This window comes from Streptomyces sp. NPDC002467, from assembly GCF_042889825.1.
GTDB lineage: Bacteria > Actinomycetota > Actinomycetes > Streptomycetales > Streptomycetaceae > Streptomyces.
This window is the reverse complement of sequence record NZ_JBIARJ010000003.1, coordinates 604,983-647,003: the sequence shown is the minus strand read 5'-3', so window position 1 is coordinate 647,003 and position 42,021 is coordinate 604,983. Positions and strand designations below refer to the sequence as shown.

Annotated in this window: 42 protein-coding genes and 6 pseudogenes (1 of these 48 cut by a window edge); 23 read left to right on the top strand and 25 right to left on the bottom strand. The window is 69.5% G+C overall.

Annotation, left to right across the window (positions count from 1 at the left end; genetic code table 11):
- Nucleotides 1–462 precede the first annotated feature (462 nt).
- Nucleotides 463–1,275 carry a hypothetical protein gene (locus tag ACFYYJ_RS09690; RefSeq protein ID WP_389130458.1) on the top strand — a complete coding sequence of 271 codons (813 nt, stop codon included), beginning with the start codon at nucleotides 463–465 and terminating at the stop codon, nucleotides 1,273–1,275.
- Nucleotides 1,276–2,168: 893 nt separating this feature from the next.
- Here ACFYYJ_RS09690 and ACFYYJ_RS09685 read toward each other — a convergent pair.
- Nucleotides 2,169–2,327 carry a hypothetical protein gene (locus ACFYYJ_RS09685; RefSeq protein ID WP_389130456.1) on the bottom strand — a complete coding sequence of 53 codons (159 nt, stop codon included), beginning with the start codon at nucleotides 2,325–2,327 and terminating at the stop codon, nucleotides 2,169–2,171.
- Between the two features lie 76 nt (nucleotides 2,328–2,403).
- Between ACFYYJ_RS09685 and ACFYYJ_RS09680 the strand changes: the two genes are divergently transcribed.
- The gene (locus ACFYYJ_RS09680) at nucleotides 2,404–2,682 is read left to right on the top strand and encodes a hypothetical protein (protein WP_389130453.1); all 279 of its coding nucleotides are present in this window, start codon (nucleotides 2,404–2,406) and stop codon (nucleotides 2,680–2,682) included.
- Nucleotides 2,683–2,805: 123 nt separating this feature from the next.
- On the opposite strand, the gene ACFYYJ_RS09675 is transcribed toward ACFYYJ_RS09680, so the two are convergent.
- From ACFYYJ_RS09675 to ACFYYJ_RS09665, 3 genes are all read right to left on the bottom strand, one after another.
- Nucleotides 2,806–3,093 carry a hypothetical protein gene (locus ACFYYJ_RS09675; RefSeq protein ID WP_389130450.1) on the bottom strand — a complete coding sequence of 96 codons (288 nt, stop codon included), beginning with the start codon at nucleotides 3,091–3,093 and terminating at the stop codon, nucleotides 2,806–2,808.
- A gap of 364 nt (nucleotides 3,094–3,457) precedes the next feature.
- Nucleotides 3,458–3,877 carry a hypothetical protein gene (locus ACFYYJ_RS09670; protein WP_389130448.1) on the bottom strand — a complete coding sequence of 140 codons (420 nt, stop codon included), beginning with the start codon at nucleotides 3,875–3,877 and terminating at the stop codon, nucleotides 3,458–3,460.
- The gene (locus ACFYYJ_RS09665; RefSeq protein ID WP_389130445.1) at nucleotides 3,874–4,071 is read right to left on the bottom strand and encodes a hypothetical protein; all 198 of its coding nucleotides are present in this window, start codon (nucleotides 4,069–4,071) and stop codon (nucleotides 3,874–3,876) included. Before ACFYYJ_RS09665 ends, ACFYYJ_RS09670 begins: the two co-directional genes overlap by 4 nt.
- 94 nt (nucleotides 4,072–4,165) lie before the next feature.
- Here ACFYYJ_RS09665 and ACFYYJ_RS09660 point away from each other — a divergent pair, with 94 nt between their 5' ends.
- From ACFYYJ_RS09660 to ACFYYJ_RS09635, 6 genes and pseudogenes are all read left to right on the top strand, one after another.
- Nucleotides 4,166–5,143 (top strand): helix-turn-helix transcriptional regulator, encoded by a 978-nt coding sequence (locus tag ACFYYJ_RS09660; RefSeq protein WP_389130443.1) that lies wholly within the window; start codon nucleotides 4,166–4,168, stop codon nucleotides 5,141–5,143.
- Nucleotides 5,071–5,358, top strand: a pseudogene (locus ACFYYJ_RS09655) (helicase associated domain-containing protein); the annotation flags it as partial. The gene ACFYYJ_RS09660 and the pseudogene ACFYYJ_RS09655, both read left to right, overlap by 73 nt.
- A gap of 252 nt (nucleotides 5,359–5,610) precedes the next feature.
- Nucleotides 5,611–6,210 (top strand): hypothetical protein, encoded by a 600-nt coding sequence (locus ACFYYJ_RS09650; RefSeq protein ID WP_389130440.1) that lies wholly within the window; start codon nucleotides 5,611–5,613, stop codon nucleotides 6,208–6,210.
- Nucleotides 6,210–10,859: a putative T7SS-secreted protein gene (locus ACFYYJ_RS09645; RefSeq protein ID WP_389130437.1), complete on the top strand. Its 4,650-nt coding sequence runs from the start codon at nucleotides 6,210–6,212 to the stop codon at nucleotides 10,857–10,859. Before ACFYYJ_RS09650 ends, ACFYYJ_RS09645 begins: the two co-directional genes overlap by 1 nt.
- A complete protein-coding gene (locus tag ACFYYJ_RS09640; protein ID WP_389130435.1) occupies nucleotides 10,856–11,548 on the top strand; it encodes a CPCC family cysteine-rich protein in 693 nt (230 codons plus the stop codon). The genes ACFYYJ_RS09645 and ACFYYJ_RS09640 overlap by 4 nt, the downstream gene beginning before the upstream one ends.
- Nucleotides 11,549–12,350: 802 nt before the next feature.
- A protein-coding gene (locus tag ACFYYJ_RS09635; protein ID WP_389130526.1) for an IS5 family transposase occupies nucleotides 12,351–13,171 on the top strand; the annotation gives its coding sequence in 2 pieces (ribosomal slippage) (nucleotides 12,351–12,698 and nucleotides 12,701–13,171; 819 coding nt in all).
- On the opposite strand, the gene ACFYYJ_RS09630 is transcribed toward ACFYYJ_RS09635, so the two are convergent.
- A complete protein-coding gene (locus ACFYYJ_RS09630; protein ID WP_385367329.1) occupies nucleotides 13,161–13,517 on the bottom strand; it encodes a hypothetical protein in 357 nt (118 codons plus the stop codon). The two genes, ACFYYJ_RS09635 and ACFYYJ_RS09630, sit on opposite strands and share 11 nt — an antisense overlap.
- Nucleotides 13,518–13,784: 267 nt before the next feature.
- Nucleotides 13,785–14,549, bottom strand: coding sequence for a MerR family transcriptional regulator (locus ACFYYJ_RS09625; RefSeq protein ID WP_389130523.1), 765 nt, complete (start codon nucleotides 14,547–14,549; stop codon nucleotides 13,785–13,787).
- Nucleotides 14,550–14,817: 268 nt separating this feature from the next.
- Between ACFYYJ_RS09625 and ACFYYJ_RS09620 the strand changes: the two genes are divergently transcribed.
- Nucleotides 14,818–16,218 carry a hypothetical protein gene (locus ACFYYJ_RS09620; RefSeq protein ID WP_389130432.1) on the top strand — a complete coding sequence of 467 codons (1,401 nt, stop codon included), beginning with the start codon at nucleotides 14,818–14,820 and terminating at the stop codon, nucleotides 16,216–16,218.
- A 618-nt stretch (nucleotides 16,219–16,836) separates the two neighbouring features.
- Here ACFYYJ_RS09620 and ACFYYJ_RS09615 read toward each other — a convergent pair.
- The 4 genes from ACFYYJ_RS09615 to ACFYYJ_RS09600 all read right to left on the bottom strand — a co-directional run bounded on the left by ACFYYJ_RS09615 (nucleotide 16,837) and on the right by ACFYYJ_RS09600 (nucleotide 18,706).
- A complete protein-coding gene (locus ACFYYJ_RS09615) occupies nucleotides 16,837–17,370 on the bottom strand; it encodes a hypothetical protein (RefSeq protein WP_389130430.1) in 534 nt (177 codons plus the stop codon).
- Entirely contained in the window at nucleotides 17,370–17,747 is a 378-nt protein-coding gene (locus ACFYYJ_RS09610; RefSeq protein ID WP_389130428.1) for a NucA/NucB deoxyribonuclease domain-containing protein, read from the bottom strand. The genes ACFYYJ_RS09615 and ACFYYJ_RS09610 overlap by 1 nt, the downstream gene beginning before the upstream one ends.
- Nucleotides 17,710–18,024, bottom strand: coding sequence for a hypothetical protein (locus ACFYYJ_RS09605; RefSeq protein ID WP_389130426.1), 315 nt, complete (start codon nucleotides 18,022–18,024; stop codon nucleotides 17,710–17,712). Before ACFYYJ_RS09605 ends, ACFYYJ_RS09610 begins: the two co-directional genes overlap by 38 nt.
- Nucleotides 18,025–18,199: 175 nt before the next feature.
- A complete protein-coding gene (locus ACFYYJ_RS09600) occupies nucleotides 18,200–18,706 on the bottom strand; it encodes a hypothetical protein (RefSeq protein WP_389130424.1) in 507 nt (168 codons plus the stop codon).
- Between the two features lie 118 nt (nucleotides 18,707–18,824).
- On the opposite strand from ACFYYJ_RS09600, the gene ACFYYJ_RS09595 reads away from it, so the two are divergent.
- A complete protein-coding gene (locus ACFYYJ_RS09595) occupies nucleotides 18,825–18,956 on the top strand; it encodes a hypothetical protein (protein ID WP_389130422.1) in 132 nt (43 codons plus the stop codon).
- A 22-nt stretch (nucleotides 18,957–18,978) separates the two neighbouring features.
- Here ACFYYJ_RS09595 and ACFYYJ_RS09590 read toward each other — a convergent pair whose 3' ends face one another.
- Nucleotides 18,979–19,944 (bottom strand): ArsR/SmtB family transcription factor, encoded by a 966-nt coding sequence (locus ACFYYJ_RS09590; protein WP_389130420.1) that lies wholly within the window; start codon nucleotides 19,942–19,944, stop codon nucleotides 18,979–18,981.
- An 84-nt stretch (nucleotides 19,945–20,028) separates the two neighbouring features.
- Between ACFYYJ_RS09590 and ACFYYJ_RS09585 the strand changes: the two genes are divergently transcribed.
- Nucleotides 20,029–21,102, top strand: a complete 1,074-nt coding sequence (locus ACFYYJ_RS09585) for an acetylhydrolase (protein WP_389130417.1) — start codon at nucleotides 20,029–20,031, stop codon at nucleotides 21,100–21,102.
- Nucleotides 21,103–21,224: 122 nt separating this feature from the next.
- Here the strand turns inward: ACFYYJ_RS09585 and ACFYYJ_RS09580 are convergent, their stop codons facing one another.
- Nucleotides 21,225–21,875 (bottom strand): hypothetical protein, encoded by a 651-nt coding sequence (locus tag ACFYYJ_RS09580; protein WP_389130414.1) that lies wholly within the window; start codon nucleotides 21,873–21,875, stop codon nucleotides 21,225–21,227.
- A 625-nt stretch (nucleotides 21,876–22,500) separates the two neighbouring features.
- Between ACFYYJ_RS09580 and ACFYYJ_RS09575 the strand changes: the two genes are divergently transcribed.
- Nucleotides 22,501–22,866, top strand: coding sequence for a hypothetical protein (locus tag ACFYYJ_RS09575; protein WP_389130412.1), 366 nt, complete (start codon nucleotides 22,501–22,503; stop codon nucleotides 22,864–22,866).
- A 157-nt stretch (nucleotides 22,867–23,023) separates the two neighbouring features.
- Here ACFYYJ_RS09575 and ACFYYJ_RS09570 read toward each other — a convergent pair whose 3' ends face one another.
- The gene (locus tag ACFYYJ_RS09570; protein WP_389130409.1) at nucleotides 23,024–23,365 is read right to left on the bottom strand and encodes a hypothetical protein; all 342 of its coding nucleotides are present in this window, start codon (nucleotides 23,363–23,365) and stop codon (nucleotides 23,024–23,026) included.
- 174 nt (nucleotides 23,366–23,539) lie between these two features.
- A pseudogene (locus ACFYYJ_RS09565) lies at nucleotides 23,540–23,681 on the bottom strand (HNH endonuclease); the annotation flags it as partial.
- Nucleotides 23,682–24,014: 333 nt separating this feature from the next.
- On the opposite strand from ACFYYJ_RS09565, the pseudogene ACFYYJ_RS09560 reads away from it, so the two are divergent.
- A pseudogene (locus ACFYYJ_RS09560) lies at nucleotides 24,015–24,277 on the top strand (IS5/IS1182 family transposase); the annotation flags it as partial.
- Nucleotides 24,278–24,292: 15 nt separating this feature from the next.
- On the opposite strand, the gene ACFYYJ_RS09555 reads toward ACFYYJ_RS09560, so the two are convergent.
- Together ACFYYJ_RS09555 and ACFYYJ_RS09550 are read right to left on the bottom strand one after the other, a co-directional pair.
- The gene (locus tag ACFYYJ_RS09555) at nucleotides 24,293–24,778 is read right to left on the bottom strand and encodes a nuclear transport factor 2 family protein (RefSeq protein WP_385360135.1); all 486 of its coding nucleotides are present in this window, start codon (nucleotides 24,776–24,778) and stop codon (nucleotides 24,293–24,295) included.
- Between the two features lie 241 nt (nucleotides 24,779–25,019).
- Nucleotides 25,020–25,217, bottom strand: a complete 198-nt coding sequence (locus ACFYYJ_RS09550; RefSeq protein WP_389130406.1) for a hypothetical protein — start codon at nucleotides 25,215–25,217, stop codon at nucleotides 25,020–25,022.
- A gap of 720 nt (nucleotides 25,218–25,937) precedes the next feature.
- Between ACFYYJ_RS09550 and ACFYYJ_RS09545 the strand changes: the two genes are divergently transcribed.
- A complete protein-coding gene (locus ACFYYJ_RS09545; protein WP_389130403.1) occupies nucleotides 25,938–26,471 on the top strand; it encodes a hypothetical protein in 534 nt (177 codons plus the stop codon).
- 451 nt (nucleotides 26,472–26,922) lie between these two features.
- Here ACFYYJ_RS09545 and ACFYYJ_RS09540 read toward each other — a convergent pair whose 3' ends face one another.
- The 6 genes and pseudogenes from ACFYYJ_RS09540 to ACFYYJ_RS09515 form a co-directional block, all read right to left on the bottom strand.
- The gene (locus ACFYYJ_RS09540) at nucleotides 26,923–27,150 is read right to left on the bottom strand and encodes a hypothetical protein (RefSeq protein WP_389130400.1); all 228 of its coding nucleotides are present in this window, start codon (nucleotides 27,148–27,150) and stop codon (nucleotides 26,923–26,925) included.
- A gap of 54 nt (nucleotides 27,151–27,204) precedes the next feature.
- Nucleotides 27,205–27,570, bottom strand: coding sequence for a hypothetical protein (locus ACFYYJ_RS09535; RefSeq protein ID WP_385360142.1), 366 nt, complete (start codon nucleotides 27,568–27,570; stop codon nucleotides 27,205–27,207).
- Nucleotides 27,571–28,123: 553 nt separating this feature from the next.
- A complete protein-coding gene (locus ACFYYJ_RS09530) occupies nucleotides 28,124–28,861 on the bottom strand; it encodes an SAM-dependent methyltransferase (protein WP_389130520.1) in 738 nt (245 codons plus the stop codon).
- A gap of 18 nt (nucleotides 28,862–28,879) precedes the next feature.
- Nucleotides 28,880–30,070 (bottom strand): annotated as a pseudogene (locus ACFYYJ_RS09525) (glycosyltransferase); the annotation flags it as partial.
- A 288-nt stretch (nucleotides 30,071–30,358) separates the two neighbouring features.
- Nucleotides 30,359–30,526 (bottom strand): hypothetical protein, encoded by a 168-nt coding sequence (locus ACFYYJ_RS09520; RefSeq protein ID WP_389130396.1) that lies wholly within the window; start codon nucleotides 30,524–30,526, stop codon nucleotides 30,359–30,361.
- Between the two features lie 471 nt (nucleotides 30,527–30,997).
- On the bottom strand, nucleotides 30,998–31,741 hold the full coding sequence (locus ACFYYJ_RS09515; RefSeq protein WP_389130393.1) for an SDR family oxidoreductase: 744 nt from the start codon (nucleotides 31,739–31,741) through the stop codon (nucleotides 30,998–31,000).
- Nucleotides 31,742–31,845: 104 nt separating this feature from the next.
- Between ACFYYJ_RS09515 and ACFYYJ_RS09510 the strand changes: the two genes are divergently transcribed.
- The gene (locus ACFYYJ_RS09510) at nucleotides 31,846–32,694 is read left to right on the top strand and encodes a LysR family transcriptional regulator (RefSeq protein WP_389130390.1); all 849 of its coding nucleotides are present in this window, start codon (nucleotides 31,846–31,848) and stop codon (nucleotides 32,692–32,694) included.
- A gap of 434 nt (nucleotides 32,695–33,128) precedes the next feature.
- On the opposite strand, the gene ACFYYJ_RS09505 is transcribed toward ACFYYJ_RS09510, so the two are convergent.
- Entirely contained in the window at nucleotides 33,129–34,556 is a 1,428-nt protein-coding gene (locus ACFYYJ_RS09505) for a WD40 repeat domain-containing protein (protein WP_389130387.1), read from the bottom strand.
- A gap of 213 nt (nucleotides 34,557–34,769) precedes the next feature.
- Between ACFYYJ_RS09505 and ACFYYJ_RS09500 the strand changes: the two genes are divergently transcribed.
- Nucleotides 34,770–34,961, top strand: a complete 192-nt coding sequence (locus tag ACFYYJ_RS09500; protein ID WP_385128937.1) for a hypothetical protein — start codon at nucleotides 34,770–34,772, stop codon at nucleotides 34,959–34,961.
- Between the two features lie 814 nt (nucleotides 34,962–35,775).
- A complete protein-coding gene (locus ACFYYJ_RS09495; RefSeq protein ID WP_389130384.1) occupies nucleotides 35,776–36,189 on the top strand; it encodes a DUF2231 domain-containing protein in 414 nt (137 codons plus the stop codon).
- A 102-nt stretch (nucleotides 36,190–36,291) separates the two neighbouring features.
- On the opposite strand, the gene ACFYYJ_RS09490 is transcribed toward ACFYYJ_RS09495, so the two are convergent.
- Nucleotides 36,292–36,732 carry a hypothetical protein gene (locus ACFYYJ_RS09490; RefSeq protein ID WP_389130381.1) on the bottom strand — a complete coding sequence of 147 codons (441 nt, stop codon included), beginning with the start codon at nucleotides 36,730–36,732 and terminating at the stop codon, nucleotides 36,292–36,294.
- A 217-nt stretch (nucleotides 36,733–36,949) separates the two neighbouring features.
- Here ACFYYJ_RS09490 and ACFYYJ_RS09485 point away from each other — a divergent pair, with 217 nt between their 5' ends.
- Nucleotides 36,950–37,111 (top strand): hydrophobic protein, encoded by a 162-nt coding sequence (locus ACFYYJ_RS09485; protein WP_384583059.1) that lies wholly within the window; start codon nucleotides 36,950–36,952, stop codon nucleotides 37,109–37,111.
- Between the two features lie 365 nt (nucleotides 37,112–37,476).
- The gene (locus tag ACFYYJ_RS09480; protein WP_389130377.1) at nucleotides 37,477–37,845 is read left to right on the top strand and encodes a PRC-barrel domain-containing protein; all 369 of its coding nucleotides are present in this window, start codon (nucleotides 37,477–37,479) and stop codon (nucleotides 37,843–37,845) included.
- Between the two features lie 340 nt (nucleotides 37,846–38,185).
- Here ACFYYJ_RS09480 and ACFYYJ_RS09475 read toward each other — a convergent pair whose 3' ends face one another.
- The gene (locus ACFYYJ_RS09475) at nucleotides 38,186–38,956 is read right to left on the bottom strand and encodes an alpha/beta fold hydrolase (RefSeq protein WP_389130374.1); all 771 of its coding nucleotides are present in this window, start codon (nucleotides 38,954–38,956) and stop codon (nucleotides 38,186–38,188) included.
- Between the two features lie 86 nt (nucleotides 38,957–39,042).
- On the opposite strand from ACFYYJ_RS09475, the gene ACFYYJ_RS09470 reads away from it, so the two are divergent.
- The 4 genes and pseudogenes from ACFYYJ_RS09470 to ACFYYJ_RS09455 all read left to right on the top strand — a co-directional run.
- A complete protein-coding gene (locus ACFYYJ_RS09470) occupies nucleotides 39,043–39,345 on the top strand; it encodes a hypothetical protein (RefSeq protein WP_389130371.1) in 303 nt (100 codons plus the stop codon).
- 47 nt (nucleotides 39,346–39,392) lie between these two features.
- Nucleotides 39,393–39,821, top strand: a pseudogene (locus tag ACFYYJ_RS09465) (TraM recognition domain-containing protein); the annotation flags it as partial.
- Nucleotides 39,818–41,036: pseudogene (locus ACFYYJ_RS09460) on the top strand (DNA cytosine methyltransferase). The pseudogenes ACFYYJ_RS09465 and ACFYYJ_RS09460, both read left to right, overlap by 4 nt.
- Nucleotides 41,033–42,021, top strand: partial view of a DnaB-like helicase N-terminal domain-containing protein gene (locus ACFYYJ_RS09455; RefSeq protein WP_389130370.1) — the 5' portion only. Its footprint extends 376 nt past the window's final position; 989 of the gene's 1,365 nt are visible here — the first part of the coding sequence; the start codon lies at nucleotides 41,033–41,035; its stop codon lies beyond the right edge, outside the window. Before ACFYYJ_RS09460 ends, ACFYYJ_RS09455 begins: the two are co-directional and overlap by 4 nt.

Here is a 42,021-nt window from a genome sequence, read left to right as displayed (position 1 = left end):
CCCCGCGGAGCGGGTCCCACAGCGCTGCGCGCTGTGCCAACGAACCGGTTCGCTTCGCTCACCGGGAGGGCGCTTCGCGCCCTCACAGCCGGCCCTTCGGGCCGGTGTCCTGCGCTTCGCTCCGGACGGGGTCGGGATTCCGCTTCGCTTCATCCCAAATGGCCTGCTCCGCAGCCAGGGTGACCCCGTTTCACGGGGATCGGGCCTTCGGCCCGTTGGCAGGTCCGCTGCGCTCCCCTGCCTGAGTCCTTCCGGCTCCCGGGCTCCGGTCGACCCCTCATCGTCGATACCTGAATCATTGCTCCGTCATATATTCCAAGTTGAACCGCATTTGCTGCCTGTTGCACCTTCTCAAACGCAGTCGTACGTTCGAAGAGTGGAAAGTGTTCGCCCCTCCACCCAGCTAGCCCTGGCATCAGGTGTCAACCTGATGCCCTGCAACCTTATGCCCTGGAGGATAAAATGAGTGATTTTAATGAACAGGTACGGATAACCACAGCAGATGGCGCGATTGCCCTGGTGGCAAAGGCTAGTGCCACGGCAGTCTCAGGCGTGAGCACAGAGGGGTTCGGGGTCGAGGGGAGGGCTCACGGGACCGGAGTTGTCGGAGTCAGCGAAGCCTGGCTAGGCGTCTACGGGGAATCCACAGGAGGCCTCGGTGTAGACGCCGTGCGTGGGCAGGGCAAGGGACAAACCTGCGGAGTCGCAGGACACAGCGAAAGCGGAATCGGCGTCTACGGCAAGGGCGGAGCATTTGCTGGAATATTCGAAGGAAAAGTAAAGGTCACAGGTCCGCTGGAAGGCAATCAAATCGAAGGGAAAAGCGGAAACTTCTTCGGCGAAGTCCATGCGGTAAAATTTGTTCCCAGCGGAGGGGACTATGCAGAGACGTTCGCCTCAGAAGACAGCTTCGAACCAGGCACCGTTCTCGTCATCGGGGACGACGGCCTGCTCACCCCGTGCAACACGCAATATGACACGCGCGCGACTGGAGTTGTGTCCGGAGCCGGGGGTCTCAACCCGGGAACCGTCATGGAAAGCAATCCCGAATCTGCGCATCATGTGACACTCGCGCTCGCTGGGCAGGTCTACGTCAAAGCTGACCCTCAGTACGGGACGATCGCCGCTGGCGACCTCCTCACAACTTCACCTACCCACGGGTGCGCGATGCGAGTATCCGACCGTGGCAGCGCAATCGGCGCCATCCTCGGAAAAGCCATGGCATCCCTTGAAGGCGAACCCGCACTCCTCCGCATGCTAGTAACACCCTCTTGACGTCCTACGCCAGCCTGGCCAGCCTTGCCCACCCGGAACTTGCATGGTTCAAATTTCAGATCGGATTGAAACTGGAACACGCAGAGGGTTGCACTGGCTCCCCAGAGGCGACGACCACGTCATGGACCGCAATGGCCCAACCAACCTGCGCGGCCAGACCTCAAGCTCAAAACTCCGCAAGGGCCGCCACACTACGGCGGCCTCTGCGGCCACTCCCGAGCTCCTGCCCGACCTTGTGAAAATCAGCAAATGATCGAACGCCGCCGAGCTGGCGGCCCCCGACGGCATCAGCACCCGCACCGCACGCCGCCGCATCAACGCCCTACGGCCACAACTCACCGCCGAAGACTGACGACGCAGGACGTACACCACCGGCAACACCCAAGGGACGTTTTGCCACCATGGTTCGCATTTCTGCCACCCATGGTGGCAAAACAGGGCCGGTGCCGAACGTACGCCCAGAGCTACACAAACCCGGCCGAAGGTACGCCGGGAACTACACCCGGCATGCGAAAAGTGACTATAAGTCCCCTCGCGGGTGACCTATAGTCACCTTTCACTAAACGATCTTGAGGCGTCCCTAGCCGGCCCGCCCGCAGTCGACAGAGCACCGACCAGGACACTGGGCCCATGATCGAACGCCGCGCCCTGGGCACCGGCCCGCGCCCCGCAACTCCCCCCGCACAACCGACCACACCCCGCCGGACCCGCCTCGCAGCCGAGCCCGTCGAGCCGGTCGAAGCGCCCGCGAGCGCGCCCCGCCTCCGAGGCCGGCGCACCCTGGGCGCGGGCACAGAAGCCGCCGGGGGCTGATCCCCCGGCACGGCAAGGGCCGCTTGTCTGCTTGGGGCGGCCCCGGCCGTACTGCCCCGAGCATCGGGCCCGCGCACGCCCTATGAGACGGGGACGCGGACCTCGTTGCGGATGATCGCCGCCTTCGCGGCGAAGGCCTCAAGGTCGAACTCGGCCGCCGGGCCCGACGAGGCGGCCCCTACGGCCGCCGAGGCGCCCTCGGCGACGCCCCGCTCCCCCGGCTGGCGCCAGCTCGGCACAGGGCACACGCCCGCCCGCTCAGTGCCTCGCGAGTGATCGTGGTGTCCCGCTCACGAGAAGATCGTTGGAGCAGGCATGAACCGCCACACCACACGGGCGATCCTCGCCCTCACCGCAACCGCCGCAGCCCTCACCATCACGGCCCCCGCCCACGCCGCACTCCACACCTCCTCACCAACAGCCCACACCCCGGCCGCCATCGCCCCTGCTGCCCAAGCAAATGAGGCGGACCTGACCTCCTCGATCACAGCCCCCGTCGGCTATGTGTTCGACCTGCTGAGTTTCTCGTACGGGTGCATTCAGTGGGCGACATCCCCGTCGGCGTATCCCTGTCAGTTGAAGGGTGAAGCTTGATCCTGGGAGGCAGCCCGGAGGGCCGGATAGGTGAGGAAGGGGCGGCGGGTTGCCGCCCCCTCCTCAGGCCAAGAACCGTCAGGCTGCTCAACGTGGGCCTGTCAGCAGCCAGAGCCGGTCACTTCACCCGCCGGTGCTGTACGTGACCCGGACGGCGCTGACCTTCCTCGTGAAGCTCCCGAGGTTGTCGATGTCCTCGAAGAACTCCAGGGAGCTGCCCGCGCAGCCTGCGTCCTCGAAGACCTCGACGGCCACGCCGGGGGCCACCTCCACCGATTCGATCCGGTTGTCGAAGCCGGCGGGCAGGTTCACGCACTCCCCCTGCGCCTCCAGGCCCAGCGCCGGGCCGGCGTAGGGCCGGCCGGTGTAGAACGTCGCCGCAGCGTCATCGGTCGAACGGACATCGGGCAAGGCCGTACCGGCCGCAGGAACGGCCCCTGCCACAGGGGCGGGCGCAGCCGATGCGGAAGGCGGGGCGAGGAACAGCCAGGGCGAGAGAGCGCGTGTTCATGATCGGCTCAACGGCGGTGCGCCAACTCCGGTCACGCGGAACCGGGGCGCACCACGGCCTACGGCGGATCGTGTCCTACAGTGCAATCGCCCCCAGGTCCGGACCGCCCGCGACGGCGTGCGCCAGGACTCCGCTCAGACCACGGCCGCCGGACCACCGCCCCCCGATCCGGTAGCCGTCCCTCGGGGGCCGGCGCCTCAACCCCCCGAGGCGCCGGCTCCCCTCCTCGGGAACCCCCCTGCCCAACGGCCCCGTGCTGCGCTGCTACGGGCGTCCCGGCCGGGCCGGGACGGGGTGACGCCGGTAGACGCGAACGGTGCGCCCCGCGACGCACACCGCGCCGGTGCGCAGGATCATCGTCCGGGTGCCGCCGTGCCGGTAGCGCAAGTCCACGATGGCGACCAGGCGCCCGCCCGCCAGCACCTGATCTCCGACCCGGAGTTCGGTGGGCGGGCACTGAACCTCCACACACCCCGGCGGGACCCGCACCGCTTCCGGCTCCCGCGCCGCAGGGCGCTTGTCCGCCGGCTCGCACGCCACCGTCCGCGCGATCCACTGGAACCCGCCCGCGTCGACCAGGCGGACCACGAGAGGGGACGGGTAGATGCCGACCACTTCGCCGCGCGCCTGGCGCTCCCCGTCGAGCACCGCGTCGCCGACGTGGAACCGGCGGCGGCCGGTCACCGGTGCCCCGCAGCGGCGCAGCGCTTCATGAGCACCTGCATGTCCGTGACGACAGTCCCGCGCAACGGGCCCGTGGCCGTGTCGCGGCGCTGCGCGTAGTCCTGGCAGCGGGCACAGTCCGGCGGGGCCGCAAGGGCGGCCGGCGGGAACAGCTTGATGGCCTCGGCGCGGGCGTAGTCGGTGGTCTTTGCCATGGTGTGTGCCCCGTTCGCGGATCGGGTCGGTACCCATACCTTCGGCCCGCCGAAAGCCGCCGGGCAGGGGCAAGTCCGGGGGCAAGATGGGGTCATGGACATCGGGGAGTTGATCCGCGAGCTGCGCACCGCGCACGGTTGGTCGCAAGCCCGCCTCGCCGACGAGGTCAACCGCGACCACGGGACGGCCCTGACGCGTGAGTACGTGGCCCGGTGGGAGCGCGGGAAGTGCGCGCCGCGCCCCTTCTACCTCGCGGCGCTGTCCCGGGTGCTCGACGTCCCGCTGTCCGTCCTGGAGGACCCCATGCTGCGCAGAGAGTTCCTGACCGATGTGGCCGGTACCGCCATAGCCCCCGTGGTCGCCTCCGACCTCCTCGCGAAAGGCTTCGCCGCCCGCCTCGCGGGCGGGCCGTCTGTGGAGGCGTGGGAGGCCAAGCTCGCCGCGTACGGGACGGACTACATGTCGATGGGCGCGGCCGACATCCAACGGCGCGTCGCCGGCGAGCTGGTCGTCGTTCAGCAGCAGCTCGACCAACCCCGGCTGTGGTCGGTCGCGAGCCGGCTGATGACCCTGTACGCCAAGACGTTCCCCGGCTCGGACGGGGCCGCCGCCGTCCGCTGGTACAGGATGGCGGCGAGCGCTGCCGACGAGTCCGGGGATCCGGCGGCGCGGGTGTGGGTGCGCGGGCGGGCCGCCATCGCGCTCGGGTACGAGGGGGCGTCCCTCGGCGTCGCCGACGTCCTCGCCGACCAGGCCCTCGCCCTCGACGAGCGGCCGTCCCTCGGCCTGCTCAACGCCATCTACGGCAAAGCCCACGCCGCCGCCCTCCGCGGCGACCACGCCACCGCCCGCGACCTCGACGAGCGAGGGCGGCGGGTCTTCGACGCAGCCGGCTCCCACGAACAGACCTCCGACTACGCGGTGCCGTGGTGGCGCCTCAACGTCTTCCGGTCCCTGCTCCTCGCGCGCCTCGGCGACGAGAAAGCCGCGACCGAGGCGTCGCAGCGTTCCTGCGCACCCGGGTCTACCAGCCGGAGTCGCTGGTGTGGTTGGAGGGCTACCAGGCCCTGATCCGCTGGCGGAAGGAGAACGCGATCACCGGCGTCCACGCCGTCCCGTACGACACTGAGACCGAGGTCGGGGTCACGAAGGCGTTCCCGCTGGGGCGGTGGGTGCACCAGCAGCGCAAGGCGCTGCGGGCCGGGGAGCTGGAGGACCGGCGCAAGGTCCTCCTGGACGCGCCGGAGGCCGGGATGGTGTGGGAGCCCGGCGAGGAAGCCTGGGAGGCACGGCATCCCGGTTCGGCAGCGACGTCTCCGCGGTCGTCTCTGAGCACCGAATGACACCTCGCATCGTCCTGCACTGCAGATCAACGTTCACCGCCATGGGACGGCCGGAGGTTAAGAACAAACGTGGTCCGCGTGCTTCACGCCAAGATCTTCCTGCGGGCGTGATCGTGCCTACGGCCTTGGCCACTTAGGTCGCTGGCCTGCTCCGAAACACTCCGTATCCTTGCAGATGATCATGGGAGTGGGATTTTGACGGGTAACGGCAACAGCGACCTGGAGATGGATCCGGTCGCGGTGAAGAACCTCACGAACGGCCTGCGTGCCGCGATCGGTGAGTTGCGCGAGTTCGGTGCGGCGGGATCCGCGTCGATGGGCGGCGGGTTCGGGAACTTGGCCATGACCGGCATGGAAGCCGGTCACGGGCAGGTGGCGGGGGTGTTCGAGGAACTCTGCGCCCGCTGGGAGTGGGGCGTGCGCTCTCTCGTCCTCAGTGCGAGCAATCTGGCGAATGACCTCAAGATCTCGGCGGGCATGGTCTGGGAGGAGGACCAGTACCGCGAAGGAACCTTCAAGGTCGCCGCGAACTCCGTGATCGGCAATCCTCACGCGGATGAGGACGAGATCGAGAAGAAGTCCTGGGACGAGATCAGGGTGCCCCTCCGGCAGGAGACTCCGGAAGAGGCCCAGAAGGCCCGCGACGACTTCCAGCAGATCTGGGACCAGGCCAAGCGCGACTCCCTCTCCAAGGGCTTCAGCGGTCGACTCGTCGAGGGTGCGGCCGAATACGCCGGGATGGACCGTGAGGAGCTCGACCAGGTTCGGGCCCGCGCTACCGAGGGTGCGAACTGATGGGACGCGACCTCGGCGACTGGATCGACGCCGGCGGCAAAGCCCTGGGCGAGGGCCTTCAATGGGTGGGCGACAAGGCCGCGGACCAGCTCGAGAACGCAGGCTGGCAGGACGGTGCCCATGCGATGCGCACCGGGTCGGACATCATCGCGAACCGGCTCGGGGCGGAGGTCGACGAATACGAGCTGGGCCAGACCGACGATCCCAAGAGGCTGGTCCACGGCAGTGCGTCCAAGCTCCGCGCGACCGCTTCCCATCTGAGTGACTTCCAGGCCGCCTTCGACCAGACGGGCCAGGGCCTGAAGGGTCTCGACCACGACGGGATCCAGGGCGCCTCCGCCGAGGCCTTCCGCACGACGGCCCAGAAGCAGCCCCCGAAGTGGTTCGCGGCCGCGGATGCCTTCGAGACCGCGGCCGGTGCGCTGAATCGTTTCGCGGACACGGTGGAGTGGGCGCAGGGCCGGGCCCAGGAGGCGCTGGACGAGTACAAGACCGCGGTGAAGACCTCGCAGGCCGCGCACGACGCGTACAACAAGTGGGTCGACTCGTACAACGAGGCGGTCCGCGCCAAGCAGGACCCTCTGCCGGCCCGTCCCATGGGCTTCACCGACCCCGGCACGGACGGCATCAAGGCCGCCCGCGAGAAACTGGCCGAGGCCCGTCGCCAGCGGGACGAGGCAGCCCAGTCCGTGGTCAAGGCGCTGGAGACGGCACGGGACGCGGCCCCGCCGATGCCGTCCGCGACGATGCAGCTGGCGTCCGAGACGCTCCGCATGGGTGTCTCCTTCGAACACGTCGGCGGAGGCTTCGTGAAGGGCGCCGCGGGAACGATCAACTTCTTCCGCGCCGTCGACCCCGACGACCCCTACAACCGCATGCACCCGACCGAGTACAAGATGCGGTTGCAGGGCATGGGGGTCGGCCTCATGACCACGGCGAACGACCCGGGGGCAGCGGGCTCCCGCATGTACCACGAATTCATGAAGGATCCCGGCGAAGGCTTCGGGAAGGCCTTGTCCGAGGTCGTTGGTTCGAAGGGACTGGGAGCGGGTTCGAGCGCGCTGAGGAAGGGCGCAAGCCTCAGCCGCCTCGCGGACGACATCCCGACCGGCCCCGGCCGCAAGGGCCTGGAATCGGACGGCCCGCACATGTCCGACACACCCGATCGTAAGAAACGGTGCGACGGAACCGACCCGATCGACCTCGCCACTGGCCGAATGTTCCTCCCGCAGACGGACATCGTCCTGCCCGGGACCCTCCCGTTGATCTTCACCCGGCGTGGCGAATCCGGCTACACGGCAGGTCGTTGGTTCGGCCCCGCCTGGGCCTCGACCATTGACCAGCACTTGGAAATCGACCTCGAGGGCATCGTCTTCATCACCGAGGACGGGCTCGTTGTCGCCTATCCCCACCCGGCTCCGGGTGTTCCGGTGTTCCCCACGAGCGGACCCCAGTGGCCGTTGGAACGTACCCCGCAGGGCGATTACACCATCACCGATCCCGAGCTCGGTCGTACGAGCCGCTTCGCGGCGCCGCTGTCCGAAGGCCTCCAGGATGCCGGGAACGCATACGGCCTGGGTGTCATCGAGCAGATCGAAGACCGCAACGGCAACGTCATCGCCTTCGAATACGACGAGCGGGGCACCCCGCTCGGTATCGCCCACAGCGGGGGATACCATCTCCGGTTCGAGACCGCCGACGGCCGCATCACAGGCCTCCATCTCACCGGCGGCTCCCGCATCCTGGCCTACGGCTACACCGACGGGCACCTCACCGAGGTCGTCAACTCCTCCGGGCTGCCCCTGCGCTTCACCTACGACGAACGCGCCCGCATCACCTCGTGGACCGACACGAACGACCTCTCCTATACATACGCCTACGACGACCTCAACCGCTGCACTGCCACGGGCGGCGCCAACGGGCACATGGCCCTCACGCTCACATACGACACCGTGGATGCCGACACCGGACTGCGTGTCACCACGGTCACCACCGGCGAGGGTCACACGAGCCGGTACGTGATCGATGAGGCGTACCGGGTGGTCGCCTCGATCAATCCGCTCGGCGCCGTCACTCGCCACGCGTACGACCGTCGGGGCAGGCTCGTCACGGAGACCGACGCCTTGGGCCACGTCACCCGGAGGTCCTACGACGAAGACGGTCGCCTGGTAGCCCTCGAAAGGCCGGACGGCCGTGTCGGCAGCATGGAGTACAACGGCCTCGGGCTCCCGGTGAAGGTGGTGAACCCCGACGGCCGAGTCTTCCGTCAGACGTACGACGACCATGGCAACCGCACCTCGGTCACTTCGCCGACCGGGTCGACGACCGTACTGGAGCACGACGAGCGGGGATCGTTGGTCTCGCAGACCAACCCTCTGGGAGCCGTGGTCCGCATCAGCACGGATGCCGTCGGTCTGCCGGCGACCGTGACGGACCCTCTCGGCGCGGTCACCCGGTTCGAGCGGGATGCCTTCGGCCGTGTCGTGCGGTTCACCGACCCACTGGGTGAGGTCACCCGGATGGAATGGACGGTGGAGGGCAAGCCCTCGCGCAGGATCGCTCCCGACGGCAGCACGGAGTCCTGGACGTACGACGGGGAGGGAAACTGCCTCACCCATACCGATGGGGCGAGCGGCACGACGGTCTACGAGTACACCGACTTCGACCGTCTGTCGGCCCGCACCGGTCCGGACGGGGCTCGGTACACCTTCGGCTACGACACCGAACTTCGCCTGGTCCGAGTGACGGCCCCGGACGGCGCCGAGTGGACCTACGACTTCGACCCCGCGGGCCGCCTGGTGTCGGAGACCGACTTCGACGGCCGTTCCGTCTCGTACGGCTACGACATGGCTGGGCGTCTCACCTCGCGGGCCAACGCGCAGGAAGGAAGTGTGGTCTTCGAGCGCAACGCGCTCGGGCAGATGATCCGCAAGGAGACCGCGGACGGCATCACGACGTACGAATTCGACGTCTTCGACGAGCTGGCCTCGGCCACCACTCCGGACGGGACGACGCTGCTCAGGCTCAGGGACCGCCATGGCCGGTTGCTCTCGGAGAGCACAGACGGCCGGGTCCTCGCCTACACGTACGACGAGCTCGGCAGGCGCGTGGGACGCACGACTCCCGCAGGAGTGAAGAGCGACCGGTCGTTCGCTGCCGACGGGCGACTCAACGCGCTCACCACGTCCGGGAGGACGGTTGCCTTCGGCCGTGACGCGGCGGGACGTGAAGTGAGCCGTACCGTCGGTGCGGCGCTCACACTCAACCAGCAGTTCGACGCCCGCGGACGGCTCACCAGGCAGCAGGCACTCGGATCCGACAGCACCGTCCTCCAGCAACGCGGGTACAGCTACCGGGACGACGGGTTCCTGACGGGTGTCGAAGACACCCTGAACGGCGACCGCTCGTTCACCCTCGACGCGGCCGGACGCATCACGGCAGTGGACGCGGCCGGCTGGTCCGAGCGGTACACCTACGACGAGACGGGAAACCAGACCTCGGCGTCGTGGCCGCAGCGCCATCCGGGGGCGGACTCATGCGGCGAACGCACGTACAGGGGCACCCGGGTCATGCGCGCAGGCTCAGTGCGCTACGAGCACGACGACCGCGGGCGGGTCGTCCTGCGACAGATAACCCGGCTCTCACGGAAGCCGGACACCTGGCGCTACGAATGGGACGCCGAGGACCGGCTGGCGGCGCTCGTCACACCGGACGGCACTCGCTGGCACTACCGGTACGACGCCTTGGGGCGGCGCATCGCCAAACAGCGTATGGCGGCGGGGCCCAGGTCGGAGGTTCGGGAGGAGACGGTCTTCACCTGGGACGGCAGCAACCTCTGCGAGCAGCGCACGGTCTCCGGCCCCAACGCTCCGGCGGCGGTGACGCTCACCTGGGAGCGTGACGGGCACAAGCCCCTCACTCAGACCGAGCGCGTCGAGAACGCCGCGCAGGAAGTGGTCGACGAGCGATTCTTCGCCATCGTCACCGACCTGATAGGCACGCCGAGAGAACTGGTCGGCGAGGACGGGAGGATAGCCTGGCGCACGCGTTCCACCATCTGGGGTGCCACCACATGGAACCGCAACGCGACGGCTTACACACCGCTCCGTTTCCCCGGCCAGTACTTCGACGCGGAGTCCGGCCTCCACTACAACTGCTTCCGCACGTACGATCCGGAAACGGCCCGCTACTTCTCCCCGGACCCCCTGGGCCTGTGGCCGGCTCCCAATCCCGTCGCATACGTCGGTAATCCCCTCACCCGGTTCGACCTGCTCGGCCTTGCGCCCGACCCGGACTGCGAAGAGCTCGATGCGCAGATCAAGAAGGCGCGGGACAACTGGACCAGCCCGAAGAGCCTGAGGAGCCATTACGGTGACCACGGCCGTGACCTGAACATCTACGACGAGGGCGACTACGCGTTGGCAGCGGACGACTTCATGTCCGGCCCGAAGTCTCCAGGCGTCAGGGAGAAGGAATCCATGATGGAGGGGAAGATCTATCGCTGGGATCCGGCTACCAACGAATTCGGCACCAAGGATCGAAACACGGGTAAGATCATCACCTATTTCGACAGTTCCATCCGGCCAGACGGAACCGCGACCAATGCCAATGCCAGGCGCTATTGGGATGAGCAACCAGGACTGGAGTGACAGTGGGGACAGGCGCATCACCCTGCATCGTCTGCGGAAACCTGACAGTCGCCGTACGGGGCAATCACGAGATCTGCCCCGTCTGCGGGTGGCAGGACGACGGTGGGGACTACCGGGATCCCGACCGGTATGTGGGTGGCCCCAACCATGTCACGCTCCGCGAGGCCCGTCAGAACTACGAGGAGTTCGGCGCCAGCGAGCGGCGTCGTATCGACCGGGTCCGGCCGCCCCTGCGCGAGGAGGTTCCGATTCCAGAGACAGCGGTCCCCACCCCGGAACCGAGCTGGCTCGATTTCGTGGACAACCCCGAAATCATCCGGGCGGTCTACGGAGAGCAGGAGGTGCCCGAACTCGACGGCATCACCGTGCGCGAAATCCGCTGGCACTGGGAGGGTCCGTCACTGCTCATCCGGTTCGACTTGCCGACGTACCCGGACAACCCGCCCCGTGAATGGCGCGAGAGCCGCTTCGACACGATCCAAGTGGAACTCCGTCTCCTCGATGCCGCAGCCGCATTCGAAGCCGGTCAGGACAGCAGCCCCGTCGGCAGCATCGCACTGAGCAAGGGTGCCGCAACACCGGTCCACGCCACGCTGGATGCCGAACGCTTCCGAGCAAGGGTGAACGCCCAGCGAGCCCATATCCAACGACTGTCCGGGTCCTCGCAGGGCAAGCCGAACCGGGAGTAGTCCGCAGACCCGCCCCGCACGAGGGGCCAGTTGGTCCGCGGTTCAGCAGGACAGCAGCCGGCCGATCACGATGAGGCCGCCGATGAAGAGTGCGTAATCGAGGACGGGGGTACACGCATGGGCGGAGCGGGGGACGAGCGCCGGCGGCGGAGTGGGGTCGTGGGGTACTGGCGGGCGGTCGAGTTATTCAGTCCGCAGAAGGTGCCGGCCCTGTCAGTACCTGATCCATATCCCTCGTGTGACTGAGGAGTCCAGTTGGCACTTGAGCGGCTGAGTTGGCACCTTGGCCCTTGGCCGTGTACATGCGATCAAGCAATGGAGATGGACGCGGGCCGGTCAGATGTGGGGTGGATGAATGAGTGCGGATATGGAGCGGGAGTGCTGGCAGCTGCGGCCCGGAGCCGGGGTGGGGCCGCTGAGGTTCGGGATGTCGCCAGCAGAGGTCGCCGAGGAACTGCTGGTCTCTGAGCCGCTTTCACGGGTTGGTGGTCCGTACGAGCAGGAAGATTTTCCGGACGGGGTGAAGGCGTTCTACGACGCGGGCAGGCTCGCATGTGTCGCGCTGGATGCAGTCGCCGGGCCACAGGTCTTCCTGGCCGGCTTCCCGCTGGCAGGGAGCGATCCAGCGCAGGGCCACCAGTTCCTCCTGGACCACGCCGCGGAGCATGAGAACTGGGTGCTCTACACCCCTGACGAGTCGCTTTCCCTGACCGATCTTGGGCTCCTCCTGCGTTCGCAGCGGGTCGGGGAAGTGTGCCTTAGACTTCGTTTCTTATGGCGTGCCCTGGTCGTTGAACCGTGCATGGCGGATCTGGTTGAGCGGCTGGTGCCGGATGAGTTGTGGGAACTGTTCCGGCGGGTGGTGCCGCCGACGGAGGTCATACGACCGCAGGGCGGTGGTCGTCGGCGGGCTGGTGACCGGGAGGCTCTGGCGGCGATCATTTTTGTGGCTACATCGGGGTGCACCTGGCGGCAGCTTCCGCCGGTCTTCGGGCCGTGCTGGCAGACGGTCTACCGACGGTTCGCCCTGTGGAGCCGTCAGCGGGTCTGGGCCCGACTCCATCGGGTGATCCTCGATGAGCTTGGGGCCCGCGGTGAGTTGGACTGGTCGCGGTGCGCAATCGACTCGGTCAGCGTCCGGGCCGCAAAAGGGGGCCTTTGACAGGACCGAATCCGACTGACCGCGGCAAGTTGGGATCGAAGATTCACCTGATCACCGACCGGAATGGATTGCCGCTGTCGCTGGGGATCTCCGGTGCCAACATGCACGACAGCCTCGGTCTGCAGCCGCTCGTTCGCGGTATCCCGCCGATACGCTCTCGCCGCGGGCCACGACGCCGTCGCCCGGACAAGCTCCACGCGGACAAGGGCTACGACTACGACCACCTGCGGCGTTGGCTCCGCGGCCGGAGGATCCGGCACCGGATCGCCCGCAAGGGCATCGAGTCCTCGCAGAGTCTGGGCCGCCATCGCTGGGTCGTCGAACGGACCGTGTCATGGCTGGCCGGCTGCCGACGCCTCCACCGGCGCTACGAACGCAAGGCCGAACACTTCCTCGCCTTCGTCGGGATCGCCGCGGCCCTGATCAGCCATCGCCGATTGGTCACCCCACTCAGGTCCTGAGGCGGTCCTGCTGCACGTCGAAACAGAGCAGCCCCATCGAGTCCGCCAGGCCCGCCGCGTAGGCAGACGCTTCCTCGGCCCTGCTCCAGGCCATCCCGAAGTAGATGAGCGGACCACTTGCACCGGCGATCAGCGGACCGACCGACCAGGGCGACGTCTCGTTCTCGTCCTCAGTGATGTCGCACCACCGCTCAAGAAGCGCCGCGACGTAGGCCGTGATGCGTTCGGACGGAGGCTCAACAACCTCACCGTCGAGATAGCGGTCGTACAGGTCCCTGAAGGCACGGCGGGCGCTCTTGTCGTTCGCCGGCCGCTCACCTTCCCACACGGCCAGGTCGTAGCTCATGCCCGGAGGCTCTCACACCGCACTGACAGCCAAAAGAAACGACCTCTTAGGTATCGCCGCTTGGTCTCCATCTCGACGCCGTCACCCGGGTACCCGGGTACCCGGGACTTCACTGGCTGCAGTATCCCAACCGACTGCGAGCACCGCCGAGCAGGCAGATCTCCTCGCGGGCGGACCGAATCCCGGGTCCCGGATCCGGGGGGCAGGAGCAGCCATTCACCTCTGGCTGCGCTCATGACCCGCCGAACAGCCCTTGGACGCGTGCGGTCAGCTCAGCCGGGCATCGGCGTACACGGTCATCGCATCACGCTGGTAGACGGCGAGTCCGTCGGCGATCTTGTCGAAGTTGGCCCGCATCTGCGGGTCTTCGACATAGGTCTGGGCCACTCCCTTGTACGCGGCCGCGTTCGGGGTCCAGAACCGGCAGATGCCCTTGTAGTTGGCGTCCACTTCGGCCTGTACCGCAGGGTCGGATACCGGTGTGCCGGCCACCATGAACTCCGCCATGCGGATCATCTGCGCCGTCACCTCACGCTGCCAGCGCTCCGTGTCCTCCGAGGTCATCGCCTCGACGGCCTGCCGGGACTGCTCCCACGCCTGCGGCCACCGCTCCCGTACCTCGGCCTCGGCCTCGGAGGGGGGCTGGAACCCCTCGAACAGGTTCTCCGGCTTGTTGATCTTCGTCATACGGCCCTTGTCCTTACCTTCTTCCAGTTCGGCGATGGTGCGGCCGACCGTACGGGCCAGCGTCTCCAGCCGGTCCCGTTCCGTGAGCAGCCGTTGGTGGTGCTCACGGAGCACGGCCACCTGGTCGAGCCGGCTGTCCAGGACCGCCTGGATCTCGCGCAGCCCCAGGTCCAGCTCCCGCATCAGCAAGATCTGCTGCAACCGCAGCAGATCGGCCTCCTCGTAGTAGCGGTGCCCGTTGCTCCCGATCCATGCGGGCGGCAGCAAGCCGATCTCGTCGTAATGCCGCAGCGTCCGCGATGTCACCTTGGACATCCGCGCCACCTCCGCGATCGACCAGGCCATTTCCGGTGCCTCCCTCGCCGGGCCGGTCTCTCCGGCCACACACATGACCGTAGAAGTTGCCGCAACGGAAAGCGCAAGCCCGAAGCCCCGTTGGACAGGCACCAGGGCCTGACCCGGCGGAAAGGCGCCAGGAACCCCAACTGCCATCGGTCGGCGAACGCCGATCCGGGAGCCTTGAGTTGAGGTCCGCAGGAGGCGGTTCGGACCGTCGCGTGACCGTCCGGCCGGGGTAGGCCGTTGTGTCCGTGGGGTCGGTACCGTGCGCGGTATGAAGATCGAATCCCTTCTCGACGACCTCCGTACGCTGCGCGACCGCGGCGCCTTGGGCACCGTGGACGCGCGGCAGGACCTCGGCGATCCGGGCACACTCGGCGGTCTCCGTGACCTTGATGGTCTCCGTGACCTCGAGGATTCGACCAGCGCTGGTGACGAGCGGGCCCGGGCCGAGGCCGTCCTCGCGCTCCTCACGGAGCGGGCCGACGACGTGGTGCCGGCGCTGCTGGCCGCCGTCGCCGACGCCCGGTCGACCGCCACGCTCCAGCCCGTGATGCGGATCCTGGCCCTGATCGGGCCGCCCGCCTTCGACGCCGTACTCGCGGCTTGGCGGCACGGCAACGTGAAGGACTGGGCGGCGGGCCGGCTGCTCGGGGCGTTCGACGAACGGTGCGCCGACCGGTACGCGGAGCTGGCCACCGATTCCGCTCGCGGCGCGGCGGGCAACGGGTTCGCAGGGCTCGTCCGGCTGCGGACGGACTCCGATACCGGGCTGCGCGCCCTGGTGGAGTGCTACGCGGGCCGCCGCCCCGCCCCGTACAAGGCCGACGACTACGCCCTCCTGACGCACGAGGCGTACCGCACCAGGTTGCGCGCGCTGCGCCGGGACCCGGCCGCGTCACCGCGGACCCGGCGGGGCGCGATGGCCGCGCTCGTCGCGGGCGGCGGCGCCGACGGGCTCGACGCCCGCGACCTTGCGGCGATCGAGCGCCTGATCCGGGTGAAGATCGCGGACGAGACGCCGAGCGCACCGTCGCCCCAGCTCTCCGGCTGGTGGCTGGCCGTGCCTGGGGCCTCGTACGAAGGCCTCTTCGGCGCCCTGGACCTGCACCACCGGCGACCCATCACGTGCGCCACGGGCGTCGAGGCGGCGGGCCGTGAGATCCGGTTGCCCGTCCCCGGCGGTGACGGCGCCGTCCAGACCGTGGGCCATGTCTTCGTCACCCCGGAGCTGGACGGCTGGCGCCTCGTGTTCGGCCCGTACGACCTCCTCATCGGGAAGGGATGGGAGGACATGGTCGAGACCGTCGAGCGCGTAAGCCGGCACTGCGCCCAGGCGCAGCTCTTCTTCGTCGACGACGCGGGCGGCTCCGACGTGTGGTTCGTCGCCGAGGAGGGCTGCGTGATCCGACAGTACGCCGCCGAGAGCGACCCCGAATGGGAGGGCGACCCGCTCCCCTGGGAGACCCTCGCGGTCGACGACCCCGACTTCGACCCGGAGTACGACGATGCCCCTCCCAACGCGGGAACCGCCGGCGTGCGCACCGCCTGCGGCCACCTCTCGGTCGACCCGGACATGGTCGGCTCAGGCACCGAAACCCGCGGACACGGCTGGCTCGCCCTCACCTCCCCGCACGCCGGCCACGGCGCCTTCCCCGGCATCCTCCCCCTCTGAGCCCTCACTCTGCGAGGCGGTGCTCCGCAGGCAGGCGGGCGCTACGTCGACAACCTTCCCGTCGAGCTCCGCGTGTACCGCCGGGAGGACTACGGCTTCAAGCTGACGCCCAGTTCCCCAGGTGGGAGAGGGGCTGCACCGGGACCGCCACGCCGTAACCACGCCGGCACAGAGCAGAGCCCGGCACACACCGGTGCCGGGCACTGCCCCGTTTTCCACCCAGCGGCGATCACATGGGGCCACACCAACCGGCACCGAGGCCGGTCCGGCGATCCGCCTTCGACCTGGGTCAGGAAGCCCGCTCGAAGGCCAGTGTCGCGTTCGGGAAGTCGGCCGCATACCGCAGCAGTGCTCCCGCTCGGCCTGTTTCGCGGAGAGAGACCACCGGTGCTTGGTCGCCACCCACTCGCCGAGGTACCGGCAGTGCACCGCCGGAGCCGGCATCCAGGTGGCCCGGTCCTGTTCGCCCTTCTGCCTGTTGGAGCGGGCCGTGACCCCGGCCAGGCCGGTGTCGCTGCCGAAGACCCGCACGCGACACCCCCAGGCACCGGCCTGGCCTCGCAGCAGCCAGTCCCGCTCCGACTCGTCGACCACCGACCCCGCGCCGGCTTCGGCCGGTCAGCGGTAGAAGGTTCCGGTGGTGTCGCTCAGCTTGTGGGTGACGGGCTCGGAGACGGGTGCGGGCCAGAGCTGGATGAGGTGCTGCTCCAGGGGGTGCTCGTCGTCGGGTTCCAGTGCCTGCCGTGCCGCGTCGCGGCCGCGGGCGTGGACACGGATCCGGGCGGACCGGCCGGTATAGGCGGACAGCGAGGGGAACGGCGTTTGGTCGTGGGCGTCGATGACGTACGCGTCGCCGTCCGGGATTTCCAGGCTCGCTTCGACGACCTCGTCCCAGTCATCGAGAGCCGGCGCCTGCGGGGAGGCGGAGTGCAGTTCGAGGGTGACGGTGACGTATCCGGTCTCCAGGCCGGTCAGGATGACGGCGAACGTGCCGGGAACATCGATGCCGGTACCCGGGCGCAGGGGTGCCAGGAGTCCGTTGAAGTTGGTGTAGGTGAATCCGGTGGGGTCGAATTCGGTGCCGTAGAGGTAGTACTGACTGTCGCTGGCCCAGACGGGTGCGGTGGCGGTGATCTCGTGGGGAGTGGGCATCAGGGGACCTCGACCCAGAACTTGTCGCCGTTCAGGACGCGCTGGGCTTGGTAGAAGGCGGAGAGGCAGCGGGCCTGGCTGTTCTGTTCGGAGATCGGGACCCAGGCCCATCCCCAGTCATGGCGGTCGGATTTCGAGGCGCCCTGGTTGGTGCGCGCGAAGGGGTACTCGTCGCAGGACTGGCCCTGGGCTCGCTTGCGGAAGGCTGGGCAGGCGCTGGTGCGGTTGGCACGTTCGAGTATGGCGTCGGTGATGCGGGGCAGGGGGTGCCGCCTGAGCGCCAAGAGCCGTTCACAGGCCCGCCCGGTCAACTGGTGCGCGACCGCGTACGCGAACCGCTCATTGCACCAGGGCCACGGTGCCGTTGCGCTGGACATCGCGCGGGCGCTGCCGTATCGGTACCGGAGAGCGGTGATGGGCCCGCTCACCTTCCTCCATGGCCAGAGCTCGCACCGTACGTGCGAGGCGCTCGCTCACCGCATGCTGGTCATCCGACGGCTTCGGCAGCGGCTCGGCATCCAGTATCCGGTGCGCGGTACGCAGGGTCTCGCCGCGCCGGCTCCCCGAGAGCATGAAGTCGACGAAGGCTGGGACTTCGGGGTCGGGAGCGACTACAGCGACTTCGACGCCGAAGCGTCCTCGGTGGCCGGTCACCCAGCGTCGGATTGCCTGCTTCGGACGGAGACCTCTGCGACTCCACAGGTCGTCATCGTCCCCTCATCACCGGTCAGCCTGGGCATTCACCGAGGGGGAAGACAGCCGTCATGGTGGCCGGGCGAGAACGAGGGTCCGCAGATCACTTTGACGGCAGACCGCGGGACGCAGGTCCTCAGACCCCGGCCGTGCAGAACACGCACGCCTGCCAGAACGGCAGCGCATCCAGCACCCGGTGGCGCACACAAGAGGCCATCGCGGCCTCCTGCGGCCCGGGCAGGACGCTCGCGCCGGCCCTCGCGCTCTCAGGGTCGAACTCCTCCACCATTGCTCGGTACGTACGCAGGTGTCCCTCGGCCCGTGCCGGCTCGTACGTCAGTTCCTCCCAACGGTGACGGGACAGCGCCAGATCGAGGACGCGCAGCAGAAAGTCCTTCGCCGCGGCTCGCTCCAGGGGCGTGACCCCCCAATCGAGTTCGGCCAGCCCGAAACCAACCACCCCACGCCCCATCACGCTCTGGTCCTGGAGCGTCAGCAGGGCGGCGAAGCGGAAGTCCCACGGCTTGTGGGCCAGCGCGGACACGGCGAGCATCAGCACGTCCACGAACACCGCCGTGCCACCGTTGGTCATCTCCAGGCACTGGCCGTCACCGCCACCGCCACCGCCACCGAACACGTTCATGTCTCGAGAGTAAAGGGAGGGTGAGGCCGCCCTCCACTTCGTGTTCTGGCACGGACCTTACGAAACACCGGCGGCCGCCCCGCCTGGCGCAGACCTCCGTGTAGGGACCTCCAACGCCATGGAGCCGGGACCGCGGCCGGCGTCCTGGCTCCGTGGCGGACAACGCATCCTGGCCCTGACCGCCGCCATCTGGCACGACCGGGCCAACGGAACACTCCTGACCAGGTCACTCATCGCCTACGACCACTGACCAGGACTTCGGGCTTACTCGTCTAGGGCGGCCAAGCGCCCACCACCAACGTACCGAGAGCCGTGCGCCGGTGGGTGACCGAGCGGCCCGCGCGAGCCGTCGTCGCCATGCCCGCCGATCTCAGCGCGGCCGCGTGGGACGAAGCCGTCGCGTTGCTGACGTGGAGGGCGCGGGCCAGGGAAGTCGTGGTGTGAGGTTCGGCAAGGAGGCGCAGAGCTTCCAGCCGTGTGCGGCCCAAAACGGCGGCAAGGGCCTCGGCGGGGCCGACCGGGCCTGCCGCGGTGGGCGGAAGCCCGGGACCGGCCGGGTAGGTGAGGACCGCGGGATGGCCCGGCGTGTCCTGGAGAAGCGGTCCCGCCGGGTGGTGGAAGGTGGGCAGCAGAACCAGGCCACGCCCATCGAGGCGGACGTCGCGGACCGGCGCCGGGCCAGGCAGTTCCCACACGTTCTCGTGGAGCCGACTGCCCGGGGCAAGGCCGGTCAACGCGGAGGCGACGCCGTGCTCGGCGGCGGTCAGGGCGTAGCGGGTGAATTCCCCATGGTGGAGATCCTGGACGACGGACCAGACCGGGGCGATGACTGCCTCGTACGTGGCCCGCTGGGCATGGTGCAGGGTGTGCCAGGCCTTCTCGTCGCCCGCGTGCAGGCCGCGGATCCAGCGAGGGGCGGGCACCGCCCCGTAGACCCGCTCCAGCTCGGATCGGACGAGAACGGGGTTCGTGGCACGGATCTGTTCGACGCCCTCGGCGACGCTGTCGCCGAGGGCGTCGAGGAAGGAAGGCGGACGGCCCGCCGGAACCAGGTCGGCGAGCGGGCTGCTTGCCGCCGGGAGGGAGCGCAGGATACGGACCCGCCACGACGCGAACAGTGGCCCGCCACTCTGGGTCATGGCCGTGGTCAGGGCGGCGTGCAGCTCTTGGAGCGGCGCCGGGCGGGCGGCGAACCGGACACGTGCGAAGTCCTCCGCGGTGAAGTGGACTCGCAGCACTCTCACAGCTCCTCGTCCTGGGCCGGCCTTTCGGCGAGGGCCTGAACCTTCGCGTCCTGACGGCCCTACACCAAGGATGTTCGTATGACTTCGCGACGCACTCTTCTGAAGGGCACCCTATTCGGGAGCGCCGCCGCCCTGCTGCCCACGGCTGCCTCCGCGTCCACCGGCGGCGCGATCCTCCGACTGCCCGCGCCCGCCTGCCCGCACCCGGTGGGCATGCTGACGGCCCATCTGACGGACCCGTCCCGGACCGATCCGTGGGTCGGCGGTGTGCGGGAGTTGATGCTGACCGTCCTGTACCCGGCCCGATCGATAGACGGCTTCGCCCGGGCCCCGCAACTCACTGCGGCCGAGGCACGGGAGTTCGCCGGCCTCGCGCCCCACATCCATCCCGGACTGCCACAGCCGGGAGTAGTGGACTGGGGCGCGGTCCTCACCCACGGGCACGTGGGCGCGCCGCCGCTTCCCGGGCGGCGGCCAGTACTGGTGTACTCACCCGGCGGCGGTGACTCCCGCACGCTCGGCACAACCCTCGCCGAGGCCCTGGCGAGCCGCGGTCTCGTGGTCGTGCTCGTCGATCATCCTGGTGACGCTTCCCAGGTGGAGCTGCCGACCGGGATGCGGACGACCGTCCTGTTCGGGCCACCGGACCCGGCGACCTTCCGCACGATGGTGGACACCCGGATCGCGGACCTCCGGCTGGTTCTGGACCGACTCGGCAGCCTGCCGCTCGCCCAGGTCATGGACTCCCGCCGGATCGGCTTGTACGGGCACTCGGCAGGCGGCACGGCAGCGGTGTACGCGGCCCGTGACGACCGCCGTGTCGGTGCGGTGGCGAACCTGGAAGGCTACCTCGACCTGTACCCGTCGCCGGCCGGCTGCGACCAGCCACTGCTGCTGTTCCGCACCGACGGATTCGACGGCGCCGCTCGGATCGAGTCGTCCTGGGCCGGCCTTCGCGGCCGTCGCGCGCTGCTCCCCGACGCGAATCACGGGGCGTTCACCGACTACGGCTCACTCGTCCCTCAGCTCCAGACTGCCGGCCGCGTGACAGCGGCGGCGCGGACCGCGCTTGTCGGCACCGGCGACCCCGCGGTGACACTCGCCGAGGTACGGCGCCGGCTGGGGACCTTCTTCGCCCGCCATCTGTCATGACGGGACGACGAGGCGACGGCCGGCGGGCCGCTCCGGCCCACAGGGCATCGGTCACCTGCGCCTACCCAGGTTGTCTGCCCGGTCCAAGGACCAGCAGCCAGGGCTTCGGCGCGGCCGCCTTGTCAGGCAGATGCGATGCGGGCCAGAAGCGCGTGGACTTCGCCGACTCGGGAGTGCGCCGGATGCAGGTACCGCTCGCAGGCGGCCAGCGCCCGCCGGGCCTCGGTCTCCGCCTCGCCGGCGCGGCCCAGGGCGTGCAGGGCCACGGCCCTGGCGAGCTCCAGCTCCCCGCTGTCGGAAGGGAGCGGCTCGGGGAAGGTCCTGCGGGACTCGGCCAGGGCTTCCTCATGGCGCCCCTGCCCGGACAGACTGCGGATCAGCAGCCGGTGCAAACGGGTCGCCAGTCGCTTCTCGGCCCGCGGTAGATTCCCGCGGGCGATCGTTTCCGCCTCCTCGTACTCGTCCTGCGCGCACAGCGCGTCCCCCAGGCATTGCAGGGCGCACAGTTCGAGTTGCCACACCTCGGTCAGATGCTTGAGCCGAGTCAACGCCCGCAGGACGGCCCGGGCCTCGACCTCCGCTTCACCGGGCCGTCCTTCATCGATCAGCACCCAGGCCCGGTTCAGTCGGGCGGCCAGCAGCAGATACCGGTTCGCGCCGTCCAGCTGCTCCAGGTCCTCGATCAGTGCTTCCTGTTCGGCCAGCACTGCCGCCCCTCGCCCGTGGGCCGTCGCCGCCATGGTGGCGAAGTACGTGGCTTGCCAGACGGTCACAGGCCGCCGGTCGCGCCCCCATTTGCCCCGGCGAGCCGCGATGACAGCCCGCGCCCGCGCCTCGGCCTCTTCGTACCGGCCTTCGCGCACCAGGTGATGGGCGTTTTCGAAAGCTGCTTCGTGCCAGGGCGCCGCAGCCCCCCTCGTCCATGCCTTCCAGGCGGCCGCACTCAACACTCGTCCTCGGGATGCCACGCCCGGGAGACTACGCGCCCGTCGAAACCAGCCGTTGCCGGGGTGGCCGCACCTTCTGGCGACAGCCCGGAAGCGGAGCCGTAGCCGCTGAGCGAGAACGTGCGAGGAGCGGGCTCGCACCACTCTGCCGAGAAGTCCGGCCCGGCCCGCAGCCGCCGCCACGACGGCCCGACGTCCGGCGAGGTAGACGGCGGCGGTCTTGCCGTAGCGATCGGTCAGGCCACAACCGGAGCGCTCGGGGGGAACCGGAGCCCCGGGGGTCAGCCTTGGTGTTGAGCGTATTGAGCCGCATACCAGCTGGAGTCGATGGTGGGATTGCGCAGGGTCCCCCAGAAGCGATCATCAGGTATCGGTGGCAGTGGCGGATTGCCCAGGTCATCGTGCTGGCTGGGACGCGGCCGAGACCCTGACACAAGACGACGGGCACTTCATGGGCCCGGGCCTGTCCTGGGCCGAGCTGACCGCCATAGCCGACAACGGCCTGCCCGGCGGCAGCACCACCGACCCCCACTCCCGACTGCTGCTCCTTCTACCGGCATTCGGCGACGCCGCCGTACCGGATGACGCCGTCGATCGCCTGACCGCGGCACTGCGCGCCCGCACCCGCGTCGAGGAGCCCGAGCGGCTTGCCGCGACGCTCCTCGAGCACCAAGGGCAGTGGGGGCCTGCACGCTGGACCACAGCCGAGGACGGCTACCTGATCAACGACGGTGGCTACTCCTACCGCAACCCCGCCAACCGCTTCGCCTGGTCCACCGCCCACCTCGCCCAGATCTCCACCGCACTGACTCCCTAACAGCACGGACAACGCCGGGCTGATTGAAGCTCAGCAGCTTCAGTTCCGCCAACGGTCCGGTCGTGGAGGCCGGAACCCGGCCCTGTGCGTGCCCGAACCCCCGCGAAGACGCCCCCTGGTCGGGCACAGCGCACGGACGGTGCGCGATCGCGCCGGCTCACCTGCCGAACATGAAGTAGCGGGCGGGGACGAACATCTCGTGGCCCGTGGTGAAGCGGACGCGGACTCCGTCCTGCGTCCATGTCGTGGACTCGATGCCCTTCTCCGCCACGGCGGTGTCGACGTCCAGCCAGTGTCCGTAGGCGGCACCGGTATACCGGCCGGCCACGATCCGGTAGGTGTCGCGCCCGGACGGGGTGTGTCGGTGGACCAGTTCCAGGTAGTGCTGTGCCTCGTCTGCGTAGACCACCGAGGAGGGCGCGGCGCTGCGGTACGTCACCTCGGTCCGGGGCCACCACACCACGGTCAGGAACACGGTGGTGAGCAGAACACCCGCCACCACGCCCAACAGGACCAGGACGACCCCGGCCGGCCGGCGGTTCCGACTCCTGCGCTCGTCGGTGAACGTGTCGATGATGCCCTCCAGGCCGTCGTCGCTCCGCGAAGGAGGACGCGAATCCGGCCCGACCGGTTGTGCCGGCCCACGGGTCGGCCCCCTCCGCTCGCTGCGATGGGAGAGGCCCCAACAGAGCCTGGTCGCGGTCCACTCGACGCCGCTCGACGCCTCACCGGCACAGGGCGTCCGCGGATGGCGGCAGCCGCTGCGCCGGGTCCTGGTCGGCCTTGGTCCGATTCGAACGTGCCGTGACCCCGACCGGCCGGCGTCACTGCCAAAGACCGGAACGCGACACCTCCAGGCGCCGGCCCGCCGCGGCAAAAGCCGGTCCCGCTCGGGCTCGTCGACCACCGCCCCCCGCCGGCTTCGGCCTTGTGTCATCGGTAGAAGGTTCCGGTGGTGTCGCTCAGCTTGTGGGTGATGAGGTCCTAGACGGGAGCGGGCCAGAGCTCGATGAGGTGCTGCTCCAAAGGGTGCTCGTCATCGGGTTCCGGTGCCTCCCGGGGCGCATCGCGGCCGCGGGCGTGGACACGGATTCGGGTAGGTCGGCCGGTGCAGGCGGACAGGGAGGGAAACAGCGTTCGGTCGCGGAAACCACCAGTCCCTGCGGCGGCAGCAGATCAAGCACACGATCCCTGAACCCGCGGGCCAGCGAGCCAACCGCCAACGACGGGGCAGCAAGGGCGCCGGCCCACCCGCTTCGACACAACGGTCTACCAGCGCCGCAACGAGGTCGAGGGCACCATCAACCGGCTCAACACATTCCGCGCGGTCGCCACCTGCTACGGCAAGAGGAGCCACGTCTTCCACGGGCCGGTCACGGTCGCGGCGATCCGGCTCTGGATCCGGCCGTGACCGCCACATCCTCGCCTATTGGTCTTCCGGGACCAGGACGCCGAGCTCGAGGCGTTCCGTGGGACCGGCGAACGCGAGGAAGACAGTGCGCGTGGTGAGCAGCCAAGTGTCGTCCAGCTTGCGGAACGTGTCTTCGTAGTGCCCGACCTGAACCGGGGGGTGCGGCGGTACGAGGCCCTCGCTGTAGCCGTCGACACGGTACGTGGTGAAGTAGGTGGTGGCGGCGGCGGTGTCCGCGGAAGTCACGGTAACCAGGATGTTGGTGCATATGCGGCGTGAGAGTCGGTCCGCGGGCCGGTTGCCGAAGTAGATGCGCAGCGCGTCGTGACCCGCAATGCGGCGCTCGCCGGCGGGCCATTCCCAGGTCCCGTCCTGCGTGAAGAGGTCCGCCACCGAGCCCGGATCACCGAGGTCGAGTCGGTTTACGAACTCCACGACCAGTCGCTCACAAGCCCGCTCTGCGAGCAGGCGCTCCACCGGGTCAAGAGTGTCAGCATTCATGATCAACTCATATCAGGTCGCCGTTGCCCCTGGCTGAGGCAGCCGTACCCGAGCTGCACCCCCCGTTCCGGGCGCACGCTCTCCAGAGCGGTGCGGCGCCCGCCCGTGGTCGCCCCCATCTACCGATCCGTGACTCAGTGGCGGCCAGTCCACAAATACCTGAGCCGGAAACCGAGAACAGGCTCTGGCACAACTTCTCTGGAACGACGGCCCCGAGGCGTTGCAGCGATGGGCGATTCGGTCACCCCGGGCGATGTCGCTGTGCACCTCGCTCACCGTTTTCGAAACGAATCCCGATCTTCGGGTCGATGAGCGCCACGAGGTTCTCCCAGCCATCAGCAAGGGAGTGTTCTGCCACAGGACGCGCTCGCACCACGAACGACTCAAGACACTGCTGGTGCTTCTGCTTTATATCCGCCTGATCGCGTGCCACGCGCATGCCCTCACCTTGCGTCCAGCATGAGGGGACGTCACCCGCGCAGACCAGCCAATTCTCCCGGGACGGTTTCCCACGACCGTCAGCTGGTCAGTGGCCATCGCCGGACCGATACCGGCGACGCTGATCGCGGCCGCGGGTCACGCGGCGCCCGGCCCGTGGCCTGTGCTGGTAGCTGCCGGTCCGTGGAGCAACACTGCGCTCACCGTCCAGTTGCCCGGCCGCGGCCTTCGCCGGACGCCTGGGCAGCCGCAGGTCCGAAGACCTCATCGAAGGAGTGAGCCCGGTCAGGAACGCGTTCGGCGTGGTGGCCGCGATCGCGGTGTAGATCCTGGGCGCCGAGAGCGTGAGGCAGGACAAGGTCGCTGCTGCGCGGTTCCGCGACAGCGTGAAGCTGCCGCCGAATTTGGCCGGTCGACGGCCGATGGGGTTGGGTGTGCATGTCAATGAATCCGATCATGGTCCGATTTCTCCGGGCGTGATCAGGGCATCGGAGGATTCCGGGTGAAGGCCGTAGTACGGGGGGCCGCTGTCGCGGCGGTAATGGCGCTTGCCCTGACCGGGTGCAAGGACGGAAGCACCCCGGGGGAAGGCACGGCGAAGGGCAGCCCGACCGCGGGTGGGGCGACGGCAAAGTCACCCAGCCCGACCACGGGAGGGGTGACGGCAAAGCCGCCCGCCAAGGGAGGCGGAGGGTCATCGGCACCCGCCGACGGCAAGGGCGTGACGCCGAACTTCCCGCCGGTCTGGGTGGACACGACGGGCCTGTACTCCGCACTCCCGTCCGACGGCAGCATCGGCGACGTCATGGTCGGCGGTCAACCCGTCGTGGTCCAGGGCAACGATGCGGTCAAGGGCTGCCCCGAGCTGACGAAGTCGCCGTGTCCCGGGATTCAGGCGATCGGGAACAGGGACATGGAGGCCCGGGGCTCCGCAGACCGGGCGCGGGTGGAGTTCACCCTTTTCACTTTCGCCACGGCGAAGGACGCGACCACGACGATGAAGAACCTGGCGGAGCACGAGCGCAAGGAGAGCGCGGAGCACGGCGAGCCGGCGAAGCCGGTGACGGTGGACGCCGGCGCAGACGAGACCGAGGCGATGCAGGACGGCGACAGCTTCGATGTCGTCATGCGCATCGGCGCCGTCGTGGCGCACCTCCACGCGAGCGACACCGAGCTCCGCAACGTGGAGTATGCGGCAAAGGTCCAGATCGCCCGCGTGAAGTCCGTCTCGAACGGCATCAACCCGGACCGCTGACCCGCCGGACGGTTCGCGAAAGGCTCCCCGGCCCGCACCCGAAGTGTCGGCCGGGGGCTCTCTTCCGGCCGCAGGAGTCTGGCTGCAGGCCGCTGCGCGAGCCGTCGACGAGCGAGGACGACAACAGCGGCTGAGGCTACGTGGCAGCACAAACCGCGCCACTGCGAAACCGAAGAGAATCATTCTCGACTACCGAAGAGGGGGAAACCGTGAACGAGGCAGACGGGAGTGGACCTCGTGGCGGGTCAGCCGGAATTCGCTGTGCCCGGTTCCGGCGCCCACTGCCCCGGCGGGTCGCGGCCGTGCCGTATGAGGGCGTCAGCCGGCCAGCCGTCGTACGGCCGCCACGACGGCTCCCAGCTGGCCTGATGGGGCAAGCTCACGCGGCCAACCCGCCATCAGGCCCAGGTGGCGGCTCAGCCTCCATGAAGAACGCAGCAGTTCTGGCAGCTCATCGCGGCCCGCGATCAGGCGGCCAACGCTTGCCCACGGAGGCGCGGCAGGTGGGCCACGGACAGCGGGTCGTGAGGTCCACGTCCTCGGCGTTCTCCAGCCCGGCGTCGGCGAGGAAGACACGGATGTCGGACGGGTGGTGCGCGACCCCGATGGCAATGCCGTCGTAGCGCACCCGGCGCCGGCCATGCTCGTCGGGCGGGTAGACGATCAGCTTGGCGGGCATGCACGCTGATCGTCGCGGTCCACGCCCGCACCACCGATCGATCAGTCAACCGCTTCAAGGCGTGGTCGAGCTCCGAGACTCGGCCCCGTCCGCAAACAGAGTGCTGATGTTGTTCCACATGAAGGCGTCCTTCCACTCCGGACGCCCTCCAGCCCAACCGCTCAAGGCGGCGATCACTTTCTCCTGAGAGATCGTCCGAGTCTGGTGGTGCTCCGCCGCTGTCCCATCGCGGAATTCCAGCTGGTAGGTGTTGTCGTCTCTCAGCCACACCTGCACGTACCAGTCGTCGTCCGCCTCATCGTCGAATCGTTCGACGATCACGAAGGCGTTGCCTCGGCCGAGGTTCGCCACCAGCCGGCTCAAGGCAGTGGGCCCCGGATTCCTCATCTGGCGGCCGTGTTCATCTCTCGCTCGCAGCATGGACGGATCATCACCCACAGGTCTGACACCAGCCGAAGACGCCCCTTCGTCTCACCCCGGATCGAGGAGTCAGGTACCCAAGACCGACCCGATCCGTCAAGGAAATCATGAGGACAAAGCGTCCAGGATGTCCTGAGCCCTCACACGTCACCATGCCTCCGCCTGTCCGAAGGCCCCCTCCCCTACACCGAACGCCTGCGCATGCTCCGCGACGCCGCCCCCAACTCAGACCGCGGAACCTGGCGAACAGAAGACGGCCAGTCAGGGCAAGACCACTTCGCAACCACCAACACCGACTGGCAGCTGACCTACGACGTGGCCAACCCTCACCAAATCCGCGTCAGCTACCCACCCCACGACCACGCAGCGGTCCACCAAACCTGACCACCGCCATCCACCTCATGGGCTGCGACATCCTCACCATCACCACCGCGGCCGGAACACCCCTGGCCACCTGGAACACCCACACCGATGAAGACGAGCCCCACCGAGACCCGCCTTCCCCCGCCACCGCGTCACCGCGTCACCGCGTCACCGCGTCACGCCTGCACGGTCATTCCGTGGTCCGGCGCAGGACCAGGCAGACGAAGCCGAAGCTGTCCCGGTAGCCGTGCAGCCAATCCGAGCGGGCGTCGGTGGCAGCCTCCAGTACCTGTGCGGAGGCCGGATCTTGCGGGTGGTCCAGGGCCCATGAGGCCAGCGATCCCCAGCAGGCCCACTCGTAGGCGTCCAGCTCGGCGCGGGAGCTGACGTGGCCGTGGACGGGGGTCCAGCCGTCGGCGACGACGGCGTCCACCGTGGTCGCCAGGTCCGCGAGTTCACCGAACATCTCGACGGCCGCCGGTGACGGAGTGCGCTCCCAGTACGACTCGCCGATCAGGACGCGGCCGCCGGGGGCCAGGTGCTCGCGGGCCGCCGCCAGCGTGGGCAGGAGACCTCCGAAGGCATGCGTGGCACCGATGCTGATCACCAGGTCGAACGGCTCTGAAGGGCCGAACTCCGCGGCCTCCTGCTGGTGGAGGACAAGGCGCTCGTCGACTCCGAGTTCGCGCGCCGCCTGGCGGGCCCGGGTCAGGGAGACTGCGGAGACGTCGACGCCTTCGGCGTGCAGATGCGGGCGTGCGGCAAGGGCGCGCAGGAGCCACTCCGCGGTGCCGCATCCGAGGTCTAGGACTCGCTCGTGGCCTTGGGGGAGGCTGCGTTCGAGCAGGCGGCTTACCGAGTCGTCGTCGAGCGGGGACTTGATCGGGTGGTGTGCGTGGGCGATCGCGGAGATCTGTTCGCGGCTCATCGGTGTGGTGTGCTCCATGTCGAGGATCAGCTTCGCGGCCACTGTCGTGCCGTCGGTGTGCATCGTGTCGGCGACGGCCTGCGCCCGGGCCGCCGTGTCGGGGGCCAGGGCCGCCTCGAGGGCGGCCGACAGGGACTCGAAGGTCGGGGTCGGGCCATCGTGTGCCGCTCCGATGCCCAGCTCGGCCACGCGGGCCGCCCAGTACGGCTGGTCCACGAACTGCGGCACCACCACCTGGGGTGCGCCGGCCCGGGCGGCGGTGGTCGTGGTGCCCGCGCCGCCGTGGTGGACGACGGCCGCGACCCGGCGGAACAGGGCCTGGTGGCTGACGTCGCCGACGCCGAAGCAGTCGCCGGCGTCGTCGACCAGACCCAGGTCTGCCCAGCCGCGGGAGACGAGCACGCGGCGGCCCTGCGCACGGGCGGACTCGACGGCTGTCCGGGCGATGTCCGTCTCCGCGCTCAGGGGCATGCTGCCGAAGCCGACGTACACGGGCGGTGCGCCCGCGTCCAGGAACGCCTCCAGATCGGCGGGCAGGGGGCGTTCGTCGGGCAGGATCCACGCACCGGTCTGCACGACGTCGAGGTCCGGCAGCTGCTCCCACGGGCCCAGGACCGGGTCCACCGCCAGCCAGGGCCGTTCGGTGAACACGTGGGCGCGTACGTCGTCCACCGGTGCCAGGCCCAGCGCCGCACGATGGGCGTTGAGTGGCTCGCGGTAGAGGGCGTTGACCTTCCGGGTGTCCAGGTCCCACAGGGCCCGGTTGTCGGTCATGTCGGGCGGAGCCGGCGGGCCGGGCCGCGGCGGCGGCGGATAGTGCGGGGAGGGCATCTCGAACGGATGGAAGCCCGCGTACACGTAGCGGATGCCGAGCTTCTCCGCCACCGAGCGGGCACCGGTCGGCATCAGCCCGCTCGCCACCAGTACGTCACAGCCCTCGGCGGCCTTGCCGACCGTCTCGAAGTGCGCGGCGACCAGCTCGGCCGCGAAAGCGGCCGCGTCCGACGGCGGAGCCCCAGTTCGCAGCGCGCGCACGTCCCGCCCGGAGGGCACCAGCTCCGCGCCGACTCCGGCCAGCAGTTCCGCGAACTCCTCGTCGGGCGGTGCGCACACGCGTACCTCCGCGCCGAGTTCCCGTAACGTCGCGGCCAGTCCCGCCAGCGGCGCGATGTCGCCGCGCGATCCGTAGGCCATCAACAGCACACGCATGTCGTGTTTCTCATTCCTTGTGGATGCCGGCGTCGGCCGGCGACGGTGAGGTAGGACGTGGGTCTTCCAGGCCTGCTGCAGGCCCCTTGGGGCGGGTTCGCGTCGGGCGGCGGTGATCAACGATATCGGCGGGCCCGAGTCGGTTCGCGGGTGGCTTCGACGCCGGATACGGGAGTCGAGGGCGAGGCAGTCCGTCGCGACGTGAGCCCCGGGCCGCTCCGGGCGCGCATGGGTGCAGTCCGACCGCTCCCCCATCCGCATGCGCTGAGGGAACGGACCTGCCGGCCATCAGTCCTCGATCGCCTGGTACAGAGTGGTCCAGAAGTCGTGCATGAGGTGCCCCCACTGCCCCCACACCTCACCCACGGCCACGACGGCGTCGGCGTCGGCGTCGGCAGCAGTCAGACGGTCGGGGAGTTGAGCGTAGCGCTCGACAGTGCGCCGGCTGATGCCCAAGATGCGCAACGGTCTTGGTGTTCTTCTCCTGGCGGACCAGGTAGCGCCCGCGCCCGCGCTCTTGGGGATGGGCCGGGGGAAGTTGTCGGCGTACTCGTCAATGTGCGTACTTGCCTGAGCACATTGACGAGTACGCAGACAACAGCCATCTCCACAACGCCCTCGCGCCCTCGCGCCCTCACCCCTTGGCAAAGCGCCCTGAAGTCGGCGAGCTCATCCACCATACCCGTGTGCCGAGGCTCGATGGTTGTCACCGGCGGAGCCGAAAAGGCCGGCAGAAGGGCCGGCCCGAAGCAGCCTGGTTGTCACCTGGAAGGCAGGGTACTCGTCACAGACGCACGGTGCCTTCGCCCCTCACCTCGTGGTCCGCCGGCGGCTCGGGCTCGGCGGCCGTACCGACATGGCGTGACGGCGCCGGTCACGAGGACGCGCGTGCGCCATCTCCCCGGGGTAGCGCGAACCGGAAGCGCGTCACCAGGGGACCTCTCCCTGGTCGTCGAAGAAGCGGCCCGTAGGCCCGTCGGCCGATACGGTGGCCAGTCGGATCGCGGCGGCTGCGCCCTGCTGAGGGGTGCGCACTCCCCGGAAGCCGTTCAGGTCGGTCGCCGTGAAGCCAGGGCAGACGGCGTTGATCAGGATGCGGGTGTCGGCTAGTTCCTTGGCGTATTGCACGGTGACGGCGTTGAGGAACGTCTTCGACGGAGCGTAGGCGATGGAGATCGGGCCCGTTTCGGCGTCGGGTGTGGTCTGGAGTGTGAGGGAGCCGACGCTGCTGGAGACGTTCACGATGCGCGGCGCCGACGAGCGGCGCAGCAGAGGGAGGAGGGCGTTGGTGACGCGGATGACGCCGATCACGTTGGTCTCCACGGCCGCCCGTACCCGGTCCACGTCGACCGTGGTGGGCTCCTGCGGCGTACCGCCGGTGATGCCGGCGTTGTTGACGAGCGCATCCAGCCGCCCGGCCTTCTCCTCGATCAGCCGGGCCGCCGCGGACACGCTCGCTTCGTCGGTTACGTCCAGGGGCACGCCGAACACGTCGGCGCCGGCCGCGCGGAGCTTGTCCACGGCGGCCTCGCGCCGTTCCTCGTTCCGCGCGCCGACCCCGACCGTCCAGCCGAGGGTGCCGAGTCCGGCGGCGATCTCGTACCCGATGCCCTTGTTGGCCCCGGTCACCAGCGCGACCTTGGGGTGGTTCACGGTGTTCGTCTCAGTCATGACACCGATGCTCCTCCCCCGCCGGGCAGGGCGTCCAAGACCGACTGGGTGGGTGGCGATACCACCTGGGTATCACTCCTGGCCGGCCCGGCTAGGGTGGCGGGGTGGAGACACGTGAGCTGCGGTACTTCGTCGCGGTCGCCGAAGAGCTGCACTTCGGCCGGGCCGCGCGGCGGCTCGGAATCGCCCAACCCCCGCTGTCACGGGCGATCGCCGGGCTCGAACGACGCCTGGGCGCCCCCCTGCTGGAGCGAGGCAGCCGGGGCGTCGCCCTGACCGAGTCCGGGGCGGTGCTGCTGCGGGAGGCGCGGGCGGCCCTGGACGCCGTCGAGGCCGCAGAACGGCGCACCCGCCGGGCCGCTCTCGCCGCGACGGGCCGCCCCGCCGTGGTCCTGGCCGCGAAGGCGGGTGCCTCCGACGAACTGCTGGCCAAACTCCTCGACGCCTACGCCGCCGAGCCGGGCGCCGGCGCCGTCGACGTCGTGCTGTGCGGGCCGGGCGAGCAGGTTACGGTGCTGCGCACCGGCCGGGCCGACGTAGCCCTGCTGCACCGGCCCTTCGACGACACGGCCGGCTTCGACACCGAGGACCTGCACTCCGAGGGCCAGGTCGCGATCCTCCCCGCGGGCCACCCCCTCAGCACCCGCCCCCACCTGCGGCTCGCCGAGGTCACCGCCATTCCCGACCTTCCCCTGCCCCGCTGGCCCCGCCCCGACGGCACCTTCCCGGACGGACCCGGACCGCAGGTGCGCGACCACACGCAACTCACCCAGCTCATCGCCCTCGGCCGCGCCTGCGCGGTCCTCCCGGAGTCAGCCCGCGCAGGCCTACGCGACGGACTCACCGCCGTACCGGTCACCGACGCCCCCCACGTCACCACGGTCATCGCCTGGCCCCCACACAGTCGTTCAACGGCGGTCGCGGGACTGGTCCGCGCCGCCACCGCCCTGTAACCGTCGGCGGTGAACGCCTGGACACCGCGCCGATTTCGGGGCCGGCGTCCGGTCCTCCATCAGCTCCCCGCACATCGTTCGGTACGAATTGGCCGGCCTGCACCGGCGTTGCCAGAACCGCGCTCTGGCGCAGCCGGGCGCCGACGCCAAGTGACAACGAACCTGCCTTGGTGACACCCATCGCGCCTCGACTCAACCCGAACGGAATTCCCCACCGCAGCTGACCTCGGTCAGTAGGCGACATCGATGTAGTCGATGTCGGTGAACTCGACGAGCAGGTCTCCGGCGCGACGGCCTCCGTCCTTGAGGTAGGCCTCGTACAGGGCCTCCGCCGCGAGCACCCGGAGGTCTTGTTCAGTGGCGCCGGCCTGGTGCGCGGCAAGAAGGCGTCCGGCGAACTCCGGGGCGAGGCCGCATCCACTGGGAGACCGTCCTCACGAAGTGGGACTCGTTTTGCTGTAGAGCCGTACGGTGCAGTCCCTGCTGCCGGTGGCAAGGAGGTTGCCATCCGGTGAGAACGCCACAGCGGAGATCCCGGCCGTGTGGCCGGTGAGAGATCTGCCGACGCGTCGGTGGGTGGTGGTGTTCCACAGCCGCAGCCTGTTGTCGTATCCACCGCTGGGCAGGGGGATACCGCCGTATCCGGCGGTGGCCAGGATGGCTCTGTCGGGTGAGAACGCCAGCGCCTCGACGGCCGCGCTCTTGTGGCTGGTGAGGGTTTCGAGGAGGCGGCGGGTGGCGGGGTCCCACAGCTCCACCGTTCCGTAGCCGGTCCCGACGGCCAAGAGGGAGCCGTCCGGGGAGAAGCCCATGCAACGGATCGCGAACGGGCGGGTTCTCAGGGGTTGTCCGCGGGGTCGGCGGGTGGCGGGGTTCCACAGTTGCAGCGTGAAGTCGGATCCGCCGGTGGCGAGGAGGGCGCCGTCCGGCGAGAACGCCACCGCCGCAACACTGTCCCTGTGACCGCTGAGGGGCTTGCCGATGGGCTGGCAGGTCACGGGGTTCCACAACCGTAAGCGGCCTTTGGAATCGCCGGCGGCGAGAAGGGAACCGTCTGGCGAGAACGCTATGGAAAGGATGTCGCACGGGGGGCCTTCGAGGGGCTGGCCGTGTGGGCGGCGGGTGGCGGTGTTCCACAGCAGCACCGCGCCGTCGGTTCCGCCGCCGGCCACGAGTGTCCCGTCCGGCGAGAACGCCACCGAGTAGACCCCGGGGCCGTAGCCGGGACGATTCTTGTGACCGGTGAGAGTCTTGTGAATGCGTTGGCGGGTGACGGCATTCCACAGCCGCACTCTGCCGTCTCCGCACCCGGCAGCCAGCAAGGTGTTGTCAGGGGATACCGCCAACGCCGCAACCGGGTTCTGGGCGGTGGTGAGAATCCCGACTTCCCCGAAGCGGTCAGGCACCCCGACCGGCAGAGCCGGCGCCTGTTCCGATGCGGCCTGCAGGGGAACCCCGGGGGGCGCCGGCGGCTCCACCTCGACGGCCGGGTCCCCGGCGGGCGCGCCATGCGTGCGTTGACGGGGAGGCCGCGCTTTGGTGATGGCTTCCCAGCGGTCGTGCCAAACGTCGAGTACGGGGTCCCCATAGGCGGGAGGGGCGCAGGTGCTGCGGGCCCGGTCCCAGGTCATGAGGGTCCTCACCAGGCACAGCAGCTTGTCCCGGCCTGCATAGCCGCCGTTGAGTATGCCGCTGAGTGTCGCCGGCGGCAGGGAGGTCTTCTCACCGGTGAACAGTCTCCGGGCCCGCTTCTCGATGTCACGCAGGGACGGATTGCCCGCGCGGACCCTGAGCGCGGTCAGTTCTCGTGTCTGCTCGCGAAGGAGTTCCGCATAGCTGCCCGTGGTGTCCGACGATGCCATCGCAGCTCCCGTGCCGTATCCGTGGCAGACCAGGCTAGAACGGATCCTGCCTTAGGCACTGACCTTCGCTGAACATTCCCGAACACCTCGGTACACGCGGCCGCGCGCCCTGCTGAACACCGCGGTCCCCGGTGCTGTCGGCGCCCTGTTCAGGGTTGGCCGAAGTCGTTCCCTCCGAGCTGGTCAGAGGCTTCCGCGGTGCAGATTCGGTACATGACCGCACCTGAGAGCCCGCAGCCGTTCCTGTCCCTTCACACCGCAGTCATCCTGCTCACCGCCGTCATGATCGGCATCGTCCTGGGCGCCCTGACCCTCCTCAGCGGCGCCCCCGCGCCCGGCGCCATCGCCGCCGGTCTCACCAGCGCCGGCGGCAGCGTCCCGGCCCTGCGCAGCCTCATCCGGTAACCGTGCCGACTTCAGCAGCCCGCTCCCCCACAAGCCCCGGCCTCGCACACGAGGCAGACCGGCCCGGAACCGCTGACGCCCGCCACCGCCGCGCGGGCGCCCGCCCCGGCACCGGCGTATCCGTACGACAGCCTCGGCGAGCCCGGCCACGATGGCACCCCCATCCACGCCCACCCCGGCACCGCGACCACGCCGACACACCCGGCCCGCCGGATGAAGCCCGGGCCGCCTCCGCGGGAGCGAGCCCGCTACCGGCTCGGCCCGTGCCCGCCCGGACTCATCGTCCGCCAACCCCTCCTGGCAGACGTGTGCTCCGGCGCCGCAGGCCGCAGCCGCCACCCAAAGCGCACCACCTGCTCCGGCGCCGGGTGACGTCGTGCGTCGTGCCCAGGGCTCCAACGTGGTCACGACCGCCCACACCCCGAGCGTCACGGTTTCGGGGGCAGCACCGCCTGGCCGCCTCGGCAGATAGTCGGCCCGTCCCGGTGAGGGGTGGTCAGTGCGCGGCGGGAGACCCGGGCCGCCCCGCGGCAGGCCGGTTCAGAACGGCGATGGAGGCCGCCGCTCCTCCATTTGGCGGGTTTGTCGTTCGGGTGCAGTCGTGGGCGGGACGGGACGGCGGCCGGGCAGCGGGTAGGCGTCAGGTAGGAACTCGCACACGCTTGACGCTTCACCCACGGCCGGGCCGACCGCGGCCCTTGGCGCCGCCTCGGCGTGCTGGCTGAAGACCCCGGACCGCCTCGAGCGGGCCACGGTGGCCGATCCGGCCATCAGGGTGCTGCAGCGGGGAATCCGCTCACTCCCCTTGGGGGGCATGCGCGATCTGCTGCGCGGGAGGCAACTGGGCCACCCCGTGCACCCCGTACTTGTCCAGGTGCCCATCGGATGCCGGCTGTCGGCCTCGGTACTCGACCTGGTGCCGGGAACGCGCCATGCGACGACCGTCCTGACCGCCGTCGGACTGGTCGGCGTCGCCCCCGCCGTGGTCACCGGATCGGCGGACTGGGCGGACCTGCCTCCCGAGCAGGCCCGGGTCGGCCTGGCCCACGCGGTCTCGAACGTCGCCGCGGTGGCCTGCTACGCCACGGCACTGACCGCGCGACTGCGCGGCCGCTCGGCGAGGGGCCGCCTGTGGGCCCTGGGCGGGATGGCCGTCGTGGCCCTCAGCGGTGCGCTGGGCGGCCACGTGGCCTACCGCCAGGCCGTCGGAGCGCAGGCCGCGACATGAAGGGGCCGCTCGCGTTCGCGCTCCATCCCCTTTGAGCGGCTCCGGTCGGTCGGCCGAGTTCCGGTGGCCTCACCCGCGCACCGCCGAGGCGGCGTCCTTCGTTCAGGACGGGGGCGTTGCGGTGTGGTCAGGGTGATGGGGAGTGCGGCGCATCGTTTTGAGGCGGGCCTCCAGGAGGTGGTCCCGCCCTCCCGCCAGCTCGTCCACGATGTCCCGTTCCACCGCGGCGAAGGGTTGGTAGTACGTGGAGTCGTACGCCTCGATGATCTGGAAGGTCCAGTGACCCGGGATGACATTGCGGCCCGTGATCACCCGTTCGACCCGATCGGTCTGTTCCTCGTGCCCCGCCTCCCGCGGGAGCCGGACCGCGTCGCCGAGCTCGAAGTCCGCGGTCCCGGTGACCTGGTGGAACCCGTACAGATGACCACGGGCCCGCTCGGTGGTTTCCAGCGCCTTCGACAGCGCTCCCAGGGCGCGCACCGACTTCTCGTCGACACCTTCCGGAACCTGGTGTGCCGGATCCATCTCGTCATTGCTGTTCATGGAGGGTCTCCTGCCCGAAAGACGGCGCATTCGCCGGCCGATTGAGCCAATCAGCGCAAGAACTCTCCAGATGCGTCGCCTGCGACGCGGCTCCGCCGAAGCGCGTCCCGAACTGCAGGGAGAACCGTCTGCCCGGCCATCAAGTTGAGAAACACATGGGAATGGGATGCATGCCCTGCAAGTGGTTGGGCACACGGCGCTTCGGAGGTTGATAACTATGGTTCCCCTGCTTCTCGTTCTCCTGCTGGTCCTGCTCCTCTTCGGCGCGGGTTTCGCGCTGAAGATTCTCTGGTGGGTGGCTATCGCGGTCCTGATCCTGTGGCTGATCGGTTTCGTCGCCCGGCCCAAGGGCGGCAGTGGCCGCTGGTATCGCTGGTAGTCGGACGGCAAAGTGCGGTTCTGACACTGCACGGTGGCCGGTCACCCCTTCTCGGGGGTGACCGGCCACCGCCATGTCGTCGTCTCGGGCTCTTGCCCATGCGAAGCGGATGGAGGGGCCCATCCGGGGCAGTCGGAGGGCAGCCGGGACGGTCGTCGTGACGCAGCAGGGGACCTGCTCACCTCCATGATCGACGGCCGCCCCGGTCCGTATTTCGATCCGGGTGCGTAATGTCGTGAAGGCGGGGCAAGCGGAGTCCAGGCGGAACGCGGCACGACCGCCGAGCACGATGTACGGAATAGGAGGAGCGGTGAAGAATTCGTTCTTCGACCGCCGCCTCATTGACCGGAGGAGTTGTTTTTCGCGTGACTGAGCACATGTGGAGTTACAAGTCGACGTCGGGCCACCTGGCCGGTGCCGATCTGACCGGCTACAAGGTCGAGGCGACCGACGGCAGCATCGGCAAGGTCGACAAGCACTCCGACGAGGTCGGTGACGCCTACGTCGTCGTGGACACCGGCGTATGGATCTTCGGCAAGGAGGTCCTGCTGCCGGCCGGCACGATCGTCAGGGTCGACCCGGAGGACAAGAAGGTCTTCGTCGACCGCACCAAGGAACAGATCAAGAACGCCCCCGAGTTCCACCGGGACAAGCACCTCGGCGACGCCGGGTACCGGGAGGATCTCGGCACCTACTACGGCACCGGCGCGCCCTTCGGTGGCCGACCCGCCTGAGCGCACTCCCCCATGACGTCGTCGGTCCCGGCACCCTCCTGGGTGCCGGGACCGACGTCGTCGGGGTCAGCCCTTCGTCGGCGAGTCGGCGTCCGCGTGAAGCACGGGTTACCTGGAGGGCGTGGCGGTCCCCCGGCCGTTCCTTCGGCCGGAGGAGCGTCACGAGCCATGGCGTTCCCGTTCCCGGGAAGGCCCGCACGCGGACCCGCCCCCCCTGCCCCGCTTCGCCCCTGCCACACTCCGGATCCGGGATGCGGACAAGGCACCTGACTTTGTGTCATGCGCACCGGACCGAACAACACCCGGCACGGCGCACCGAGTCGGTCCCACTGCCGGAGCGCTACGCAGTCATTCCTTCAGGAGCTCCCGGATTCCGAGAGGAATTCCGCAAGGCGCACACCCCAGCCGGTGACTTCGGCGCGGGGTCCGTGCCACGTGCAGCCGCGCGCGGCAGGCACTCGGCGAGGGTCTGCGCCGTCGCCAGGGGATGGCCCGGGTCACCTGCCCAGGCCAGGATCAGGGCGGGTCGGCGCAGCGTGGAGAGCACGGCCGGCGGGGGCAGATCGGCCAGGGCCAGGCCTCGCAGGACGGAGGGCAGGACCTGCTCCGCGGGGGTCGGCGGGGTCTCGGGAACGTCCGCCACGACCACCGGGCGGGGTCGGCTGACCCTGGAGGCCTGCCAGGCCTCCGCTCCCTCTCGCTCGATGGTTTCGGCTGCCGCCCGGTTCGCCCGTGCGTAGCCCTTGCGGGTCGCCCACGCCGTGGGCGGGATGAGGAGGACGAGCCGGAAGAACCGACGGGGTGCGCGGACGGCGGCGTGCAGGACGGTGCCACAGCCCATGGAGGCGCCGATGCCGCCGACGCGATTCGTGGCCCCCAGGTGATCGAGCAGGGCCAGCAGGTCGTCGGCGAGCGAACTGTAGGTGTAGTCGGTGTCGACGGCCTCCCCCGTGGACCTGCCATGGGCCCGCGCGTCGTACCGGACCAGGCGCCGCCCTGCGTCCAGGAGGGGCGCCCAGTCGAAGAGGCCCATCCGTTCCTCGACGGCCTGGCTCCCGAAGGCGCCGTGCGCGTACACGGCCAGGAGCCCGTGACCGGTGTCGTCGTTCACGAACTCGGCTCCGCGATGGCGGAAGTGGCCTTCCACGACCGGATGGACTCCGAGAGTCGTCAGGGCCCTACGACCTCCCCGTACCGGTGCGTTCACAGTTCTGGCCGTTCTCCTGGCTCGGCTCCCTGGCGGACCGCGTCCGATCGCGGGCCCGGGAGTCCCACGGGGAGGACGGGACGGTGTCGGGTGTCCTCCAGCGCGAAGGCGGCGGCCGTGTACAGATCGCCCCCTTCCTGCGCTACAGCGTCCGCATCGCCCGCGGGCGCGTTCCCGCCCATCAGGCCGAGTCCGCCCTGTGGGACCGGGTCGACCGTCTCGCCGCCCACCGCACCGGCACGCCGCTGCCGCCGCAGCCGCCCGGCGGGTCGCTGCCCCGCCGCACCCGCTGACCCCCTTTCGCCTTCTGGCCCTGTCTGTAGGACTGCAAGATCGTTATCGGGAGGTGTGGGGCGACGCGGGCATGGACGCCATGTTGTCCGCGGCCACCATCAAGGTCATCGGGTCCGGCATCGACGACCCCGACTTCGCGGACAAGCTCTCCCGGCTGATCGGCGACCACGACGTAGAAACGAAGTCCACCAGCATCTCGGACTCGGGCAAGTCCACCTCGATCAGCATGCGGCAGGAGCGGATCCTGCCCGCGGACCGGATCCGCGCCCTGCCCAAGGGCACCGCCCTGCTCTTCGCGACCGGCCTTCGCGCCGCCATGCTCGACCTTCGCCCCTGGTACCTCGAACGGGGCGCCGGAGAGCTGGCCGCCTCTTCCAAGGCCGCATCCGAAGCCATCACCGCCCGAGCCATCGCCAAAGTCGCGCCCACACAGGCGACCGAACCGGGCCGCGAGGACTTCGGGCTGGCCGTATGAACGACCTCATCATGGACCTCTTCGCCGGACCGGGCGGCTGGGGGCACGCCCTGCAAGTCCTGGGCGTACGCGACGTCGGCCTGGAATGGGACGAATGGACCTGCAAGACCCGCGCGGCAGCCGCCCAGACCACCATCCGCACCGACGTCGCCCTCTACCCCGTTCGCCCCTTCGTGGGCCGGACCCGTGGGCTGATAGCGAGCCCACCCTGCCAGGCGTGGAGCATGGCCGGCAAACGCCTCGGCCTGATCGACCAGCCGCTCGTCCACCAGGCCGTGGCGGACCTGGCCGCCGGCCAGGACACCCGCGAACAGCTGCTCACCGCCTGCCAGGACCAGCGGTCGCTGCTGGCCGCCGAGCCGATGCGCTACCTCCACGCCCTGCACCAGGCCGGCGAACCGGAATGGGTACTGATGGAGGAGGTCCCCGACGTCGCGCCCCTGTGGAAGCAGTACGCCGCCGTGCTCCGCTCCTGGGGGTTCTCCACCTGGAGCGGCATCCTCAACGCCGCCGACTACGGCGTGCCGCAGACAAGGCGGCGGGCGATCCTGATCGCCTCCCGTACCCGCACGGCGGCCCCGCCCGAGCCGACGCACGCCAAGTTCAGCGAGCCGGAGACCTTCTTCGGGCCCGGCCGCCGAACGTGGGTGTCCATGGCCGAAGCCCTCGGCTGGGGACGCACCGACGGGCCCGTACCCACCGTGTGCGCCGGCGGCGGACCCGGCGGCGGACCGGAGCCTTTCCCCTCCGGCTCCCGCAAGACCCTCCCCGACGCCCGCGACCGCGGCGCGTGGAAGAACCGCCCGCTCCGCGACCAGAACCTCAAAACTGGACGTCCGTGCAGCTGCACGGAGGAATCTCAGCTGACGCCTCGGTGCGGGGGCGGACGACTGGGTCCTGCGCAGCAAGAGCCAGGCGAACGCGGCCGGGCGCGCCTTGGCCGAACCCGCCGCCACCTTGTTCTTCGGCAATCGCGCCAACGAATGCGTCTGGACCACGACGGGCCCGGCGGAGACAGCGCCGCCGGCGATCCGCATCGCCGCCGAGGAGGCCGGGATCCTGCAGTCCTTCCCTCCTGCCTACCCCTGGCAGGGCAACAAGGGCCAACGCTTCTCCCAGATCGGGAACGCCGTTCATCCGTTGTTCGCGGCCCACTTGGTCGCACCGCACGTCGAACGCGTACTCACCCGCGACGACTTCGTTCTGGCGGCATGATGTCCGAAGCCACCCATACCGAAGCCGACAAGCATGTCCTGCAGTACCCGGCGCCGCCACAGGTGGTCCACTACGCCGAACAGGCCCTGCTCGGGGCCCTGCTCCTGGTTCCCGAGCGGCTCAAGACCATCGGGCCGATCGAGCCCGAGCACTTCGCCAACACCACGCACAGCGTCCTGTTCGCGGCGATGCGCACAGTCTCCCCGCCGGCGCCCGAAGTCCACCGCACCAGCCCGGTGTGGCTGAACCAGCTCCTCGAAGCGGCCCGGCCCCAGGCCCGAGCCCTGACGGCCTCCTACTTGCACACCCTCATCAGCGTCTGCCCCACCGACGCCCACGCCCCTGCTTACGCGCAGATGGTCCGCTCCGGTCACGCCCGCCGCGTTCTGCGCCGCCATGCCGGTCTCCTCGCCCAGGCCGCCCGCGCACCGGGCCCCGCCCCTGCCACGGCCGTCCTCACCAGAAGCGACGAGCTCGCCACATACCTCGTCGAGCTCGTCACCGCCTTCCCCTCCCACCCCGGATCGATGCCCCGGACTCCTCCGGCGCCCAAGCCGACGGCCGAGACATCAGCCGAGGCGGAGGACGACGAGCGGATGCTCTTGGCCACGGCCACCGCCCACTCTTCCGAGCTGCTGCGGATGCGGTGGCTCCATGAAGGCGATTTCACGAACCCCTTGCACGCCGCGCTCTTCGCCAGCCTGACGGCCCTCGCCCGCAGCGGTGCACCTGTGGACCCCATCACCCTGCTCTGGGAGGCCCAGCAGAAGGGTCTGCTACGCGACGGCCCCGGCCCCGGCCCCGCCGAGATCCTCGACCTGCTCACCTACCCTGTGGGGGCACCAGAGCACTGGGGCCAGAAGGTCCTTCAACGCGCTCTCCTCCGGCAGGCCGTCGCCGTGGCTGACCGGATCACAGCGCTCACCGCGGACGAGGCCACCTCCGTCCACCAACTGGCCATCGGCAGCCGCCGAACCCTATCCGC

Excerpts from the sequence above, each read along its gene's own strand:
- ACFYYJ_RS09625 (WP_389130523.1), bottom strand. The coding sequence starts at position 14,549 with ATGGCCTGGTCGATCGCGGAGGTGGCGCGGATGTCCAAGGTGACATCG.
- ACFYYJ_RS09600 (WP_389130424.1), bottom strand. The coding sequence starts at position 18,706 with ATGAACGTGTTCGGTGGCGGTGGCGGTGGCGGTGACGGCCAGTGCCTG.
- ACFYYJ_RS09615 (WP_389130430.1), bottom strand. The coding sequence starts at position 17,370 with ATGCCCACTCCCCACGAGATCACCGCCACCGCACCCGTCTGGGCCAGC.
- ACFYYJ_RS09575 (WP_389130412.1), top strand. The coding sequence starts at position 22,501 with ATGGGCCCGGGCCTGTCCTGGGCCGAGCTGACCGCCATAGCCGACAAC.
- ACFYYJ_RS09665 (WP_389130445.1), bottom strand. The coding sequence starts at position 4,071 with ATGGCAAAGACCACCGACTACGCCCGCGCCGAGGCCATCAAGCTGTTC.
- ACFYYJ_RS09585 (WP_389130417.1), top strand. The coding sequence starts at position 20,029 with ATGACTTCGCGACGCACTCTTCTGAAGGGCACCCTATTCGGGAGCGCC.
- ACFYYJ_RS09485 (WP_384583059.1), top strand. The coding sequence starts at position 36,950 with ATGGTTCCCCTGCTTCTCGTTCTCCTGCTGGTCCTGCTCCTCTTCGGC.
- ACFYYJ_RS09535 (WP_385360142.1), bottom strand. The coding sequence starts at position 27,570 with ATGCTGCGAGCGAGAGATGAACACGGCCGCCAGATGAGGAATCCGGGG.
- ACFYYJ_RS09490 (WP_389130381.1), bottom strand. The coding sequence starts at position 36,732 with ATGAACAGCAATGACGAGATGGATCCGGCACACCAGGTTCCGGAAGGT.
- ACFYYJ_RS09690 (WP_389130458.1), top strand. The coding sequence starts at position 463 with ATGAGTGATTTTAATGAACAGGTACGGATAACCACAGCAGATGGCGCG.
- ACFYYJ_RS09500 (WP_385128937.1), top strand. The coding sequence starts at position 34,770 with ATGACCGCACCTGAGAGCCCGCAGCCGTTCCTGTCCCTTCACACCGCA.
- ACFYYJ_RS09540 (WP_389130400.1), bottom strand. The coding sequence starts at position 27,150 with ATGCCCGCCAAGCTGATCGTCTACCCGCCCGACGAGCATGGCCGGCGC.
- ACFYYJ_RS09660 (WP_389130443.1), top strand. The coding sequence starts at position 4,166 with ATGGACATCGGGGAGTTGATCCGCGAGCTGCGCACCGCGCACGGTTGG.
- ACFYYJ_RS09630 (WP_385367329.1), bottom strand. The coding sequence starts at position 13,517 with ATGAGCTACGACCTGGCCGTGTGGGAAGGTGAGCGGCCGGCGAACGAC.
- ACFYYJ_RS09505 (WP_389130387.1), bottom strand. The coding sequence starts at position 34,556 with ATGGCATCGTCGGACACCACGGGCAGCTATGCGGAACTCCTTCGCGAG.
- ACFYYJ_RS09595 (WP_389130422.1), top strand. The coding sequence starts at position 18,825 with ATGGAGCCGGGACCGCGGCCGGCGTCCTGGCTCCGTGGCGGACAACGC.
- ACFYYJ_RS09555 (WP_385360135.1), bottom strand. The coding sequence starts at position 24,778 with ATGAATGCTGACACTCTTGACCCGGTGGAGCGCCTGCTCGCAGAGCGG.
- ACFYYJ_RS09495 (WP_389130384.1), top strand. The coding sequence starts at position 35,776 with ATGCGCGATCTGCTGCGCGGGAGGCAACTGGGCCACCCCGTGCACCCC.
- ACFYYJ_RS09515 (WP_389130393.1), bottom strand. The coding sequence starts at position 31,741 with ATGACTGAGACGAACACCGTGAACCACCCCAAGGTCGCGCTGGTGACC.
- ACFYYJ_RS09645 (WP_389130437.1), top strand. The coding sequence starts at position 6,210 with ATGGGACGCGACCTCGGCGACTGGATCGACGCCGGCGGCAAAGCCCTG.
- ACFYYJ_RS09680 (WP_389130453.1), top strand. The coding sequence starts at position 2,404 with ATGAACCGCCACACCACACGGGCGATCCTCGCCCTCACCGCAACCGCC.
- ACFYYJ_RS09610 (WP_389130428.1), bottom strand. The coding sequence starts at position 17,747 with ATGTCCAGCGCAACGGCACCGTGGCCCTGGTGCAATGAGCGGTTCGCG.
- ACFYYJ_RS09530 (WP_389130520.1), bottom strand. The coding sequence starts at position 28,861 with ATGAGCCGCGAACAGATCTCCGCGATCGCCCACGCACACCACCCGATC.
- ACFYYJ_RS09620 (WP_389130432.1), top strand. The coding sequence starts at position 14,818 with ATGAAGATCGAATCCCTTCTCGACGACCTCCGTACGCTGCGCGACCGC.
- ACFYYJ_RS09550 (WP_389130406.1), bottom strand. The coding sequence starts at position 25,217 with ATGCGCGTGGCACGCGATCAGGCGGATATAAAGCAGAAGCACCAGCAG.